The 56805-nt window shown below is 73.9% G+C and carries 52 protein-coding genes (2 of these 52 cut by a window edge); 28 read left to right on the forward strand and 24 right to left on the reverse strand.

The genetic code is table 11. From position 1 onward, the window contains the following. The 10 genes from IEY96_RS23750 to IEY96_RS23795 form a co-directional block, all read left to right on the forward strand. Window positions 1–929, forward strand: partial view of a hypothetical protein gene (locus IEY96_RS23750; RefSeq protein WP_189197014.1) — the 3' portion only. The gene continues 52 nt to the left of window position 1, outside the view; the window shows 929 of its 981 coding nt (coding positions 53–981); the start codon falls outside the window, past its left edge; the stop codon is at window positions 927–929. A 73-nt stretch (window positions 930–1002) separates the two neighbouring features. After that, on the forward strand, window positions 1003–1968 hold the full coding sequence (locus tag IEY96_RS23755; protein WP_189197015.1) for a mechanosensitive ion channel family protein: 966 nt from the start codon (window positions 1003–1005) through the stop codon (window positions 1966–1968). Window positions 1969–2162: 194 nt separating this feature from the next. Further along, the gene (locus IEY96_RS23760; RefSeq protein WP_189197016.1) at window positions 2163–3449 is read left to right on the forward strand and encodes an MFS transporter; all 1287 of its coding nucleotides are present in this window, start codon (window positions 2163–2165) and stop codon (window positions 3447–3449) included. A 99-nt stretch (window positions 3450–3548) separates the two neighbouring features. Beyond that, window positions 3549–5405, forward strand: a complete 1857-nt coding sequence (locus tag IEY96_RS23765) for a transketolase (RefSeq protein WP_189197091.1) — start codon at window positions 3549–3551, stop codon at window positions 5403–5405. Window positions 5406–5540: 135 nt separating this feature from the next. Beyond that, window positions 5541–6071: a YlcI/YnfO family protein gene (locus IEY96_RS23770; RefSeq protein WP_189197017.1), complete on the forward strand. Its 531-nt coding sequence runs from the start codon at window positions 5541–5543 to the stop codon at window positions 6069–6071. Between the two features lie 75 nt (window positions 6072–6146). After that, window positions 6147–6992 carry a DUF4097 family beta strand repeat-containing protein gene (locus tag IEY96_RS23775; protein WP_189197018.1) on the forward strand — a complete coding sequence of 282 codons (846 nt, stop codon included), beginning with the start codon at window positions 6147–6149 and terminating at the stop codon, window positions 6990–6992. A 28-nt stretch (window positions 6993–7020) separates the two neighbouring features. Next, entirely contained in the window at window positions 7021–7980 is a 960-nt protein-coding gene (locus tag IEY96_RS23780) for an ATP-binding cassette domain-containing protein (RefSeq protein WP_189197019.1), read from the forward strand. Next, window positions 7977–8810: an ABC transporter permease gene (locus IEY96_RS23785; protein WP_189197020.1), complete on the forward strand. Its 834-nt coding sequence runs from the start codon at window positions 7977–7979 to the stop codon at window positions 8808–8810. Before IEY96_RS23780 ends, IEY96_RS23785 begins: the two co-directional genes overlap by 4 nt. A gap of 110 nt (window positions 8811–8920) precedes the next feature. Next, window positions 8921–9310 carry a DUF2267 domain-containing protein gene (locus IEY96_RS23790; RefSeq protein WP_189197021.1) on the forward strand — a complete coding sequence of 130 codons (390 nt, stop codon included), beginning with the start codon at window positions 8921–8923 and terminating at the stop codon, window positions 9308–9310. A 76-nt stretch (window positions 9311–9386) separates the two neighbouring features. Then, window positions 9387–10181, forward strand: a complete 795-nt coding sequence (locus IEY96_RS23795; RefSeq protein ID WP_189197022.1) for a maleylpyruvate isomerase family mycothiol-dependent enzyme — start codon at window positions 9387–9389, stop codon at window positions 10179–10181. A 43-nt stretch (window positions 10182–10224) separates the two neighbouring features. On the opposite strand, the gene IEY96_RS23800 is transcribed toward IEY96_RS23795, so the two are convergent. The 3 genes from IEY96_RS23800 to IEY96_RS23810 form a co-directional block, all read right to left on the reverse strand. Beyond that, complete coding sequence (locus tag IEY96_RS23800; RefSeq protein WP_189197023.1) at window positions 10225–10614, reverse strand: VOC family protein; 390 nt, start codon at window positions 10612–10614, stop codon at window positions 10225–10227. Next, window positions 10611–11312, reverse strand: coding sequence for a DUF4287 domain-containing protein (locus IEY96_RS23805; RefSeq protein ID WP_229791837.1), 702 nt, complete (start codon window positions 11310–11312; stop codon window positions 10611–10613). Before IEY96_RS23805 ends, IEY96_RS23800 begins: the two co-directional genes overlap by 4 nt. Window positions 11313–11534: 222 nt before the next feature. Then, window positions 11535–12260 (reverse strand): FadR/GntR family transcriptional regulator, encoded by a 726-nt coding sequence (locus IEY96_RS23810; RefSeq protein ID WP_229791838.1) that lies wholly within the window; start codon window positions 12258–12260, stop codon window positions 11535–11537. 173 nt (window positions 12261–12433) lie between these two features. On the opposite strand from IEY96_RS23810, the gene IEY96_RS23815 reads away from it, so the two are divergent. The 8 genes from IEY96_RS23815 to IEY96_RS23850 all read left to right on the forward strand — a co-directional run bounded on the left by IEY96_RS23815 (window position 12434) and on the right by IEY96_RS23850 (window position 20078). Beyond that, window positions 12434–13687, forward strand: coding sequence for an ABC transporter substrate-binding protein (locus tag IEY96_RS23815; protein ID WP_229791839.1), 1254 nt, complete (start codon window positions 12434–12436; stop codon window positions 13685–13687). Between the two features lie 72 nt (window positions 13688–13759). Then, a complete protein-coding gene (locus IEY96_RS23820) occupies window positions 13760–14707 on the forward strand; it encodes a carbohydrate ABC transporter permease (protein ID WP_229791840.1) in 948 nt (315 codons plus the stop codon). Beyond that, window positions 14704–15519 carry a carbohydrate ABC transporter permease gene (locus IEY96_RS23825; RefSeq protein ID WP_107077717.1) on the forward strand — a complete coding sequence of 272 codons (816 nt, stop codon included), beginning with the start codon at window positions 14704–14706 and terminating at the stop codon, window positions 15517–15519. Before IEY96_RS23820 ends, IEY96_RS23825 begins: the two co-directional genes overlap by 4 nt. A gap of 5 nt (window positions 15520–15524) precedes the next feature. Further along, window positions 15525–16673 carry a galactonate dehydratase gene (gene dgoD, locus IEY96_RS23830; protein WP_189197025.1) on the forward strand — a complete coding sequence of 383 codons (1149 nt, stop codon included), beginning with the start codon at window positions 15525–15527 and terminating at the stop codon, window positions 16671–16673. Window positions 16674–16675: 2 nt separating this feature from the next. After that, complete coding sequence (locus IEY96_RS23835; RefSeq protein ID WP_229791841.1) at window positions 16676–17299, forward strand: bifunctional 4-hydroxy-2-oxoglutarate aldolase/2-dehydro-3-deoxy-phosphogluconate aldolase; 624 nt, start codon at window positions 16676–16678, stop codon at window positions 17297–17299. A 37-nt stretch (window positions 17300–17336) separates the two neighbouring features. Then, a complete protein-coding gene (locus IEY96_RS23840) occupies window positions 17337–18290 on the forward strand; it encodes a sugar kinase (protein WP_189197027.1) in 954 nt (317 codons plus the stop codon). 23 nt (window positions 18291–18313) lie between these two features. After that, a complete protein-coding gene (gene manD / locus IEY96_RS23845; protein WP_189197028.1) occupies window positions 18314–19543 on the forward strand; it encodes a D-mannonate dehydratase ManD in 1230 nt (409 codons plus the stop codon). Then, window positions 19533–20078 carry a gluconokinase gene (locus tag IEY96_RS23850; protein ID WP_189197029.1) on the forward strand — a complete coding sequence of 182 codons (546 nt, stop codon included), beginning with the start codon at window positions 19533–19535 and terminating at the stop codon, window positions 20076–20078. The genes manD and IEY96_RS23850 overlap by 11 nt, the downstream gene beginning before the upstream one ends. 43 nt (window positions 20079–20121) lie before the next feature. Here the strand turns inward: IEY96_RS23850 and IEY96_RS23855 are convergent, their stop codons facing one another. Both IEY96_RS23855 and IEY96_RS23860 read right to left on the reverse strand, forming a co-directional pair. Next, complete coding sequence (locus tag IEY96_RS23855; protein WP_189197030.1) at window positions 20122–20541, reverse strand: YchJ family protein; 420 nt, start codon at window positions 20539–20541, stop codon at window positions 20122–20124. A 21-nt stretch (window positions 20542–20562) separates the two neighbouring features. Continuing rightward, a complete protein-coding gene (locus tag IEY96_RS23860; protein ID WP_189197031.1) occupies window positions 20563–21144 on the reverse strand; it encodes a histone in 582 nt (193 codons plus the stop codon). 161 nt (window positions 21145–21305) lie between these two features. On the opposite strand from IEY96_RS23860, the gene IEY96_RS23865 reads away from it, so the two are divergent. Both IEY96_RS23865 and IEY96_RS23870 read left to right on the forward strand, forming a co-directional pair. After that, on the forward strand, window positions 21306–22250 hold the full coding sequence (locus tag IEY96_RS23865) for a hypothetical protein (RefSeq protein ID WP_189197032.1): 945 nt from the start codon (window positions 21306–21308) through the stop codon (window positions 22248–22250). A gap of 109 nt (window positions 22251–22359) precedes the next feature. After that, window positions 22360–22977, forward strand: coding sequence for a mycothiol-dependent nitroreductase Rv2466c family protein (locus tag IEY96_RS23870; RefSeq protein ID WP_189197033.1), 618 nt, complete (start codon window positions 22360–22362; stop codon window positions 22975–22977). Between the two features lie 87 nt (window positions 22978–23064). Here the strand turns inward: IEY96_RS23870 and IEY96_RS23875 are convergent, their stop codons facing one another. Then, on the reverse strand, window positions 23065–24540 hold the full coding sequence (locus IEY96_RS23875) for a PhoX family protein (RefSeq protein WP_189197034.1): 1476 nt from the start codon (window positions 24538–24540) through the stop codon (window positions 23065–23067). 147 nt (window positions 24541–24687) lie between these two features. Further along, a complete protein-coding gene (locus IEY96_RS23880) occupies window positions 24688–25464 on the reverse strand; it encodes an SGNH/GDSL hydrolase family protein (RefSeq protein WP_189197035.1) in 777 nt (258 codons plus the stop codon). 78 nt (window positions 25465–25542) lie between these two features. Between IEY96_RS23880 and IEY96_RS23885 the strand changes: the two genes are divergently transcribed. Beyond that, window positions 25543–26541, forward strand: a complete 999-nt coding sequence (locus tag IEY96_RS23885) for a phosphotransferase family protein (protein ID WP_189197036.1) — start codon at window positions 25543–25545, stop codon at window positions 26539–26541. Between the two features lie 5 nt (window positions 26542–26546). Here the strand turns inward: IEY96_RS23885 and IEY96_RS23890 are convergent, their stop codons facing one another. From IEY96_RS23890 to IEY96_RS23900, 3 genes are all read right to left on the reverse strand, one after another. Then, complete coding sequence (locus IEY96_RS23890; protein WP_189197037.1) at window positions 26547–27659, reverse strand: magnesium and cobalt transport protein CorA; 1113 nt, start codon at window positions 27657–27659, stop codon at window positions 26547–26549. 74 nt (window positions 27660–27733) lie between these two features. Further along, complete coding sequence (locus IEY96_RS23895; RefSeq protein ID WP_189197094.1) at window positions 27734–28384, reverse strand: class F sortase; 651 nt, start codon at window positions 28382–28384, stop codon at window positions 27734–27736. A gap of 85 nt (window positions 28385–28469) precedes the next feature. Continuing rightward, window positions 28470–28958 (reverse strand): hypothetical protein, encoded by a 489-nt coding sequence (locus IEY96_RS23900; RefSeq protein WP_189197038.1) that lies wholly within the window; start codon window positions 28956–28958, stop codon window positions 28470–28472. A 368-nt stretch (window positions 28959–29326) separates the two neighbouring features. Between IEY96_RS23900 and IEY96_RS23905 the strand changes: the two genes are divergently transcribed. Next, window positions 29327–29551: a DUF6767 domain-containing protein gene (locus IEY96_RS23905; RefSeq protein ID WP_189197100.1), complete on the forward strand. Its 225-nt coding sequence runs from the start codon at window positions 29327–29329 to the stop codon at window positions 29549–29551. Here IEY96_RS23905 and IEY96_RS23910 read toward each other — a convergent pair. Beyond that, window positions 29509–30177, reverse strand: coding sequence for a response regulator (locus tag IEY96_RS23910; RefSeq protein ID WP_189197039.1), 669 nt, complete (start codon window positions 30175–30177; stop codon window positions 29509–29511). The genes IEY96_RS23905 and IEY96_RS23910 overlap by 43 nt on opposite strands. Then, entirely contained in the window at window positions 30174–31277 is a 1104-nt protein-coding gene (locus tag IEY96_RS23915) for a sensor histidine kinase (protein WP_189197040.1), read from the reverse strand. Before IEY96_RS23915 ends, IEY96_RS23910 begins: the two co-directional genes overlap by 4 nt. Before the next feature lie 173 nt (window positions 31278–31450). Here IEY96_RS23915 and IEY96_RS23920 point away from each other — a divergent pair, with 173 nt between their 5' ends. Further along, window positions 31451–31882, forward strand: coding sequence for a DUF6069 family protein (locus IEY96_RS23920; protein WP_189197041.1), 432 nt, complete (start codon window positions 31451–31453; stop codon window positions 31880–31882). A gap of 123 nt (window positions 31883–32005) precedes the next feature. Here IEY96_RS23920 and IEY96_RS23925 read toward each other — a convergent pair whose 3' ends face one another. Further along, window positions 32006–32830 carry an ArsR/SmtB family transcription factor gene (locus IEY96_RS23925; RefSeq protein ID WP_189197042.1) on the reverse strand — a complete coding sequence of 275 codons (825 nt, stop codon included), beginning with the start codon at window positions 32828–32830 and terminating at the stop codon, window positions 32006–32008. A gap of 179 nt (window positions 32831–33009) precedes the next feature. Next, entirely contained in the window at window positions 33010–33864 is an 855-nt protein-coding gene (locus tag IEY96_RS23930; protein ID WP_229791842.1) for a helix-turn-helix transcriptional regulator, read from the reverse strand. 127 nt (window positions 33865–33991) lie between these two features. Between IEY96_RS23930 and IEY96_RS23935 the strand changes: the two genes are divergently transcribed. Both IEY96_RS23935 and IEY96_RS23940 read left to right on the forward strand, forming a co-directional pair. After that, window positions 33992–35683 carry an AMP-binding protein gene (locus tag IEY96_RS23935; RefSeq protein ID WP_189197043.1) on the forward strand — a complete coding sequence of 564 codons (1692 nt, stop codon included), beginning with the start codon at window positions 33992–33994 and terminating at the stop codon, window positions 35681–35683. Next, the gene (locus IEY96_RS23940) at window positions 35680–37287 is read left to right on the forward strand and encodes an AMP-binding protein (RefSeq protein ID WP_189197044.1); all 1608 of its coding nucleotides are present in this window, start codon (window positions 35680–35682) and stop codon (window positions 37285–37287) included. The genes IEY96_RS23935 and IEY96_RS23940 overlap by 4 nt, the downstream gene beginning before the upstream one ends. Before the next feature lie 28 nt (window positions 37288–37315). On the opposite strand, the gene IEY96_RS23945 is transcribed toward IEY96_RS23940, so the two are convergent. Further along, complete coding sequence (locus IEY96_RS23945) at window positions 37316–38656, reverse strand: nicotinate phosphoribosyltransferase (RefSeq protein ID WP_189197045.1); 1341 nt, start codon at window positions 38654–38656, stop codon at window positions 37316–37318. A gap of 103 nt (window positions 38657–38759) precedes the next feature. Then, complete coding sequence (locus tag IEY96_RS23950; RefSeq protein WP_189197046.1) at window positions 38760–39281, reverse strand: pyridoxamine 5'-phosphate oxidase family protein; 522 nt, start codon at window positions 39279–39281, stop codon at window positions 38760–38762. A gap of 127 nt (window positions 39282–39408) precedes the next feature. Here IEY96_RS23950 and IEY96_RS23955 point away from each other — a divergent pair, with 127 nt between their 5' ends. Together IEY96_RS23955 and IEY96_RS23960 are read left to right on the forward strand one after the other, a co-directional pair. Next, window positions 39409–40359, forward strand: coding sequence for a hypothetical protein (locus tag IEY96_RS23955; protein WP_189197047.1), 951 nt, complete (start codon window positions 39409–39411; stop codon window positions 40357–40359). 62 nt (window positions 40360–40421) lie between these two features. Continuing rightward, window positions 40422–41687 carry an MFS transporter gene (locus tag IEY96_RS23960; RefSeq protein ID WP_229791843.1) on the forward strand — a complete coding sequence of 422 codons (1266 nt, stop codon included), beginning with the start codon at window positions 40422–40424 and terminating at the stop codon, window positions 41685–41687. 13 nt (window positions 41688–41700) lie between these two features. Here IEY96_RS23960 and IEY96_RS23965 read toward each other — a convergent pair whose 3' ends face one another. After that, a complete protein-coding gene (locus IEY96_RS23965; protein ID WP_189197048.1) occupies window positions 41701–42768 on the reverse strand; it encodes a Gfo/Idh/MocA family protein in 1068 nt (355 codons plus the stop codon). 91 nt (window positions 42769–42859) lie between these two features. Between IEY96_RS23965 and IEY96_RS23970 the strand changes: the two genes are divergently transcribed. Continuing rightward, complete coding sequence (locus IEY96_RS23970) at window positions 42860–44119, forward strand: lycopene cyclase family protein (RefSeq protein WP_189197097.1); 1260 nt, start codon at window positions 42860–42862, stop codon at window positions 44117–44119. A gap of 334 nt (window positions 44120–44453) precedes the next feature. Here the strand turns inward: IEY96_RS23970 and IEY96_RS23975 are convergent, their stop codons facing one another. From IEY96_RS23975 to IEY96_RS24005, 7 genes are all read right to left on the reverse strand, one after another. After that, window positions 44454–45566, reverse strand: a complete 1113-nt coding sequence (locus tag IEY96_RS23975) for a serine hydrolase domain-containing protein (protein ID WP_189197049.1) — start codon at window positions 45564–45566, stop codon at window positions 44454–44456. Window positions 45567–45703: 137 nt separating this feature from the next. Further along, entirely contained in the window at window positions 45704–48544 is a 2841-nt protein-coding gene (locus IEY96_RS23980) for a CBM96 family carbohydrate-binding protein (RefSeq protein ID WP_189197050.1), read from the reverse strand. Between the two features lie 13 nt (window positions 48545–48557). After that, window positions 48558–50093: a CBM96 family carbohydrate-binding protein gene (locus tag IEY96_RS23985; RefSeq protein ID WP_189197051.1), complete on the reverse strand. Its 1536-nt coding sequence runs from the start codon at window positions 50091–50093 to the stop codon at window positions 48558–48560. Between the two features lie 85 nt (window positions 50094–50178). After that, window positions 50179–52449: a glycoside hydrolase family 71/99 protein gene (locus IEY96_RS23990; RefSeq protein ID WP_189197052.1), complete on the reverse strand. Its 2271-nt coding sequence runs from the start codon at window positions 52447–52449 to the stop codon at window positions 50179–50181. After that, complete coding sequence (locus tag IEY96_RS23995; protein ID WP_189197053.1) at window positions 52446–53819, reverse strand: alkaline phosphatase family protein; 1374 nt, start codon at window positions 53817–53819, stop codon at window positions 52446–52448. Before IEY96_RS23995 ends, IEY96_RS23990 begins: the two co-directional genes overlap by 4 nt. Further along, window positions 53816–55465 carry a glycosyltransferase family 39 protein gene (locus tag IEY96_RS24000; RefSeq protein ID WP_229791849.1) on the reverse strand — a complete coding sequence of 550 codons (1650 nt, stop codon included), beginning with the start codon at window positions 55463–55465 and terminating at the stop codon, window positions 53816–53818. The genes IEY96_RS23995 and IEY96_RS24000 overlap by 4 nt, the downstream gene beginning before the upstream one ends. Window positions 55466–55467: 2 nt before the next feature. Next, a protein-coding gene (locus IEY96_RS24005) for a glycosyltransferase (protein ID WP_189197055.1) crosses the window boundary here: on the reverse strand, window positions 55468–56805 show its 3' portion. It continues 1173 nt past the right edge of the window; 1338 of the gene's 2511 nt are visible here — the last part of the coding sequence; its start codon lies off the right edge, out of view; it ends in the stop codon at window positions 55468–55470.

Raw genomic sequence — 56805 nt, forward strand, 5'->3', positions numbered from 1 at the left:
CCGACCCCGGCGCGACCGTCGACCTGGGTCGCGCCGGCGACCCGGCGCACCACACCGACGCCACCGTCCACCTCGGCCCGCCGGCGCCGCCCGCCCCGCCCCCGAGCCCGGACGCGACCGTGCACTTCGGCGCGACCTCCCCGGCGGCCGGGTGGCCCGGCGACGACCGGACGGCGCACCTCGGCGCGTCCGAGCCGACCGCGCGCTTCGGCGGCCCGACCGGGGGTGTGCCCGGCGCCGCCGAGCCGACCGTGCACTTCCGCGCGACGCCGGAACCGACCGCCCGGTTCGACGTACCGACCGTCGGCGCTCCGCGCGCCGCCGAGCCCACCGAGTACCGCAGCGCGCCGGCCGGGCCGACCGCCGGGGCGTACCGGCAGGCGACGGCGGACGCGCGGGCGGTGAGCGGCGGCACGGCGCCCGCGCCCGGCGGGGAACTGCGCTTCGGGCCCGGCGTGCCGGCCACCCCGCCGCCCGCCCCGGCCTGGCCGGCGGCGCCCTCGGCGCGGCGGCCCCGCCCGGTCTGGCGCCGCGTCGTCTCGGTGCTGTCCACCCTGCTCACCGCGGCGCTGCTGGTGGTGGTCGGGCTCTACCTCTGGCAGCGGTTGCGCCCGCTGGAGGTCGAGGGGGTCACCGTGGCGGTGCCCCGGCCCCCCGGCGTGGCCTGCGACGTCACCGTGGATGTGGTGGCCACGGTGCGCACCAACGGGCGCGGCGGGGTGATCCGCTACCAGTGGTTCCGCTCGGACGCGCCGCCGGGCAGCCTGCTCACCGAGCGGGTCGGCCGCGGCCAGCGGACCGTCACCCTCACCCTCAAGTGGACGTTCAGCGGGGTCGGCGCGACCAACGGGACCGCCACCGTCAACGTCATCGAGCCGTCGCCGGTGCAGGCCGGCACGCAGGTCCGCTACCGCTGCCCCGGGGGCTGACCGCGTTTCCCGGACGGCTGGTCAGGGTAGCTCCAGGTGAACGACCCCTGACCATGTGCGTGGAGGCCCTTCGATGAGAGACAACTTCGGGGACGCGGTGGGTGACGCGTTCCGTTCGGTGATGCTGTTCCTGCCCAAGGCGGTCGCCTTCGTCGCCATCCTGATCGTGGGCTGGCTGGTGGCCAAGGCCGTGCTGAAGATCGTGGACAAGGTCCTGGAGCGGGTCCACTTCGACCGGGCCGTCGAGCGCGGCGGCATCAAGACCGCGCTGGCCCGCTCGAAGTACGACGCCAGCGACATCGTCGCCAAGCTGGCCTACTACGCGGTGCTGCTGGTGACCCTCCAGCTCGCCTTCGGCATCTGGGGCCCGAACCCGATCTCGGACCTGATCGCCGGTGTCATCGCCTGGCTGCCCCGGGCGTTCGTGGCCATCGTCATCGTGGTGGTGGCCGCGGCCATCGCCCGGGCGGTGAAGGACATCATCTCCAGCGCTCTCGGCGGCCTGTCCTACGGCCGGGTGCTGGCCAACATCGCCTCGGTGTTCATCCTGGGCCTGGGCGTCATCGCCGCGCTCAACCAGATCGGCGTCGCCACCACGGTGACCACCCCGGTGCTGATCGCCGTGCTCGCCACCGTCGGCGGCATCCTCGTCGTCGGCGTCGGCGGCGGTCTGGTCCGCCCCATGCAGAGCCGCTGGGAGAACTGGCTGGCCCGCGCCGAGGAGGAGTCGCGGACCATCGCCACCCACGCCCGGGCGTACCAGGCCGGGCGGCGGGACGTCGAGGCGCGGTTCGCCGAGCCGACCAGCCCGTACGCCGAGGCCGAGCTGACCCGGCCGGTGGCCGGCGAGACCGAGGCCGACCGGACCCTGCCGGTCGCCCCGTACGGCGCGGCGGAGCCGACCCAGCCGGTGCCGGCGTACGGCGACCCGGACCGCACCCAGCCGACCACGCCGCGGCAGCCCACGGCCGAGCAGTCCGCGGACAGCGAGGCCACCATGGTCATCCCGCAGGCGGACGTCGACCGGTCCCGCCGCTGACCGAACGCCTACCGGCCGGGGTGGGGCCCTACGGGTCCCACCCCGGCCGTCTGTTCGGGGCGGCGTGGGTGCCGGCTGTCCGGTTACCATCGCCGCATGCACTGGCGACATTGATGCCCTGCTGAGGGTCGAGCCCGCGGGCCACCGCGGACACCGCACGTCCGGTGTCCGTCACGTCCCCGTGGGAAGGCCCCATGCTCATCGTCTCCGCGCGCGTGCCCGCCGAGCGCCGGCTCGCCGCCACCCTCTACGCCTACGCGTTCCTCACCGACCTGGTCCTGCTCTATCCGGTCTACGCGCTGCTCTTCGCCGACACCGGGCTGTCGGTCGGGCAGATCTCCTCGCTCTTCGTGCTCTGGTCGGCCGCCGGCATCCTGCTGGAGGTGCCCTCCGGCGCCTGGGCCGACGCGGTCTCCCGGCGGCTGCTGCTCTGCCTCGCCCCGCTGCTCGCCGCCGCCGGCTTCGCGCTCTGGGTACTCGTCCCGTCCTACCCGGCGTTCGCCGTCGGCTTCCTGCTCTGGGGTGCGGGCGGCGCGCTGCGCTCCGGCGCCCTGGAGGCGCTGGTCTGGACCGAACTCGACCGGCTCGGCGCCGCCGGCCGGTACGCCCGGCTGGCCGGCCGGGCGAAGACCGCCGAGTCGCTCGGGGTGGTCGCCGCCATGGGGCTGGCCGCCCCGGTCCTGGCTCTCGGCGGCTATCCGGCGGTCGGCGCGGCGAGCGTGGCGGCGTGCCTGGCCGCCGCGGCGGTCGCCACCCGGTTCCCCGAGCACCGCGCGGCAAAGCCGGCGGGCCACGACCGGACCGGCGCGGCCCAGCCCGACGCGGCGGGCGAGGGCCAGCCCGATCCGGCCGAGCCGGGCTGGTGGAAGAGCCTGCGCGGCGGGCTGGCCGAGGCCCGCGCCGACCGGTCGGTGCGGGCGGCCGTGCTGCTGGTGCCGGCGGTCGCCGCCGTGTGGGGCGGCCTCGACGAGTACACGCCGCTGCTGGCCCGGGACACCGGGGTTCCGGCGGCCGGCGTGCCGTTGCTGCTCCTGCTGGTCTGGGCCGGCACGACGGTGGGCGGCCTGCTGGCCCCGGCGGGGGAGCGGCTGACCGACCGTGGCTTCGCCGCCCTGCTGGCCGGCGCGGCGCTGGCCCTCGCCGCGGGGGCCCTGCTCCGCCACCCGGCCGGGTTCGTCCTGGTCGGCGTCGCGTTCGCGGCGTTCCAACTCGCCACCGTGCTGGCCGACGTGCGGCTCCAGGCCCGGATCAGCGGGCCGGACCGGGCGACCGTCACCTCGGCGGCGGGGATGGCCACCGACCTGACCATCGTCGCGGTCTACGCGGGATACGGCGTCGTGGCGGGCGCGGCCGGCAACGCGGTCGCCTTCGCGGTGGCGGTGCTGCCGTACCTGCTGCTGGCGGGCCGGCTGGCCATCGGTCGACCCGCCAGCCCGGGTCTGCCGAATAGGTCGTTGCCCGACAATACGGGGCTTTCCTGACTACGGTATGGGCGGAAGCGACCGGCGCCGGTCGTCCCCGGGGTGGGCCCGGGGCGGCCGGCGGTGGGCTGGTCGGGACGGAGGCGACGCGGCGTGACGATGGAAGCAGAGCGCACCCTGCGCGAGGAGGAACTGACCGGGCTGGCGGAACTGGCCGCCCAGCTCCGGGTCGACTCGATCCGGTGCAGCACCCGGGCCGGCTCCGGCCACCCGACGTCGAGCCTGTCCGCCGCCGACCTGCTCGCGGTGCTGGTCTCCCGCCACCTGCGCTACGACTGGTCGTACCCGGGCAACCGCGCCAACGACCACCTGATCTTCTCCAAGGGGCACGCCTCGCCGCTGCTGTACGCGGTCTTCCGCGCGACCGGCGCGATCAGCGAGCAGGAGCTGCTGGAGACCTACCGCCAGTCGAACTCCCGCCTCCAGGGCCACCCCACCCCCGTGCTGCCCTGGGTCGACACCGCCACCGGCTCGCTCGGCCAGGGGCTGCCGGTCGGCGTCGGCATCGCCCTGGCCGGGCGGTACCTGGACAAGCTGCCGTACCACGTCTGGGTGCTCTGCGGCGACAGCGAGACGGCCGAGGGCTCCATCTGGGAGGCGCTCGACAAGGCCGGCCACTACGGGCTGCGGAACCTCACCGCGATCGTGGACGTGAACCGGTTCGGCCAGCGGGGACCGACCGAGCTGGAGTGGGACCTGGACACCTACCGCCGGCGGGTCGAGGCGTTCGGCTGCCACCCGCTCGTCGTCGACGGCCACGACCTGGCCGCCATCGACGAGGTGCTCGGGCGGGCCCGGCAGGCGACCGGCCCGACGGTGGTGCTCGCCCGGACGGTCAAGGGCAAGGGCGTGCCGGAGATCGAGAACCGGCCGGACTGGCACGGCAAGGCGCTCGAACCGGACCAGGCCGAGCGGGCCGTCCAGGCCCTCGGCGGCGTGCGGCAGATCCGGGTCGCCGGCCCGCGGCCCGCCGCCGCGCCGCCGGCCCCCGCCCCCGCGGCCGGGAAGCCCCTGGAGCTGCCCCGGTACGAGAAGGGGACGAAGGTCGCCACCCGCAACGCGTACGGGGACGCGCTGCGCGCGCTGGGCGCCCGGCCGGACGTCGTGGCCCTCGACGGCGAGGTCAGCGACTCCACCCGGGCCGACAAGTTCGGCGAGGCGTACCCGGACCGGTTCTTCGAGATGTTCATCGCCGAGCAGCAACTGGTCGCCGCCGCGGTGGGGCTGCGCGTGCGCGGCTACCGGCCCTTCGCGGCCACCTTCGCCGCGTTCCTCTCCCGCGCCTACGACTTCATCCGGATGGCCGGCATCTCCCGGGCCGACATCGCCCTCGCCGGGTCCCACGCGGGCGTGGAGATCGGCCCGGACGGCCCCTCCCAGATGGGGCTGGAGGATCTCGCCGCCCTGCGCGCCGTGCACGGGTCGACCGTGCTCTACCCGAGCGACGCCGTGTCCTGCGCGGCCCTGGTCGCCGCCATGGTCGACCGCGAGGGCGTCAGCTACCTGCGCACCACCCGCGGCAAGTACCCGGTCCTGTACGACAACGGGGAGGACTTCCCGATCGGCGGCAGCAAGGTGGTCCGCGACGGGAGCGACGTCGCGCTCATCGGCGCCGGGGTGACCGTGCACAACTGCCTCGCGGCCGCCGACGAGCTGGCCCGCGAGGGGATCGACGCGCGGGTCGTCGACCTCTACTCGGTCAAGCCGGTCGACCGGCAGCGGCTGCTCGACGCCGTACGGGACACCGGCGGCCGGTTGGTGGTGGTCGAGGACCACTACCCGCAGGGCGGGCTGGGCTCCGCCGTGCTGGAGTCGCTGGCCGACCTGGCCGAGCCGGTGCGGGTGAGCCACCTGGCGGTACGCGGGCTGCCCGGCTCCGGCACCCCGGCGCAGCAGATGGACCGGGCGGGCATCGGCGCCCACGCGATCGTCAGCGCGGCGCGCGCCATCGCCTGACGACCGCCCGACCTGGCCCGGAACCCGCCGCTGACCTGCGCTCTTGAGCCGGACGGCACCAGATGACGCCAGGATGGCACCTTTCTGAGCCAACTAGGCTTGCCTGTGGTGCCATACGTGTGCCACGATGGCACCATGGACCTGACGTCGTATGTGAGCAACCTCGGACGCGAGTTCGCCACGCTTGCCGAAGCCGGCGGTGAGGAGTCGCGTGCCCTGGTCGAGCGCCTGACCGGGTCGCTCGAGTCGGCGATCCGGATGACACTGCTGGACGCGCTCTCGGCCGCCGCCGACGAGATCACCCGGGACCTGGCCCCGGGCTCGGTGGAGCTGCGCCTGCGCGGACGCGAGCCGAACTTCGTCGTGACCGTGCCACCCGCCGAGCCGTCCGGCCGCACCGCCGAGGACAGCACGGCGACGGCCGGCGCGCCGGACAGCGATCTGCTGATCGCCGAGGAGGGCCCCTCCGCCCGGATCAACGTACGCCTGCCCGAGCAGCTCAAGGCCGCGGTCGAGGAGGCCGCGGCCCGGGAGGGGCGCTCGGTCAACGCCTGGCTGGTCCGGGCGGCCGCCGCCGGCCTGCAGCGCTCGGACCGCGACCAGCGTCCCGAGCGACCCGGCAGCGCGAAACGCACCCCGCAGAGCTTCACCGGCTGGGTCCGGTAGCCGCGCCGCACCACTTTCCCCACCCGTCCCCCGACCTGCGGGGACGGCCCACCTACCCCTGACGCGAGGACAACCATGCCCCGTTTCGAAACGCTCGAACCGATTTCCGTCACGCTCGAACTCGGCGTCGGCAACGTGCGGATCGCCGCCAGCGACCGGACCGACACCGTCGTCGAGGTCCGCCCGAGCGACGAAGCCGACGAGTCCGACGTGAAGGCCGCCCAGCAGGTCCGGGTCGACTTCAGCAACGGCACGCTGCGGGTCACCGGCCCGAAGATCCGTGCCTTCGACTTCTCCCGCAAGACCCGTTCGGTCGACGTGTCGATCGAACTGCCCACCGGCTCCCACCTGTCCGCCGAGATGCAGCTGGGCGACTACCGCTGCGCCGGCCGGCTCGGGCAGTGCCGGCTCAAGACCTCCGCCGGGAACATCGGGCTCGAACGAACCGGCCCCCTGCGCCTGGACACCTCGGCCGGTCACATCACCGCCGGCGACGTCGCCGGCAACGCCGAGATCTCCACCGGCTCCGGCAAGGTCCAGATCGGCGAGGTCGACGGCACCGCGGTGATCAAGAACTCCAACGGGGACACCACGATCGACGCGGTCACCGGCGACGTGCGGGTCCGCGCCGCCAACGGTGGCATCCACATCGAACACGCCGGCGCCGGCGTCGACGCGAAGACCTCCAACGGCAGCATCCGCCTCGGCGAGGTGAGCCGCGGCTCGGTCGTCCTCGCTACCGCCATGGGCGACCTGGACATCGGCATCGCCGAGGGCGCCGCCGCCTGGCTCGAGGTCAACACCGGATTCGGCAAGGTACGCAACCTGCTGGACAACACCACCCGGCCCGACGACGTCGCGCGAACCGTCGAGATCCGCGGCGGCACCTCCTTCGGCGACATCACCATCCACCGCTCCTGACCCGCTCTCGGCCCCGGAAGAAGGCAACATGACCAGCACGCAGTCCCGGCCGGCGATCGCCGCGACCGGGCTACGGAAATCGTTCGGCGACCATGTGGTGCTCGACGGTCTCGACCTGAACGTGGCACGGGGAACGGTCTTCTCGCTGCTGGGCGCCAACGGCGCCGGGAAGACCACCACCGTCAAGATCCTCTCCACCCTGCTCGGTGCCGACGCCGGTGACGCCCAGGTCGCCGGGCACGATGTCGCCCGCGAACCGGACGCGGTGCGCGCCGCGATCGGTGTCACCGGTCAGTTCTCCGCCGTGGACAAGCTGCTCACCGGCGAGGAGAACCTGCGGCTGATGGCGGATCTGCACCACCTGGCCCGGGGCGAGGGCCGGCGCCGCGCCGCCCGGCTGCTCGAACAGTTCGACCTGACCGAGGCGGCCAGGAAGCCGGCATCGACCTATTCCGGCGGCATGCTGCGGCGGCTCGACCTCGCGATGACCCTGGTCGGCAGTCCGCAAGTGATCTTCCTCGACGAGCCGACCACCGGGCTCGACCCGCGCAGCCGCCGGGCCATGTGGCAGATCGTCCGGGACCTGGTGGCCGGCGGCGTCACCATCTTCCTGACCACGCAGTACCTGGACGAGGCCGACGAGCTGGCGGACCGGATCGCGGTCCTCGACCGCGGCCGGGTGGTCGCCGAGGGCACCGCGGAGGAGCTGAAGCGCCGCATCCCCGGCGGACACGTCCGCCTGCGGTTCGCCGACCCGCAGTGTCTCGACGCGGCCGTGGCCGTGCTGGACGAATCCTCGCGCGACAACGACGCCCTCGCCCTGCGGGTGCCCAGCGACGGCAGCCTGCGCTCGCTGAAGACCCTGATCGGCCGGCTCGACGACCGGGCCATCGAGGTCGAGGAACTGTCTGTGCGCACCCCCGATCTCGACGACGTCTTCCTCGCCCTCACCGGCAACCCCACCCGAGAGAAGGTGACCACCCGATGAGCGCCCCCGCCCTCACCGGCCCGGCTCCGGCAAGCCTCCGTTTCCATCCGCTGCGCGACTCGGCGACGATGCTGCGCCGCAACCTCAAGCGGATGCTGCGGTATCCGTCCATGACCGTGATGCTCGTCGGGATGCCCGTCGTCTTCCTGCTGCTCTTCGTCTACGTGCTGGGCGGCACGCTCGGTGCCGGGCTCGACGGGACGGCGGACATCGGCGCGGCCGCCGGGCGCGCCGCGTACGCCAACTACGTGGCGCCCGCGATCATCCTCATGACCGTGGCGGCCACGGTCCAGGGGACCGCGATCTCGATCGCCATGGACATGACCGAGGGCATCATCACCCGGTTCCGGACCATGCACATCGCCCGCGTCTCGGTGCTGACCGGACACGTCCTGGGCAGCGTGATCCAGGCGGTGTTCAGCCTGGTGGTCGTGATCGGCGTGGCACTGCTGGTCGGCTTCCGGCCCACCGCCGGGCCGGCCGCGTGGCTGGCCACGGCCGGTTTCCTGGTGGCGGTGACCTTCGCGCTCGTCTGGTTGTCCGTCGCGCTCGGCCAGGTGAGCAGGAGCGTCGAGACCGCGAGCAACCTGCCCATGCCCCTCGTCCTGCTGCCCTTCCTCGGCAGCGGATTCGTCCCCACCGACTCCATGCCCGCCGGCCTGCGCTGGTTCGCCGAGTACCAGCCGTTCACGCCGATCATCGAGACCCTGCGCGGCCTGCTGATGGACGAGCCGATCGGCAACAACGCGTGGATCGCGCTCGCGTGGTGCGCCGTCATCGCGCTGGTCGGGTACCTCTGGTCGAAGCGCCTGTTCAACCGCGAGTCCTGACCCTGCCGCGGCACGAGACGGCCGGCGCCCCCGGACGGGTGGGGGAGCCGGCCGTTTGTGGGCGTCGCCGGCGGGTAGCCACGCGGTCTCCGGGACGGAAGGACCGAGCGATGGCGGAGTTGGAGTTCGTGGCGAAGGTGGCCGCACGGGCGGGCGTACCGGCGGAGGCGGCGCGATCCCTGACCGAGGCCACCCTGCGCACCCTCGCCGAGCGGATCAGCGGCGGCGAGGCGGCGGACCTGGCCGACCACGTGGCGCACGAGCTGCGCCCGCTGCTGGCCCGGGCCCGCCCGGAGGAGCCGGAGGCGTTCGGGTACGACGAGTTCCTGCGCCGGGTGGCCGACCGTGCCGGCACGGCGCCGGACGTCGCCGAGCGGGGCGCGCGGGCCGTGCTGCAGACGCTGCACCGGGTGGTCGGGCACGCCGAGTTCGAGCAGGCCCTGGCGGAGTTGCCGCGCGAGATCGGGGCGCTGGCCCAGCCGGTGCCCCGCACGCCCTGACCCGGCCGGCGCCGGGGTGGGACGAAACGCCCGGTGGGTCCCGCCGGGGCGGCCGGACGGCCGCTAGGTTGGGGTGATGGCCGCGCTGAGCTTCGACCGCCATCGTGCCGAGATCGTCGCCCAGAGCGATCTGCTCCGCACCCATCTCGACGGCGCCGACCTGACCACGCCCGTCGCCTCCTGCCCCGGGTGGAACGTCGGCCAGCTGGCCCGGCACCTCGGCGGCGGCCAGCACGTAGCGGCCGAGGTGGTCCGCACCCGGGCCGACCGGCCGCCGTCGGACACCCACTTCCGCGACCTGTCCCCGTACGCCCGTGAGGAGCCGGGGGTGGTCGGCCCCTGGCTGGTGGAGAGCGCCGCCGCGCTGGCCGATGCGCTCGGCGAGGCCGGCCCCGACGTGGCGACCTGGACGCCGCTGTCGGTGCCGGCCGCCGGGGTGTTCTGGGCGCGCCGGTTCGCCCACGAGACGCTGCTGCACCGGGCCGACGCCGCCCTCGCCCTGGGCGTGGACTTCGCCGTCGACCCGGCGGTGGCGGTCGACGCGCTGGACGAGTGGATGGAGCTGGGCTCCCTGCCGCAGATGCTGGACTTCTATCCGCACCGGCGCGACCTGCTCGGCCCCGACCGCACCCTGCACCTCCACGCCACCGACGTGCCGGCCGAGCTGGGCGCGGAGTGGCTCGTGGACCTCACCGGGGACACCCTGGCCTGGCGGCGGGCGCACGAGAGAGCGGCCGTGGCGGTCCGCGGCCCGGTGACCGAACTGCTGCTCATGGTCTACCGGCGGCGCCCGGTCGACACCGCCGTGGTCGAGGTCTTCGGCGAGGCGGCGCTGCTCGACCGCTGGCTGGCGGCGGTCGCGTTCGGTTGACGGTGGGGCCGGCGGCCGGGTGGCCGCCGGCCCCACCACCGGCTCAGCCGGGCAGGTGCAGGAACGACCACTGGTGGCCGTCGAGGTCCCGGAACCCGCGCATGTACAGGTAACCGAGGTCCTGACCGGGGCCGAGCGAGGTGCCACCCGCGAGGACCGCCACGTCGACGAGCGCGTCCACCCGCTCCCGCCGATCGACGGCGAGGCCGACGATCACCTCCCGGCTGATGGCGGTGTCGCACACCCCGGCGCCGGCGAACGCGGCGAAGGCCGCCGGGGTGTGCAGGATCAGGTGGGTGGTCTCGCCCAGGGTGAGTTGGGCGCTGTCCCCGTCGGGTTGCCGGGGCCGGGCCGTGAAGCCGAGAGCGGTGAAGAACTCGACCGCCCGGTCGAGATCGGCCGCCGGCAGGTTGACGAACGTCGCGGCGCTCATCGGGTCACCTCCCCCTGCTCCAGCAGCTGCTTCAGGGCGGCGAGGCGGTCCCGCCAGTACGCCTTGAGCCGGTCGGCCTCCGCGGCGTCGGCGAGCTTCTCGTGCTGTACGGCCACCCGGGCCTTCGTCTCGTTGACCGGGGTGAAGCCGACGGCGATCCGGCTCGGCCCGCCGGCCCAGTCGGCGCGGAAGCTCCTCGGTGCGGTGGCCGTACGGACCGAGACGGCCACGTCGGGCAGCCAGCGCCGGCGTACCGCCTCGTCGGCGAACGCCGCGAACAGCACCGCCACCGGCACCGCCACCGTGCGGCTGCCGGTGGCCTCGAAGCCGCTACCGCGCCGTTGGCCGGGGGCGCGCAGGCCGCGCGCCTGCTCGTACCCGACGGTGATGGTCTGCGCCCACCAGCCCGGCACCTCGTGCGCCGTGACCAGCCAGCGCGCCATCTCGGCGTGGGTCCGGTCGACCGCGCCCCAGGCGTCGAGCCGGGCGAACCACTCGTCCCAGTCGTGGCCGGTGCGCTCGCGCAGCAACGCGGCGGAGACCCGGTCCATCTGCGTCCGGGCGGGGGAGGGGGGCTCCGCGGCCGCGACGGCGGCTGCGGACCCGGCCAGCAGTTGCCTGCGGGCGGTCGTGTAGCTCTCGCCGGTCCGGGCCATCCGGGTGCGCACCCGGAACTTGAACGACCTGTGACTCGTCATCACATGCTCCCTGTCGACGGCGCGGTCGCAGGGACTCACGCTCCCGTCGACCCCGCCGAGGGCATGTGGCGTGTCGGTGGGCCTGTCGGCACCGCGTCCCGAGAGCTCGGGGCCCCCTTTGCCTCCGCGGGACCGGTGGCGTGAGCACCGGGATGGAGGTGAGGCGCAGGACTGCGCCGCGCCCAGTCTACGCCCCGATCCGTCCCCGGTGGGGAGGCCGGCTCAGCCGGTCGTCTGCTCCCACATCGACTTCATCTCGTCGAACGCCTGCTCCATGATCTGCACCATGGCGCGGCGGGCCGCTTCGCCGTCGCGGCGCTGGATCGCCGAGGCCACGTCGGCGTGCGACTGCAACGCCTGCTGGTCGGGGTGGTGCGGCATGAGGTGGTAGTGGTGCCGGCCGGTGAGCACCTCGGCGACCAGTTCCCGGAGCTTGCCGAACATCTCGTTGCCGGAGGCGGCCAGGACCCGCCGGTGGAACTCGATGTCCAGTCGGAGGAACCGCTCCTCGTCCCCGGCCTGCCCGGCGGCCCACATCTTCGCCGCGACCCCGACGAGGTCGCTGGCGTCGTCGGGGGAGATCCGTCCGGCGGCCAGCCAGGCGGCGTGCGGCTCGACCGCGGTCCGCAGCTCGGTGATCGAGCGCAGCTGCGCCATCCGGCCGGCGGAGGCGAGCCGCCAGCGGATCACCTGCGGATCGAAGACGTTCCACGCCTCGGCGGGTCGGATCAGGACGCCGACCCGGCGGCGCGTCTCGATCAGGCCCATCGACGCGAGCACCCGGAGGACCTCGCGGATCACCGACCGGGAGACGGCGTGCCGGTCGACCAGCTCGTCGATGTTGAGCACGGAGCCGGCGGCCAGTTCGCCGCCACAGACGGCCGTGCCGAGTTCGTCGAGTACGCGGGCGTGCAGCCCGGTCTCGCCCCCGGAGGAGGAGTGATCCACGGGTCGGAGCATATCAGTTGGGGATCACCCCTTGAATAAGTCAGCTTTTTCGGCCTAGCATCCCGTCGTTAAGCGGACGTTACAGCGTTGTGGCGCTCTTCCCCCGGGGCGGCGACCACGAGAAAAGGAGAGATGACGTGCGACGTCGATCGATATTCGGTACGTCTCTGGCCGTGGTCGCAGCCATGGGCCTGGCCGCCTGCGGCGGCGGTGGCGACGACAGCGGCGCGTCCAAGACGGTTCGCGTGACCCTGGCGAACCACGTCTGGACCGAGAACATCAAGGCGGCCCTGCCCGAGTTCGAGAAGCAGACCGGGCTCAAGGTCGAGATCACCCAGCTCGGCGAGGACCAGCTCTCCGACCAGTACAACGTCAAGCTCAACGCCGGCTCGTCCGACCTGGACGTGATGATGTACCGCCCCCTCCAGGAGGGGAAGCTCTTCGCCAAGAACAAGTACCTGGCCAACCTCTCCGACCAGGTCAAGTCCAGCAAGGACTGGGACTACTCCGACTTCCAGTCCGGCCCGGTCGAGGCCACCACCTACGAGGGCAAGCCGGTGGGCGTCCCGATCATCACCGAGCAGGAGGTCCTGTACTACCGCAAGGACCTGCTGGCCAAGGCCGGACTGAGTGCCGCGCCGAAGACCCTCGACGAGCTCAAGGCCGCCGCCGCGAAGATCAAGGCCAGCGTCCCGGGCACCGCGGGCTTCGTCGCGCGGACCGGCAAGTCGCCGGCGGTCACCCAGTTCTCCAGCTTCCTGTACAGCTTCGGCGGTGACTTCGTCGACGGCAGCGGCAAGGCGACCGTCAACAGCGACGCCGCCAAGCAGGCGTACGCCTTCTACGGCGGGCTGATCAAGGACTCCGGCCCGGCCAACGTCAGCACCGACATGAGCTGGCCCGAGGCGATGGCCATCTTCACCCAGGGCAAGGCCGCCTTCTACACCGAGGCCAACTCGCTCTACAAGAACGCCACCGACCCGGCCAAGTCCAAGGTGTCCGACACCGTCGGCTTCGCGCCGTTCCCGGCCGGCCCGGCCGGCTCCAAGCCGTACAACATCCCGTCGTGGGCGCTGGGCATCAACGACGCCTCGAAGAACAAGAGCAACGCCTGGAAGTTCGTCGAGTGGGCCACCGGCAAGCAGCAGACCCTCGCTCAGCAGAAGGCCGGCGTGCCGAGCGCGCGTACCTCGGTCTGGGCCAACCCGGAGGGCACCGCGAGCTACCCGAAGGACCTGGTCGAGGCCATCACCGCGAGCACCAAGGACGGCGTCGCCCATGACCGGCCCGTGGTGGTGAAGGTCGGCCAGGCCCGCGAGCTCGTCGGCCAGCCGATCGTCGACGCGATCACCGGCAAGGACCCGGCGGCCGCGGCCGACACCGCCAACGAGGCCTTCCAGAAGTTCCTGGACGACGAGGCCAAGTAGCACGCGCGCGGGTGGTGGGGCTCCGCCCCGCCACCCGCGTACCCCTGTCGGTCCGCCCACCCCGGAGATCTCATGGCAACCGTCACCACCCCCCGCCGCGCCCCCGGCGGCGCCGGCGTCATGCCCGACACGCCCGGCTGGGCGCGCTGGGCCAACGACCACCGCAAGTGGCTCTTCGCCGCGCCCGCGATGGCCTTCGTCGCCGCGTTGATCGTGATCCCGCTGGGCTGGACCGCCTGGCTCAGCCTCACCGACGCCGAGGGGTCCGTCCGCGCCGAGAGCGAGTTCGTGGGCTTCCAGAACTACCTCGACGTGCTGTCGGACACCGACCGGTTCTGGCCGGCGGTCGGCCGCACCGCCGGCTTCACCCTCGTGGCGCTGCTGTTCGAGGTGGTCCTCGGCATGGCCATCGCGCTGCTGCTGTGGCGGCCGTTCAAGGGCCAGAAGTGGGTGCGCGTCGCCATCCTCATGCCGCTGGTCGCCACCCCGGTCGCGGTCGGCATGATGTGGCGGCTCATCTTCGACCCGAACATCGGCCTGGCCAACCAGGTGCTCGGCTGGGTCGGCATCGGCCCGCAGCCCTGGCTCGCCGGGCAGCACTCCGCCCTGCCCACCACGATCTTCATCGACGTGTGGCAGTGGACCCCCATGGTGGTGCTGATCCTGCTCGCCGGGCTCAGCTCGCTGTCCGAGGAACCCCAGGAGGCGGCGCGGATCGACGGCGCCAGCACCTGGCAGCGGTTCCGGCACGTCACCCTGCCGCTGCTGATGCCCACGGTGATCGTCGCGATCCTGCTGCGCGGCATCGACGCGCTGAAGACCTTCGACATCCTCTACGCCACCAAGGGCCGCGGCGGCGGCTCCTTCCACGAGGTGGAGACCCTCAACGTGTACGCCTACGGGCTGAGCTTCGACTACAACGAGTACGGCGTCTCGTCCACCGTCCTCATCCTCTTCTTCCTGATCATCATCGGGTCGATGTGGGCCCTGACCGCCCGGCGCAAGGAGGCCAAGCGATGAAGGCCAGTCCCGCGTACCGGGTGTTCCGGGTGGTGGCGCTCGTCGTCGTGGTGCTGTCGCTGGTCACGCCGCTGCTGTGGATGATCGCCGCGTCGTTCAAGACCAACGTCGACATCTACGACACCGGCAAGGCGCTGGTCTTCTCACCCACCCTGGACAACTACGCGACCGTGCTCAAGCAGTCGCACTACGTCCAGTTCATCGGCAACAGCCTGTGGGTGGCGTTCGCCGCCACCGTGCTGTCGCTGCTGCTCGGCGTGCCGGCCGCGTACTCGATGAGCCGGTTCAACATGAAGAAGTCGGCCCTCGTGGTGCTGATGGCCCGGGTCATCCCCGGCGTCTCGCTGCTGGTTCCCTGGTACTACGTCTTCTCGAACCTGCAGCTGGTCGGCGGCTTCACCGTGCTGATCCTCAGCCACATGTTCGTCTCGCTGCCGCTGATCGTCTACATCATGATGGGCTTCTTCGACGGCCTGCCCGAGGAGCTGGAGGAGGCGGCGCTGGTCGACGGGCTCACCCACATCGGCGCGTTCCGCCGGATCACCCTGCCGCTGTCCGTGCCGGGCATCGCCACCGCCGGCATCCTGTCCTTCATCTTCTCCTGGAACAACTTCATGTTCGCCCTGGTCCTGTCCGGGGCGGACACCAAGACCCTGCCCGTGGCGATCTTCGACTTCGTCGGCTACGCCAGCATCGACTGGGGCGGCCTCATGGCCGCGGCCACCGTGGTCACCCTGCCGATCATGGTGATCGCCCTGTTCGTGCAGAAGTACGTGGTCTCCGGCCTGACCGCCGGCGCGACGAAGGGCTGAGCACCGTGACCACCATCGCGCGCATCGAGACCTTCCTGGTCGCCCCCCGCTGGCTCTTCGTCCGCGTGGAGACCGAATCCGGGATCGTCGGCTGGGGCGAGGCCACCTGCGAGGGTCGGTCCGAGACCGTCCGCGCCGCCGTCGACCAGCTCGCCGAGCTGCTGATCGGACGGGACGCGCTGCGCATCGAGGACCACTGGCAGGTCATGACCAAGGGGTCGTTCTACCGGGGCGGCCCGATCCTGGCCAGCGCCGTGGCCGGCCTCGACCAGGCGCTCTGGGACATCGCCGGCAAGCACTGGGGCGCGCCCGTGCACCAGCTGCTCGGCGGCCCGGTCCGGGACCGGATCCGGGTGTACGGCTGGGTCGGCGGCGACGAGCCCGGCGAGGTACGCGACCAGATCAGCGCCGCGGTCGAGTCCGGCCTCACCGCGGTCAAGATGAACGCCTCCGGCCGGATGAGCGCGGTGGCCTCGGTCGCCGAACTCGACGGGGTGGTCCAGCGGGTGGCCGCCGCCCGCGAGGTGCTCGGTGACCACCGGGACGTCGCGGTCGACTTCCACGGCCGGTTCAGCCTGGCCAGCGCCCGCCGGGTCGCCCCGCTGCTCGAGCCCTACCGGCCGTTCTTCCTGGAGGAGCCGGTGGTGCCCGAGAACTCGCACCTGATCGGCGAGTTCGTCCGCTCCACCACCACGCCGGTGTCCACGGGGGAGCGGCTCTACAGCCGGCAGGAGTTCCTGCCCGTCCTCCAGGCCGGCATCGCGGTGGCCCAGCCGGACCTCTCGCACGCCGGCGGCATCACCGAGGTCCGCAAGATCGCCGCGCTGGCCGAGGTGTACGACGTCCAGCTCGCCCCGCACTGCCCGCTCGGCCCGATCGCCCTCGCGGCCTGCCTCCAGGTCGGCTTCGCCACGCCGAACTACCTGATCCAGGAGCAGAGCATCGGCATCCACTACAACCTCGGCGCCGAGGTGCTCGACTACTGCCTCGACAAGACGCCACTGACCTTCGTGGACGGGTACGTCGAACGGCTCACGGCGCCCGGCCTGGGTATCGAGATCGACGAGGCGGCGGTGCGCGCCGCCGACAAGCGCGGCCACGCCTGGCGCAGCCCCATGTGGCGGCACCGGGACGGCTCCTACGCGGAATGGTGATCATGACCCTCGACCTCACCGCCGAACTCGCCGCCACCCGCCTGCTGGCGGTCATCCGCGGCACCGACCCGGCCGCCGCCATCGCCACCGGCACCGCCCTGCTCGCCGAGGGTGTCCGCGTGGTCGAGGTGGCCCTGACGACGCCCGGCGCGCTGGACGCCATCGCCGCGATCCGGGCCGCCGCCCCGCCCGGCTCCCTGGTCGGCGCGGGCACCGTGCTCACCCCGGCCGCCGTCGCCGACGTGGCCGCGGCCGGCGCGCAGTTCGTCGTCACCCCGGCCGTCGTCGACTCGATCGGCGAGGCGGTCCGCCGCGGGCTGCCGGTGGCCGCCGGCGCGCTGACCCCGACCGAGGCGTACGCGGCGGTCCGGGCGGGAGCCGCCGCCGTGAAGCTCTTCCCGGCCTCGCTGGGCGGCCCCGCGTACCTGAAGGCGCTGCGCGACCCCTTCCCGGCCATCCCGTTCGTCGCGGTCGGCGGGGTGGGGCTTGCCGAGCTGCCCGGCTATCTCGCCGCCGGGGCCATCGCCGTCGGCGTCGGCGGTCCGCTGGTCGGCGACGCCGCCTCCGGCGGCGACCTCGACGCCCTCCGCGAGCGGGCCCGCGCCTACCTGGCCGCCGTCGCATGACCGCCGCCGACCTCGACACCCACCCCGGGACCGTCGCATGAGCGGACTCGACCTGCTCACCCTCGGCGAGGCGCTGGTCTCGCTGCGCTCGACCGGGCCGCTCGCGGTCGGTGGCGCGCTCACCCCGCACCTGGCCGGGGCGGAGGCCAACGTGGCGATCGGGCTGGCCCGGCTCGGCCACCGGGCGGCGTTCGCCGGCCGGGTCAGCGACGACGAGCTGGGCACCTTCCTGTTGCGCCAGCTCCGCGCCGAGGGCGTCGACGTGACGCACGTGGTCCGCGACCCCGACCGCCCGGTCGGGCTCATGTTCCTGGAGCGGCGCACCGCCGACCTGACCCGGGTGCTCTACCAGCGGGCCGGCTCGGCCGGGTCGGCGCTCGGCATCGATGACCTGCGGCCTGCCCTGGCGGCCGGCGCCCGGGTGCTGCACCTGACCGGGATCACCCCGGCGCTCTCCGACCGCGCCCGGGAGGCCACCGCGTGGGCCGCCGAGACGGCCGCCCGGGCCGGGACGCTGGTCTGCCTCGACGTCAACCACCGGGCGAAGCTGTGGTCGCGGGACGCCGCGCGGGCCGTGCTCACCCCGCTCGCCGGGCACGCCTCGGTCGTGGTCGCCTCGGCCGACGAGCTGGACCTGGTCGGCGCCCCCGGCGCGGACGAGGAGACGCTGGCGGCCGGGCTGCTGGCCCGGGGCGTGTCGACCGTGCTCGTGAAGCTCGGCGGCGACGGCGCCCGGGCGTACACCCGGGACGGCCGCCGGGACGCGGCGGCGCTGCCCGTGACGGCGGTCGACACCGTCGGCGCGGGGGACGCCTTCACGGCCGGCTACCTCTCCGGCCACCTGGACGGGCTCGACCTGGCCGGGCGGCTGCGCCGCGCGGTCACCCTCGGCGCCTTCGCCGTCGCCGGACACGGCGACTGGGAGACCCTGCCGCGCCGGGACGAGCTGTCCCTCCTGGACTCCCGGCAACCCGGCGACACCCTTCGCTGACCCACCCCGAGAAAGGCATCCGCGTGAAGATCGTCGCAGCGGACGTGATCGTCTCCAGCCCCGACCGCAACTTCGTCACCGTCAAGATCACCACCGACGAGGGTCTCACCGGGCTGGGCGACGGCACCCTCAACGGCCGGGAGCTGGCCGTCGCGTCCTACCTGGCCGACCACGTCGTCCCCCTGCTGATCGGGCGGGACCCGCACCGCATCGAGGACACCTGGCAGTTCCTGTACCGGTCGGCCTACTGGCGGCGCGGGCCGGTCACCATGGCCGCCATCGCCGCCGTCGACGTGGCGCTCTGGGACATCAAGGCCAAGGCCGCCGGGATGCCGCTCTACCAGCTCCTCGGCGGCGCGTCCCGGACCGGGATCATGGCGTACGGGCACGCCTCCGGCCGGGACCTGCCCGAGCTGTTCGACTCGATCCGCGCGCACCTGGAGCTGGGCTACCGGTCCATCCGGGTGCAGACCGCGGTACCCGGCATCAACGCCGTGTACGGCGTCGCCGCCCAGCCCAGCATCGACGGCAAGCGGTACGACTACGAGCCCGCCCAGCGCATCCCGCTGCCCGCCGAGGAGGACTGGGACACCCGCGCCTACCTGCGCCACCTGCCCGGCGTGTTCGAGGCGGTCCGCAACGAGTTCGGCCCCGAGCTGCCGCTGCTGCACGACGGCCACCACCGGATGACCCCCATCCAGGCCGCGAAGCTCGGCAAGGCGCTCGAACCGTACGACCTGTTCTGGCTGGAGGACTGCACGCCGGCGGAGAACCAGGAGGCGCTGCGGCTGGTCCGCCAGCACACCACCACCCCGCTGGCCATCGGCGAGGTCTTCAACACCGTGTGGGACTACCAGACGCTGATCCGGGAACAGCTGATCGACTACGTCCGGTCCGCCGTCACCCACACCGGAGGCATCACCGCGATGCGCAAGCTGCTCGACTACGCGGCCCAGTACCAGATCAAGTCCGGCATCCACGGCCCCACCGACATCTCGCCGGTCGGCATGGCCGCCGCACTCCACCTGGACCTGGCCATCCACAACTTCGGCATCCAGGAGTACATGCAGCACGGCCCGCTCACCAACGAGGTGTTCCGGCAGTCGTTCACCTTCGCCGACGGCTACCTGCACCCGGGCGAGCAGCCCGGCCTCGGCGTCGAGCTCGACGAGGAGGCGGCCGCCCGGTTCCCGTACCAGCCGGCGTACCTGCCGTTCAACCGGCTCAAGGACGGCACCGTCCATGACTGGTGAGCGGCCGCCCACCCGGCACGTCGTGGTGATGGGCGTGTCCGGCGCGGGCAAGACGACCGTGGCCCGGGGGATCAGCGAGCTGACCGGCCTGCGGTTCGCCGAGGCCGACGAGTTCCACTCGGCCGCCAACGTGGCCCGGATGCGCGCCGGCGTGCCGCTCGACGACGCGGACCGCTGGCCCTGGCTGCGCGCCCTGGCCGGCTGGATGGCGGACCGGCACGCCGAGGGGGTGTCCACCGTGCTGACCTGCTCGGCGCTCAAACGCGCGTACCGGGACGTGCTGCGGCAGGGGCCGGCGGACGTGGAGTTCCTGCACCTGGACGGTGCCTCCGCGCTGATCCGGGACCGGTTGGACCGGCGGGTCGGCCACTACATGCCGGCCAGCCTGTTCGACTCGCAGCGGGCCATCCTGGAGCACCTGGGGCCGGACGAGTCCGGCGTGGTGCTGGAGGTGGCGGCGCCGCCGGACGAGCTGGTCCGGGCGGCGGTACGCCGGCTCGGCCTGCCGGTGCGCGCCGCGGTCGCCGGCCCCTGACGGGCGTCGCCGGCTCGTGCGCGGGTCGCCCGCGAGCCGGCGGTCAGTCGGGTAGCGCGTCCAGGTAGACCCAGCGGCCGTCCTCCCGGACGAACCGGCTGTGCTCGGCCACCGTGCCGGGCCGGCCGGCCTCCCGGTAGTGCGCCCGGAACCGGACCGTGCCCTCGGTGTCGAACAGGCCGCCCCGGTCGGTGTCGAGCACCTCCAGCCGGGTCCACCGGGTGCCCGGGTCCAGCGCCAGCCGGGGCGGCCGGGTGGTGGAGTGCCAGGTGCGCAGCAGGTGCGCGGCGTCGCCCACCGCGAAGGCGCTGTAGCGGGAGCGCATCAGCGCCTCGGCGGTGGCCGCCGCCGATTCGCCCCGGTGGATCGGCCCGCAGCAGTCCGCGTACGGCAGGCCGGAGCCGCAGGGACAGGGCCCGCCGGTCGGGTCGGCCGCGCTCCGGCGGGCATCGCGTTTCGCCACGGGGTCATTCTCGCCGACGGCTCACCGGGCGCTCGTCCGGGCCGTCCGCCGCGTGCCGAACGACTCCATGGTGGTCGCCTTCTTCGCCGGCGTACGCGTCGCGGCGACCCGCTGGGCCTTGGCGCCGGCGGCGGCCTTCTTGGCGGTGGCCGCGCGGGCCGTGCCCTTGGCGGCCGGGGCCTTCTTCGCCGTGGTCCGCGTGGTCGGGGCCTTCTTCACCGTCCTCCTGGTACCGGGCGCCTTCTTGGCCACGGCCTTCTTGGCGGGCGCCTTCTTCGCCACGGCCTTCTTGGCAGGCGCCTTCTTTGCCGCGGCCTTGGTGGCGGGGGCCTTCTTCGCCGCCGTGGTGGCCTTCTTCGCGGCGACCGCCTTGGCGGTGGGCCTGCGGGTGGGCGTGGCGGTGGTGGCCGAGGTGGCCTTCTTCCGCGCCGCGCGCGCGGTGGTCGGGGTCGGCTTCCCGCCGGGGGTCTTGGCGGCGGTCGCCCCGGTCGCCCGCTTGGTGGCGGTCGCGACCTTCTTCGCCGCGGCCTTGTTCGGCATCGGCGCCTTGCGGGCCCCGGTGGCTTTCCTGGCGCTGCTCGGTCTGGTGGCCGCCTGGGCCATCGTTCCTCCTCGCGGTCCGCCGCGGCCCGGACGGGTGCGTCCGGCGGTCGGGCCGGCCGGCCCGCGCGGCGCGCGTGTCTTCCCACCGCGTCGGTGGTCAAACCCGGCGCGGGCAACGCCACCGGCCGCCGGCGTTTGCGGGCCGGTAGTGCAATGACGGCATGGACGACGACATCGACCGGCGTCTCGCGGCAGCCGCGGCGGCGATCCGGGAACACGACCTGGCCGGGCAGCGGCTGCGGGAGCTGTCCGTGCGGATCGGCGCGGCGCGCGCCGCCGTCTCCGCCCTGCGCGAGCGGCTCGACGCCGAGCAGGCCGACGTCGAGCGCCTGGAGGGGCTCACCCTGAGCCGGGTGCTGGCCGCGGTTCGCGGCGATCGCGACGACGCGCTGGCGTGGGAACGCGCCGAGGCGGATGCTGCCCGGCTGCGGCTCGCCGAGGCCGAGCGGCTGCTCGCGGCCCTGCGGGACGAGTCGGCGCGGACCCAGGGCCGCCGGCGTCGGATCGCCACGGCGCCGGGGGAGTACGCGGCGCTGCTCGACGAGCGGGAGCGCCTGCTCACGGCCTCCGACGATCCGCGCCGGCCGCGGCTGCTGGAGCTGGCCGAACAGCGCGGCCGGCTGACGGCGGAGCACCGGGAGCTGACCGAGGCCGTGGGGGCGGCCCGGAACGCGGAGTCGGCCCTGCACCACCTGCGGAAGCTGTTGAGCCGCGCGGCGGACTGGTCGACGTACGACGCGATGGGCGGTGGCCTGGTCACCAGCATGGTCAAGCACGACATCCTCGACGAGGCGGCCGACGCTTCCGCGCGGGTGGACCGGGCGCTCGCGGCGCTCCGGACCGAGCTGGCCGACCTGCCCGGGCCGGCCCTCGACCCGACCACCCGGGGGTTGGACCAGCTGACCCGGTTCACCGACATCTGGATGGACAACCTGCTCACCGACTTCGTCGTGCTGCGCCGCGTGGAGCGGTCCCTGGACGAGACCGGCCGGTCGCAGGGCGAGGTGGCCGCCCTGCGCCGCGCGCTCGAGCTGGGCGCCGCCGAGCTGGGCGCCCGGCTCGCCGCCGTGGAGGCGGAACGCGGGGAGCTGCTCAAGCGCGCCTGAGGGCCTGGATCGGCCCAATGATCCGCGCTCGGATTGGCTCTGCTGATGGGCCACTTTCCGGCCTACCGTCGACTCGGCAACCGACACCCGCGAAGGGACCGAGACGACGATGCCCACCGCCGACATGTGGTTCGACCCGCGCTGCCCCTGGGCCTGGAACGCCTCCCGCTGGCTGCTGGAGGTGGAGCGGGTGCGCGACGTGCCGATCCGCTTCCACGTGATGAGCCTGTCCCTGCTCAACGAGGGGCGCGAGGGGCTGGAGGAGTGGTACCGGGAATGGCTGAAGCCGGGCCTGGGACCGGTGCGGGTCTGCGTGGCCGCCGAGCAGAAGTACGGCCCGGAGGTGCTGCGCGACCTCTACACCGCGCTCGGCGAGCGGATCCACCACGAACGCGCCCCGATCGGCCGCGAGCTGTACGTCGCGGCGCTGACCGAGGTCGGCCTGCCGGTCGAACTGGCCGACGCCGCCGACACCACCGATCACGACGAGGCGCTGCTGGCCAGCCACCAGGCCGGGCTGGCGCCGGTCGGCGAGGACCTCGGCACGCCGACCATCCACGTCACCGGCGCCGACGGGGGGATGCACGCGTTCTTCGGGCCGGTGCTGGCCCCGATCCCGCGCGGTGAGGACGCCGGCCGGCTCTGGGACGGGGTGCTGCTGGTCTCCGGCACCGACGGGTTCTTCGAGCTGAAGCGGGCGCGTACCCGCCGGCCGATCGAGCGCTGAGCCGTGCCCGGCCGCCTGCCGCCCGCGCCCGGTTCCGCCTGACACCGGCCGCGGCGGGTGGGCCACCCACCCGCCGCGGCCGCTGCCTCAGACCCCGATCCGGGACCAGTCACCCCAGATCGCGAACGTCATACCCCGGCTCGCCTGGATGTTGACGAACAGGGTGTGCCCGTCCGGGCTGAAGGTGGAGCCGGCGAACTCGTCGTTGGACCGGTCCGCTCCGGTGCTGCTGACCAACCGGTTCAACGCGATGTCGAACAACTCGCCGCGCGGGGTGAGCCCCCGCACGTAGTTGTCGTTCACGTTGTCCTCGCAGACCACCAGCGTGCCGCGCGGGCTGGTGGTCACGTTGTCCGGGAAGTCCAGCACGTCGGGCCCGGGCGACTCGTACACCAACCGCAGCACCTGCGCCCGGCAGTCGTACGCCCACACCTGGCCGTGCCCGTTGCCGTATCCGTCGGCGACCGGGCCGGTCGCCGTCTCGGCGGGGCCACCGCCCTGGGTGGCGGTGAAGTAGACGACGCCGTCGTCGTACGCCGACCCCTCCAGCCGGGAGAAGTAGGCGGCGCCCCGGTCCCAGCCCTGCCGCGAGACGTACGTCAGCGCCTGGTCGTTCGTCGTCGGCGCGACCTGACCGGGGGTGTACGGGAACCGCGGTGCCGGGTCGTCGATGTCCACCCACTGCACCGGGTACGTCGCGTGCGGCCGCTGCGCGGCGGCCAGGTTCAGATTGCGGCGGCCGCGCACCGCGAGCATCTGCAGCCGGCCCCCGTCGGTCAGCCGGCCGCACCTCATCGGGTCCGCCGGGGGCGTGTACCGGTAGAAGCCGGACGGGTAGCCGAAGTTGTCCTCGGTCAGGTACAGGTGCCCGCCGCGCGGGTCGTAGGCCACCGACTCGTGCGCGAACCGGCCGGCGGCGGTGATCGGCGTCCGGTCCGACTGCCCGTCCGCGGGTACCTCGTAGACGAAGCCGTGCGGCTGGGTGAGCGGCACGTTGGAGGTGCCGGTGAAGTCCGGGCCGACGTCCGGCCCGTTGACCGTCTCCTCGCAGGTGATCCAGCTGCCCCAGGGCATCCGACCGCCGGAGCAGTTCATCATGGTGCCGTTCAGGCTGGTCCACGAGCGCCGGACCTCGCCGTGGCGGGTCACCTCGACCGTGGTGGTGCCGCCCTGCGCCATCGGGTCGTACGCCGCGGCGGCGTCGCCGAAGGCGGGGCCGGGGTTGTTCACCTCGTGGTTCCGGACCAGCCGGACGGTGCCGTCCGGCCCGCGGAAGGCGCCCATGCCGTCGTGCCGGCCGGGCAGCCGCGTGCCGTCGTCCAGCGTCACGGGGAACTCGGTGTCGTGGAACGAGCGGTACTGGAAGCCGGCGGGCAGGTGCAGGCGGACCTTGCCGTCGCGCAGGTCCGGCACCGGCCCCAGGGTCGGGTCGGGTGCCGGAGGCCGGCCGGCCGCGCTGGCCTCGCCACGCGCCACGAACCCGATGAACGGGCCGCCGAGGGCGGCGCCGCCGGCCGCCGCGGCGGCGCCGCGCAGCAGGGTGCGCCGGTTGAGATCAGGCATCGGGGGACTCCTCTGTCGCCAGGTCTCCGTCCATCGAGGCCGGGGACCGATCCTCCGAGTGATCCTCGTCACCCGTTCCCCGCAGGGCAACCTTTCGGCACGGTCGCCGGCCCGGTTCGGTACGTCAGGTCTGCGTGGTCGGACTGTTCAGGCCGCCGGCAACTCCACCGGCAGCGGCACCGGCCGCTTCGCCACCCGGTCGTCGCCGGAGGAGCGCCCGCGGAGGTGCCGCCCCAGCCAGGGCAGCAGGTGCCGCCGGGCCCAGGCCAGCTCGGCGCGGACCGCCTCGTGCCGGGCGCGGCGGGCGGCCGGCGGCAGCGGGCGCGACCACGAGTCGTCGTACCCGGGCAGGCCGGCGGTGTGCGCGAGCGCCGCGGCGATCCGCTCGTGGCCGGCCGAGTTGGCGTGCAGCCGGTCGTCGCTCCACAGTCGCGGATCGGAGGCCACCGGGTGCGCGCCCAGGTCGAGCAGGGTGGCGCCGGTCTCGGCGGTGGCCGCGCGGACCGCCTCGTTCAGCGCCAGCACCCGGCCCCGCAACGGGCGGGCCAGCGGCATGACCGGCGCCGGGTCGGGCAGGGTGAAGGTGAGCACGGTGGCGCCCTGGCCGACCAGCGCCCGCTGCATGGCGCGCACGTCCTCGACCACCCGGTCGGCGTCGAACGACGGCCGCAGCACGTCGTTCATGCCGGCCACCACGGTCGCCAGGTCGGGGGCCAGCTCCAGCGCCACCGGCAGCTGCTCGGCCCGGATCCGCGCGGTGGTGCGGCCACGGATGGCGAGGTTCGCGTACTCCAGGCCGCCCTGCGCGCGGGCCACCGCGAGGGCGAACCGGTCGGCCCAGCCCCGGTAGCCGCCCGCCTCGTCCGGGTCGTCCAGCCCCTCCGTGGTGCTGTCGCCGATCGCCACGTACCGCCGCCACATCATGCGGGCCAGCCTACGGAACCCCGCCCGGCCGTTCCGGGACAGCGCCCGCACGGCTCGGCCGCTAGCGTGGTGCGGGACATGAGCCCGACCCAACGCCGCCTCGACCCCGACCAGGTCCGGCGCTACCTGGCCGCGTCCCTCGGCCCCACGCCCGGGGTGAACGGCTGCGGGCCGCTGACCGGCGGCGGGTTCGCCGCCGTCTGGTGGGTCACCCTCGACGACGGGCGGGCCGTGGTGCTCAAGGTGGGGCCGCCGCCGCAGGTGCCGCTGCTGCGCTACGAGCGCGACATGATCGGGGCGGAGGCCCGCTACCTGCGGCTGGTCGCCGAACGCGCGCCCGCCGTGCCGGTGCCGCCGCTGCTGCACCACGGCCGCGACCCGGTGCTCGGCGACTGGCTGCTCACCGGCCTGCTGCCCGGCCGCAGCCTGTGGGACCTGACCCGGGCCGGCGTCGAGGTGGGCCCGGTCCGCGCCGAGTTCGGCCGCGCGCTCGCCACGCTGCACGCCGTCACCGGCGACCGCTACGGCTACGACGGTGGCCGCAGCGGCGCGCCCACATGGCGCGGCGCGTACACGGCCCTGCTGGACGACCTGCTCACCGACGCGGCGGACTGGGCGGTGCCGCTGCCCGTGCCGGCGGCCCGGATCCGCGAGCTGGTCGACCGGCACGCCCACGTCCTCGACGCGGTACGCCGCCCGGCGCTGCTGCACTTCGACGGCTGGGCCGGCAACGTCCTGGCGGTCGACGGCCCCGGCGGCACGCCCCGGCTCAGCGGGCTGGTCGACGGCGAGCGCCACCTCTGGGGCGACCCGCTGCTGGACCTGGTGTCGCCGCTGCTGTTCCGGCGCGCCGAGGACGAGCCGGACGACCCCCTCGTGCGGGCCTACCGGGCGGTCGCGCCGTTCCCGCTGGACGCCGGGGCGCGCCGCCGGCTCGGGCTCTACCGGCTGCACCTCTACCTGCTGATGACGGTGGAGATGCCCAGCCGGGGCATGACGGCCGAGTCCGACCCGTGGCGGGCGGACCGCCTCGCCGAGCTGCTCGACGCCGAACTGTCCGACCTGGGCGGTCCCTGACCTCCTCAGAGCCAGCCGGAGCGCCGGAACAGCCGGTGCAGGGTGACCGCGGCGGTCGCCATGAGCAGCAGCGCGCCCGCGTAGCCGTACCGCCAGCCCAGCTCGGGCATGTGCGCGAAGTTCATCCCGTAGACCCCGGCCACCGCGGTCTGCGTGGCGGCGATGGCCGCCCAGGCCGCGATCTTGCGCATGTCGTTGTTCTGCTCCACGGCGAGCTGCGCCAGCCGGGACTGGAGGATCGAGTTGAGCAGCTCGTCGTACGAGGCGATGCGGTCCACCGCCCGGGTGAGCCGGCTCTCCACGTCGACGAACCAGCGGTGCAGCGCCGGCGGCGGGCCCTCGCCCCGCTGCTCCAGCAGCGCGTGCAGCGGCGACTGCAACGGCAGCACCGCCCGCTTGAACTCCACCACCTCCCGCTTGAGCTGGTAAATGTGCTGGATGTCGGCGTCCCGGTCGCGCGCGAAGACGCTCTCCTCGACCCGTTCGAGGTCCCGTTCCAGGTGCCCGGCGACCTCCAGGTAGAGGTCGACCATCCGGGCGCAGACCGCGTACGCCACCGCCCACGGCCCCTCGGCCAGCACGCCCGGCCGGCGCTGCACGTCCTCCCGCACCGGGGTCAGCGCGCCCGTCGCGCCGTGCCGCACGGTGAGCGCGAACCGGTCGCCGAGGAACACCATCACGTCCCCGGTGTCGATCACCTCGGAGGTGGCGGTCAGCTCGGTGTGCTCCACGTAGCCCGCCGTGCGCAGCACCAGCAGCGTCACGTCGCCGTGCCGCTGCACGGTGGGGCGGTGCCCGTCGGCGAGGGCCTGCGCCACGACCAGCTCGTCCAGCCCGAAGGTCCGCCCGACCGCGGCCATCACGGCGGGGCCCGGCTCGTGCAGACCGAGCCAGACGAAGGCCCGCCGGGTGCGGCGGGCCCGGTCGTACGCGTCGGCGTAGTGCGGCCGGCCCGGCTCCCGGCGGCCGGCCACGTAGACCGCGCAGTCCACCACGGCGTCCGGGTTGGCCCGGCGCGGCGTGGGCCCGGCCGCCTCGTCGGTGCGCCCGAGCAGGCGGGCGACGAGACCGGGCAGCAACCGCCCGCGCCGCCGGGTCCGTACCGCCGACCGGTCCACCGCGCACCTCCACCGCCGAGGATCTGACGGCCCACCGTACGGCCTGCCGGCGCTCGGGTGGTGTCCGGCCCGCGTCAGCGGGCGGCGGTGGCGAAGACCACGATGTTGTCCGGGTAGCTGCCGGTGCGTGGGTCGAACCGGCCGCCGCAGGTGATCAGCCGGAGCCGGGCCTCGGCGCCGCCGCCGTACACCCGCTCGGTGGGGAAGTGCTCCTTCGGGTACGCCCCGACACCGTCCACGGTGAACACCGCGACCCGGCCGTCGGCCCGGGTGACCTCGACGGCGTCCCCGGGACGCAGCCGGCCGAGGTCGAAGAAGACCGCCGGGCCGCGCAGCGAGTCGACGTGTCCCACCAGCACGGCGTTGCCGGCCTCGCCCGGGGTGGGGCCGCGGCGGTACCAGCCGGCGATCTCCGGGTGGTCCAGCGGCGGCACCTCCAGGGCGCCGCTGGTGTCGGTGGCGACCGGAACGATGTCGGCGTCGACGCCGATGCGGGGGATGGTGACGCGGACCGGCTCGGAGCGGGGGAGCACGGGGCCGGGCGAGCCGGACCGTTCGGCGGTCGGCGCGGCCGAGGCGCCCGGCTGGGGCGGTGGGTGGGCGGTGGTGCCGAGGCCGGCGGCGAGCAGCCCGGCGCCGGTGGCGCCGGCCAGGGTGACCGCGGCGACGATGGCGGCCGTGCGGGCTCGCGACGGCCAGCCCGCGGGGTGGCGCTGCGACGACAGGGTTCCACCTCCGTCCGTCGTGGACGCGGTGCCCGCGCCGGTCGGACCGGCGCGGGCACCCGCTCAGGGATGGTGTGGCGGGCCGTCAGGCGACGGCTGTCGCGCGCCGGCGGCGGCGCACCATCACGTACGTCCCGCCGGCGACCGCCGCGGCGGCCAGCGCGCCGCCCGCGACCAGCACGCCGGTGTCGCCGTCCCGGCCGCCGGCGCCGGCCTGCGCGCCGCCGATCGGGGTGACCGTGAAGCTGGCCGTGCCGCCGTTGCTGCCGTCGCCGCAGGTGGTGGTGACCGTGTACGTGCCGAGGGTGAACCCGGCGGTGAAGAGTTCGGCGCTGAGCCCGCCGCCCGCCGCGGCGGTGGTGGACCTGACGTTCTGGTCCCGGTTGGGACCGGTGACGCGGAAGAGCGCGTCACCCGCCTTCGGGTTGCACGACGTCGTGGTGAGCACGACGGTCCCGCCGACCGGGGTGGTGGCCGGTGAGACGGTGGTGTCCGCGAGGGCGGCGGCCGGGAGCAGGAGTGTGCCGAGGCCCACGCCGACCGCCGCCGATCCGAGAACTGTCTTTGCCTTCATCCGCGTCTTCCCTCACTTTTCGTCCGCTGTCTGCGTGGGACGCCGTTCGGGTGGCCAACTCCGTGACTAGCACCGGTGTGGCCAACACTAGGAGGGTTGCGGCGGTCACTAGGCGTAATTGAGAAATCTTCGTTGCCGTCACGTGTTCCCGGTCGGTCCCGGGTGCGGCGGACATGCCCGTCCAGCACGGACGGCGGGGCCGGAGGGCTCGTCCCGCCCCGCGTGCGCCGTCCCGTCCGGACGGTGCTCGGCACGTGTGTCCGGTTCGGCCCGGCAGCGGCCGTCCCGTCCGGGTCGGCTTCCCGGATGGTTCCCGGTGAGGACCAACGGCCCTGACGGGGCCCCGGGCGGCGCGGCACCCTGGAGGCGTGAGCATCGCGACGCGGGCGCCCCGGCCGACGGCGAGCTGCCCGATCCGCCCCGGCGAACCGTGCACCCTCTGCCAGGTCGACGTCACCGGCCCGCAGGACTGCGGCCTGGTCTGGCTGGTGATGGGGGACGACGAGCTGCGCGAGGGCGTGCACCGCACCCGGCTCGACCGGAAGGCCGGTCAGCGGGGCGGCGGTTCGGGGCGGACCAGCCCCACGTCGTAGGCGAAGACCACCGCCTGGATCCGGTCACGCAGGCCGAGTTTGGTGAGCACGGCGGAGACGTGCGTCTTCACGGTGGCGGTGCTCAGGAACAGCCGCTCGGCGATCTCCGCATTGGACAGTGCCCGGGCCGCGAGCGTCAGCACCTCCACCTCGCGGGCGGTGAGCGCGGCGAGTCGCCCCCGGTCGGCGGCCGCACCGGGCAGCCGGTCGGCGAACCGGTCGAGCAGTCGGCGGGTCACCGTCGGCGCGAGCAGCGCCTCGCCGCGGGCCACCACCCGCACCGCCTCGGCCAGGTCGGCCGGGCGGGTGTCCTTGAGCAGGAAGGCGCTGGCCCCGGCGCGCAGCGCCGCGTACACGTGCTCGTCGAGGTCGAAGGTGGTGAGCATGACAACCCGGGCCGGGTTGCCGCCGGACACCAGCTCCCGGGTGGCGGCGATGCCGTCCTGCCGGGGCATCCGCACGTCCATGAGCACCACGTCCGGACGGGTCCGGTTAGCCACCGCCACGGCCTCGATCCCGTCGGCGGCCTCGCCGACCACGGTCAGGTCCGGCCGGGCGTCGATGATCATGGCGAGGCCGGCGCGGATCAGGTCCTGGTCGTCGGCGATCACCACACGGACGCTCATTGCGCCACCGCCACCGGTAGCCGGGCCTCGACGCGGAACCCGCCGGCCGGCAGCGGACCGGCCTCCAGCGTGCCGCCCAGCAGCCGGGCGCGCTCACGCATCCCGACGATGCCCCGGCCGGCGCCCGCGCCCGGCCGGCGCGGCGCCGCCGTGCCGTCGTCGACCACCGCGAGGCGCAGCACCCCGTCGTCGTAGCGGACGCTGACCTCGGCGCGGGTGGCGTGGCTGTGCCGCAACGCGTTGGTCAGCGACTCCTGCACGATCCGGTACGCCGACAGCTGCACCCCGCCGGGAAGGTCCTCGGCGCCGGCGTCCCGGTCCATGGTCACCTCGATGCCGACCGCCCGCACGGCGTCGGCGAGGGCGTCGAGCTGCGCCAGCCCGGGCTGCGGCCCGTCCGGGTCCGTGCCGTCGTCGGTGGCCAGCGCGTGCAGCATCGCCCGCAGTTCGGTGAGGGCCGACCGGGCCGCCACGTTGATCGCGCCGAGCGCGGCTCTGGCCCGCTCCGGGTGCGCGTCGAACACGTCCTCGGCGGCGGCGGCCTGAACGGCGATGACCGCCACGTGGTGGGCCACCACGTCGTGCAGCTCGCGGGAGATCCGCTCCCGCTCCCGGGCGAGCACCTGCCGCTGCCGGTCGCCGCGGCGCTGGGCCTGCCCGCGTTGCAACTCGCCGAGGGCCCAGCCGAGACCCAGCGCGGTCACCGCGAAGAGCAGGTCCCGCCAGCCCCCCGTGACCAGTTCCCAGGGTGTGGGGAGGAGCAGCAGCCCCAACGCGACCAGCGAGACCCGGGGCGGGCGGAGCCGGGCCACGTACGCCAGCGGGACGGTGACCAGGCCGAGCCAGCCGAGCGGGGGACAGAGCGCCTCCAGCCCGACGCCGGCGAGCGCGGCCACCGCCAACGCGTACCCCGGTCGGCGCCGGATCCACAGCAGACAGCTGGCCTGCGCGGCGGCGAGCCCGACCGCGGCGGCGGTCCCGCCGGACGACGTCGGCGGGGTGCCCGGGGCGAGCAGGACGGTCAGGGCGACGGCGAGCATCACGGTGGCGATGCCGCCGTCGAGCAGCAGCAGGATTCGGGAGCGGGGCCGGCAGTTCACGCCCCGGATGCTAGGCCGCCGACCCACCCCGACTCATCGGTCGCCAGACGGAGATCCGGGCCCACCTGGTCCCCGGGACGGAGCGGCGAACCGGTCCGCGGCGGGATCCCCGGACCTCCGGCGTGGGCCTAGTGTCCCCGGTGACCGATCTCGCTCGATGGAGGTATGCACCGATGGACACCACGACCACGCCCACTGTCTCCGCCGGCACCGTCACCCGTCCGGCGCGCCGCCGCGACCGCGCCCTGGCGGTACTCGCCGCCACCGCCGCCACCCTGGCAGTGTGGGTCGCCGCCGTCCCCGTTGCCGGGATGGACCTGGTCGCCCGCAACGGCGGGACCGAGCAGTCCGTGACCGCGGTCGCGGTCGCGGTCAGCACCCTGCTCGCCGGCCTGGCGGGGTGGGCGTTGCTGGCCCTGCTGGAGCGGTTCACCGCCCGGGCGCGGGCCGTCTGGACCGGCGTGGCCGGGGTAGCGCTGCTGCTGTCGTTGCTCGGCCCGGTCAGCCAGGGAGCGGGCACGGTGGCGATCCTGACGCTCGTCGCCCTGCACCTGGTGGCGGCCGCCGTGCTCGTCCCGCTGCTGCGGCGCACCGCCCGCCGTTGAGGTGCCGGGTCGGGGCTGTCGCCACGGGGTGGGCAGCGCCGACCCGACCTCCGCGCGCCAGCGCGGGCGGCTCAGCGGGCCCGGCGGTTGCGTGGGCCGGCTGGTTGAGCGGGCCGGGCGGGCTCACCCGGCCCGCACCGGCTCCGGCAGCGGCTGGCCGGTCTCCAGCAGGCTCTTGAGGCTGGCCAGCAGCTCCGGCCAGCCGCCGCTGCCGTCGAGCTGGCCGCTGATCGCCCGGTGCATCTCGCTGTCCGGGGAGAAGTCGTCGTGGGTCACCGTCAGCCGCACCGTCTCGCCGTGCGGGGTGAGGTCGAAGGTGACCTTCGAGCGGCGCTCGCCGAGCCGGGCGGCCAACTCCTCGTCGGACCAGCCGAAGTGCGCGGCGTGCTCGGGCTGGAAGCCGTGCCAGGTGTACGCGAGCCGCCGGTAGGGCTCGGCCTCCAGCACCCGCTGCCCGAGGTCCTTCGGCTCGGCGTCCGGGGAGTCCTGCCAGAGCAGGGGCGAGCCGGGCCGCCAGTCGGAGACCAGGGTGACGCCGCCCCAGTAGCGGCGGGTGAACTCGGGCGCGGTGAGCGCGCTCCAGAGCCGCTCCGGGGTGGTGCGGATGTAGGTGGTGTAGACGAACGTCGGGCCCTCCATGGGCTGCCCCTCCAATGCTGCCTGCAGGTCGGCGAGGGCCTGCGCCCTGGCCCGGTCGTACCGGCCGATCCACCGGTCGGCCACGGCGTTGATCGGGGCGGCGTTGAGGTGGTGCAGTTTCTCCCGCCCGCGCCGCGTGGTGGTCACCAGCCCGGCCGCCTCCAGCAGCGCGAGGTGCTTGCTCACCGACTGTCGGGTCATGTCGAGCCCGGCGCACAGCTCGCGCAGGCTCTGTCCGTTGCGGACGTTCAGACGGTCGAGGAGCCGGCGGCGGCTGGCGTCGGCCAACGCCCGGAACACCTCGTCCACTCGTCCTCCCTCCGGACAGGCAACCCCATGGCTGCCTGTACCGAGGATAAGCAGCCGCGCGGTTGCCTGTCCAGCCGAAGCCGATGACCTCGAAGCTAGCCTCCTAGGATGCTCTAGGCGGTGTGCGGGCCGGCACGACGGCGAAGCGCCGACTCCCGCGAGGTGGAACCGGGGAAGCGCTAGGGAAGGAGGCCGGCGCGGCGGGCGGCCACCACGACCTCGAGCCGGGTGTGTGCGCCGAGCTTGCGCATGGCCGAGCGCAGGTAACTCTTCACCGTCTCGGGGCGCAGCCCGAGCTGCCCGGCCACGTCCGCGTTCGTGCAGCCCAGGGCGACGCAGGCCAGCACGTCGGTCTCCCGGGGCGTCAGGGCCACGGCGGCCGGCGGCCCGGGCCGGCGTGCCGCGCCGGCGAGCCGGTCGGCGACGGCGTCGAGGCGGTCGCGCAGCTCGGGGTCGGCGATCCGGTTCAGCAGGCCGCGCAGCTCGGCGTGCGCCTGGCGGACCTGCTCCCACTCCGGCCCGGTCGGGTCCGGGTGGGCCGGCACGGTCGGCAGCGCGGCCAGCGCCGTCCGGGCGGCGTCCCGGTCCGCGAGGCGGCGTTCCAGGTCCCGCCCGGCGTCGGCGGCGGCGGCGACCAGCCGGTCGCACAGGGGCAGGCGCTGGCGTACCGCGCCGTAGAGGACCGCGCGGACCTCGCGGCGCACCACCACCGGCACGGCGAGCACCGAGCGCAGTCCCTCGGCGGAGACCGGGGCGTCGTACTCGTGGCTGATCGAGCGGGCCACCGGGTAGTCGTCGACCCGCAGCGGCAGCCCGAGGGCGAGCGCCTTGCCGCCGAGCCCGGCGCCCGCGTGGATGGCGAGGCCGCGCAGCGCGGTCGTGCTGGTGCCGGCCAGCTCGGTGATGGTCATCCGGGGCGGGCCGCCCGGCGCGACGAGCCCGCCGAAGGCGACCGGCAGGCCGGTGCCCCGGCGCAGGGTCAGCAGGCCGCGCCGGACCTCGTCGGCGTCGTCGCGCGGGTAGAGCGTCACCACCTGGCCACCTCCCCGCCGGCACCCCCGTCCGGGGGTGGTGAGACCTGCGTCACCCGATCGAGGATCAGGGTACTGCGCGCGGCGCCGTCCCCTCCGGCCGCGCGCCCGGGACAGGAAGGACACCCCCATGGCCACCGCCGGCACCGAAGCCTTCCGCGAGGCGCGCGACTTCCTGCTCGCGCACCGGACGGACCACGAGACCGCGTACGAGAAGTTCCGCTGGCCCCGGCTGGACGAGTTCAACTGGGCGCTGGACTGGTTCGACGTGCTCGCCGAGGGCAACGACGACACCGCGCTGCGGATCGTCGAGGCGGACGGGGGTGAGGGGAGCTGGTCGTACGCCGAGCTGTCCCGCCGCTCGAACCGGGTGGCGAACTGGCTGCGCGCCCGCGGCGTCCGGGCCGGGGACCGGCTCATCCTCATGCTCGGCAACCAGCTCGAACTCTGGGAGACCATCCTCGCCGCGATCAAGCTGCGCGCGGTGATCATCCCGGCCACGCCGCTGCTCGGCCCGGCCGATCTGGCCGACCGCCTGGCGCGCGGCGCGGCCCGGCACGTGGTGGTCGGTGCGGAGCACGCCGGCAAGTTCGCCGAGGTGGCCGGCGACTACACCCGGATCGCGGTCGGCGCCCCGGTCGACGGCTGGCACGACTACGCCGAGGCGTACGGCGCGGACGAGGTGTTCACCCCGGACGGGCCGACCCGGGCCGGCGACCCGCTGCTGCTCTACTTCACCTCCGGCACCACGGCCCGGCCGAAGCTGGTCGAGCACACCCACGCCTCCTACCCCGTGGGACACCTGTCCACCATGTACTGGATCGGGCTGCGCCCCGGCGACGTGCACCTGAACATCTCCTCACCCGGCTGGGCGAAGCACGCCTGGAGCAACGTGTTCGCGCCGTGGAACGCCGGAGCCACGGTGTTCGTCTACAACTACTCGCGCTTCGATCCGGCCGGGCTGATGGCCGCCATGGACCGGTGCGGGGTGACCAGCTTCTGCGCGCCGCCGACGGTGTGGCGGATGCTGATCCAGGCCGACCTGACCCAGCTCGCCCGCCCGCCGCGCAGCGTGGTCGGCGCGGGGGAGCCGCTGAACCCCGAGGTGATCGAGCAGGTCGAGGCGGCCTGGGGGGTCACCGTCCGGGACGGGTACGGGCAGACCGAGACCACCGCGCAGATCGGCAACCCGCCCGGCGCGCCGGTGAAGCCGGGCTCGATGGGGCGTCCGCTGCCCGGCTACGTGGTGCGCCTGGTCGACCCGGTCACCGGGGAGGTGGGCGACGACGGTGAGGTCTGCCTGGACCTGGCGCACCGGCCGACCGCGCTCATGGTCGGCTACCACGGCGACGAGGAGTTGACCGCCACGGCGATGCGCGACGGCTGGTACCACACCGGCGACATCGCCTCCCGGGACGCCGACGGCTACCTCACCTACGTGGGGCGCACCGACGACGTGTTCAAGGCGTCGGACTACCGGGTGTCGCCTTTCGAACTGGAGAGCGTGCTGCTGGAGCACGAGGCGGTGGCCGAGGCGGCCGTGGTGCCGTCACCGGACCCGGTGCGGCTGGCCGTGCCGAAGGCGTACGTGGTGCTCGCGCCCGGCTGGGCGCCGGGGCCGGAGGCCGCGGCGGCGCTGTTCGCGCACTCGAGGGACCGGCTGGCCCCGTACCTGCGGGTGCGGCGGTTGGAGTTCGCCGACCTGCCGAAGACCATCTCCGGCAAGATCCGCCGGACCGAGTTGCGCGCCGCCGAGCGCGACAAGCACGGTGACGCACAGGCGCGGCCGGCCGGCGAGTACCGCGAGGAGGACTTCCGATGAGCCTGCCCTCCTACGCCAGCGGGATCTCCGACGCGCCGCTGCTCGGCGACACCATCGGCGCGAACCTGGCCCGCGCCGTGGCGGCGTACCCGGACCGGGAGGCCCTGGTCGACTGCCCGAGCGGCCGGCGCTGGACGTACGCCGAACTCGGCCGCGCGGTGGATGAGCTGGCCCGCGGCCTGCTGGCGGCCGGGGTGGCGAAGGGTGACCGGGTCGGCATCTGGGCGCCGAACTGCGCGGAGTGGGTCCTCGTGCAGTACGCCACCGCCACGATCGGCGCGATCATGGTGAACATCAACCCGGCCTACCGGCGGCACGAGCTGGAGTACGTGCTGAACCAGTCGGGGGTGAGCCTGCTGGTCTCCTCGCCCGGCTACCGGAGCAGCGACTACCGGGGCATGGTCGCCGAGGTCCGCGGCGCCTGCCCGGCGCTGGGCACGGTGGTCTGGCTCGGCGAGTCGAGCTGGGACGACCTGGTGGCCGGCGGGGCGGCGGTGCCGGTCGAGCGGCTGGCCGCGCGGGCGGCGGAGCTGAGCTGCGACGACCCGATCAACATCCAGTACACGTCGGGGACCACGGGGTTCCCGAAGGGCGCGACGCTGTCGCACCACAACATCCTCAACAACGGCTACTTCGTGGGGGAGCTGGTCCGCTACACCGAGCGGGACCGGATCTGCCTGCCGGTGCCGTTCTACCACTGCTTCGGCATGGTGATGGGCAACCTGGCGGCCACCAGCCACGGCGCCTGCGTGATCATCCCGGCGCCGACCTTCGACCCGGCCGCGACGCTGCGGGCGGTCGCCGCCGAGCGGGCCACCTCGCTGTACGGGGTGCCGACCATGTTCATCGCCGAGCTGGCCCTGCCGGACTTCGCCGACTACGACCTGTCCAGCCTGCGTACCGGCATCATGGCCGGCTCGCCGTGCCCGGTGGAGGTGATGAAGCGGGTCATCGACGGGATGCACATGGCCGAGGTGGCGATCTGCTACGGCATGACGGAGACCTCGCCGGTGTCCACGCAGACCCGGCCCGACGACGACCTGGACCGACGGACCGCCACGGTGGGGCGGGTGCTGCCGCACGTCGAGGTGAAGGTGGTCGACCCGGCGACCGGGGTGACGGTGCCGCGGGGCGAGCCGGGGGAGCTGTGCACCCGGGGCTACTCGGTGATGCTCGGCTACTGGGACGAGCCGGAGCGGACCGCCGAGGCGATCGACCCGGCGCGCTGGATGCACACCGGCGACCTGGCGGTGATGCGGGAGGACGGCTACCTGACCATCGTCGGCCGGATCAAGGACATGATCATCCGGGGTGGGGAGAACGTCTACCCGCGCGAGATCGAGGAGTTCCTCTACCGGCACCCGAAGATCTCCGACGTGCAGGTGGTCGGCGTCCCCGACGAGCGCTATGGCGAGGAGATCCTGGCCTGCGTGATCCTGCGCGACGGGCACGACACGCTCACCGTCGAGGAGGTCGCCGAGTTCTGCCGGGACCGGCTGGCGCACTTCAAGATCCCGCGGCACGTACGGGTGATGGACGCCTTCCCCATGACGGTCAGCGGCAAGGTGCGCAAGGTCGAGCTGCGCCAGGCGGGCCCCGCCTGACCGTCACTCCCCGGACCGTCACTGATGGTCATTCCGCCTGGCCGCGCCCGAGCCGCGCGGCCACCCGCTCGTGCAGCGCCGCCAGCGCCGGGCTGACCGTCGCGGTCGGCGGCGTCGGATCGGCCAGCCGGCGGGCCGGCTCCGGTAGCCAGGCGAGATCGGCGTCGAAGCGGCCACGGGCGGCGCGAACCGCTTCCGCGGGGTCGGCGGGGTCGAGCCGGCGGCCACCGCGCATGACCGGCACCAGCAGCGGCTCCCGGCCAGCCGGTGGTGGCTCGTCGCGCAACCCCACCACGTCCCCCGCCGCGCCGGTCGGATCACGGAAGACCTGCTTGGCGGCGGGCAGCGTGGCCTTGCCGGGGGACAGCTTCAGCACCGGCCGGTCGCCGTAGGCCACGAGCTTGTAGGCGCTGTCCAGCGACGGCGCGTCGTACGAGACGCCCATCTTGGTGCCCACGCCGTACCCGTCGATCGGTGCGCCCTGTGCCACGAGCCCCGCGATGACGTTCTCGTCGAGGCTGCCGCTGGCGATGATCCGGGCCTGCCGCAGCCCGGCGTCGTCGAGGATCGCCCGGGCCTGCCGGGCCAGCGCCCCGAGGTCGCCGGAGTCGAGCCGTACGCCGACCGGGCCGGTCAGGCCCAGTTCGGTGACGACATCGACGGCGGCCCGGACTCCCGCCGGCGTGTCGTAGGTGTCGACCAGGAAGATCGGGTTCGTGGGAAAGTCGGCGGCGAACGCGCGGAACGCCGCCCGCTCGTCGGGGAACGCCTCCACGTACGAGTGGGCCATCGTCCCGGACGGGGAGATCCCGTACCGCATGGCGGCCTCGACGTCGCTGGTCGCGGCGAAGCCGGCGATGGCCGACGCCCGCGCCACCCCTGCGCCGGCCTCGATGCCGTGGGTGCGGCGGAACGCGAAGTCGATCAGCTGCGCGCCGCCGGCGGCGAGCCGGCAGCGGGCCGCCTTGGTGGCCACCGTGGTGTGGAAGGTGATCAGATTCAGCACGCCCGTCTCCACCAGCTGCGCCTCCGCGATCGGCGCGGTGACCTCCAGCAGCGGCTCGTCGGCGAAGACCACGCGACCCTCCGGCACGGCCCACACGTCCCCGGTGAACCGCAGCCCGGCCAGCGCCGCCAGGGCCGGCTCGTCGAACCCGACGACGTCCCGCAGGTAGCCCAGCTCGGCGTCGTCGAAGGCGAAGCCCTCCAGGAACGCCAGCGCCTCGGCCAGCCCGGCGGCGACCAGGAAGCCGCGCCGGTGCGGCAGCCGGCGGACGAAGAGGCTGAACGTGGCGTGCTCCGTCATGTCCCGGCGCAGGTAGCTGGCCGCCATCCGCAGCTCGTACAGGTCGGTACGCAGTCCCGTCATGCCACCTCCTCCACCACGTCACCCACTGTGATCCGTCCGGGTGCGAGGCGTACGGGAAATGGGAGATCCGCCCTGGGCGGCGCCCGCCCGGCGTCCCAGCGGCTCAGCGGGGGCCGGCGGCCCGCCAGAACTGGCGCGGCGCGTAGCCCTCGCGGCGCAGCCAGTGTTCGGTGTAGACGATCCGCTCGGCCGGCACCACCACGAGCGGCCCGGTCGGCGGCTCGTCCAGCGACCGGGAGCGCTCCACGTGGTCGGACTGCCACCGGTACGCGGGCCAGTGGTGGTCGAAGTCCGGGTCGCCGGGGTGCAGCACCCGCGCCCGGCCGAAGACCTGCGCGCCCCGGCTGCTGGCCTGGCCGACCAGCGGCGCGAAGATCCCGACCGAGACGCGGGGGTCGGCGGCGAGGTTGCGCATCTTCGGTGAGTCGGCCACCGCGGTGAACATCAGGGTGAAGTCCAGGTGGAAGTAGCGCACCGGGGTGGCCAGCGGGCCACCCGGGCCGGTGGTGGCCAGCACGCACATGTTCTGCGTGGAGAACAGGTTGAGGATGCGCTCCTGCAGGCGGTCGCGGTCGAGGCGGGCGGTGGGGGAGGGGCCGGCGAGCCAGGGGTTCGTGAGGGGCATGCGAGATGATCCCATCCGGCCGTCCGATAAGGGGTCGCGGGTCTGGCCGCCGAGCGGCCATCCTGACCCCATGTCCCCCCACCGCACCGGAACCCGAACGGCCCGCCGCGCTCCAGGCGGTAGCCGGATGACCTGCCGGTTGGCCCGGTCGCCGCTGCCGACCGCGCCAGGAGGCGGTTGGGACGGACTGGCCCTGGAGGTGGAGACGCCGGTGCGTCCCGGTCTGCGCGTGGAAGTGGCGGGCGCCCGGCGGTTCCTGATCCGCCAGACCGACCGGGTCGTCCTGCTGGCGCGACAACATCCCTGGCATCACGGCGTCCACTACGTCCGGGCCGGGGGCTACCGCTCGCCGGTCCCACCGATCAGCGCCGCCCAAGCCCGCCGGGTCGGGGACACCGGAGGCGGCGGGGACCGAGCAGCCCGCTGGGCCCACCGGTTCGTCAGCTGGCTCGCCGAGGCCGAGGACGGGCCGTTGCACCGGGGGCCGTGGACGCTCACCCCCGGCATGCCGCACTGGGCGGTCCCGGGCCACTGGCCGCGGCTGCCGGTGGTCGATCCGGACCGCGGCCACATCACCTGGTTCGGCTACGGCCACCCCGTCGAGGACCAGCGGGACATCCTCCCGCTACGGCGCCTCGCCCCGCCGGACAGTGCCCGGGTGCGGGCGTGGCGCCGGCAGGTCCGCGAGGGGACCCTGCCGCCCGTGCTGCTCTGGTGGGTCAGCGGCCTCCAGACGCTGCTGGTCCTCGACGGCCACGACCGGATCGTCGCCGCGCTGGCCGAGGGGACCCGACCGCCGGTGCTGGTTCTGGCACCTCCTGTCGACCCCGCGCTGGTCGCCGCCGGGGAACGACGGGAGCTGCGCGCGTACTCCGAGCGGATGGCCGCCCTCGCGGGCCGCAACGATGTCGCGCCCGCTCGCCTGGCCGCCACCTCGCAGCAGTTCGCCGCCGCACTGCGAGACGCGGCACGCGAGCTGGGCCGTAACCGTGCCTGGCCGCTGCCCGGCGGTGGGGGAGCATGGGAGCGGCTCGCGGCGGACCTCGCCCCCGGCTGGCCCCCCACCGAAGACCAGTGAGCTGGTCCGACCGGCGGTAACCCGGTCGGCACGGCGTCCGATCCCTGGTAGGTTGCCTCGCCGTGACGGGGACGACGGGGGATCGGCTCGACGGGCGGTTCGCCCGGCTCTGGACCGCGAGCACCATGTCGGCGCTGGGCAGCGGCATGGCCACGGTGGCCGCCCCGCTCTACGTCGCCTCGCGTACCGACGACCCGCTGACCGTCTCGGCCGGCGCCGCGGTGGCCTGGCTGCCCTGGCTGCTGTTCGCGCTGCCCGGCGGGGTGCTGGTGGACCGCGTCGACCGGCGCCGGCTGATGGTGGTCATCGACTGGCTGCGGGTGGCCGTGCTGGCCGTGCTGGCCGCCGCGATGGTCACCGACCGGGCCGGGGTGCCGCTGCTCTATGCGGTGCTGTTCGTGGTCAACACCGGCGAGGTGGTGTTCCGCACCGCCGCCCAGGCGGTCGTGCCCGCCGTGGTGCCCCGGTCCCGCCTGGAACGGGCCAACGGGTGGCTCGGCGGCGGCACCCAGATCATGCAGAACATGGTCGCCGGCCCGCTCGGCGGCTTCCTCTTCGTGGTGGCCGCCGCCATCCCGTTCACCGTCAACGCCGGCACGTACGCGCTCAGCGCCGTCCTCGTCGGCCTGCTCGCCGGGTCGTACCGGGGCTCGCCCGGGGCGGGCGGGCGCCGCTCGGTGCGCGCGGAGGTCGCCGAGGGGTTCCGCTGGCTGCTGTCCCAGCGGCTGCTGCGCACCATGACCCTGCTCATCGGGCTGCTCAACGTCACCCTGACCGCCGCGCTCGCCGTGCTGGTGCTGCTCGCCACCGACCGGCTCGGCCTCGGCTCGGTCGGCTACGGCGCGCTGTTCACCTGCATGGCCGTGGGCGGGCTGCTCGGCTCGGCGGTCGGCGACCGGCTGGTCGCCACCATCACCGCGACGTGGACCGTCCGGGTGGGTCTGCTCATCGAGGCCGGCCTGCACCTGGCCCTGGCCGCCTCGCGCAGCGCCGTGGTGGTCGGGCTGGCGCTGTTCGCCTTCGGGGTGCACGGCGCGCTGTGGAACATGGTCGCCAACTCGCTGCGCCAGCGGCTCACCCCGCCCGCGCTGATGGGCCGGGTGGGCAGCACCACCCTGTTCATCGCGGCGGGCGGCAACTGCGTGGGCGCGCTGCTCGGCGGCCTGGTCGCCGACCGGTACGGGATCACCGCGCCCTACTGGGTGGGGTTCGTGGTGGCGGTCGCGGTGATCGCCGCGACGTGGCGGGTGTTCGACCGGGCCACCGTGGCGGCCGCGTACGCCGATCCGGCCCCGGACGGCCGGGAGACCCCGGCGACCGTCGCCTGAGCGGGGCCCGGGCTCAGCGCAGCGGCGGCACCGGAAGGGTGACGCCCTGCACCGCCGCCTGGTGCGCCAGCTCGATCAGCTCGACCACGCCGACCGAGTCCGCCGGGTCCACCGGCAGTGGCGCGCCGTCCCGCAGCGCGGCCGCCAGCTGCGCGTAGAAGTCCTGGTAGCGGCCCGCCTCGGTGGGCACCGGCCGCAGCTCGCCGTCGGCGCCGAGCCGGCCGTACTCGTCGGGGTCGACCTCGCCCCAGCCCGGGGTGCCCGGCCGGCCGCCGTCGCGCAGCGCCGCCTCCTGCGGGTCCAGCCCGTACGTCGTGTAGGCGGCCCGGTCGCCGAGCACCCGGAATCGCGGGCCGAGCTGCGCGGTCACCGCGCTCATCCACAGGTGGGAGCGGACCCCGCCGGTGTGGGTGAGCGCCACGAACGCGTCGTCGTCGACCTCGGCGCCGGGCCGCCGCCGGTCCACCTCGGCGTAGACCCGCTGGACCGGGCCGAACAGCTGCACCGCCTGGTCGACCAGGTGGGCGCCGAGGTCGAACAGGGCGCCGCCGGCCTCGCCGGGCGCGGCGCTCTCCCGCCAGCCCGGCTTGATGGCCGGCCGCCACCGCTCGAACCGGGACTCGAAGCGGGTCACCCGGCCCAGCTCGCCGGCCTCGACCAGCCGGCGCACGGTCAGGAAGTCACCGTCCCAGCGGCGGTTCTGGAACGCCGTGAGCGGCACCCCGGCGGCGGCCGCCTCGGCGACCAGCGCCCGGCCCTCCGCGGCGGTCGGCGCGAGGGGCTTGTCCACCACCACGGGCAGTCCGGCCGCCACCGCGGCCCGGGCCATGGGCACGTGCTGCCGGTTCGGCGTGGCCACCACGACGAGGTCGAGGGTGTCGGCGGCCTGCCAGAGCTGGTCGGCGTCGTCGAGAATCCGGGCCTCCGGGTGCTCGGTGCGGACCTGCGCGCGGCGCTCCGGGTCGCGGGTGACCACCGCGTCCAGCCGGAGGCCGGGTGTGGCGGCGACCAGCGGGGCGTGGAACACCCGCCCGGCGATCCCGTACCCCAGCAGCCCCACCCGCAGCGGCGCCCGCCCCATGTCCGTCCCCCCGTCGTCGGTGATCCACCTGCGAATCTACGCGGCGCGGCCGGCGCGGCACGGCGGGTCCCGGACGGCGGCGGTTTCCGGGGTGTGGCAGCGTGGGCGGGTGCACGCAACCCCGGTCGAGGTCGACCTCGCGCTGGTGGGCGGCGGCGGGGCCGCCTCCCTGGTCCTGGCCGCCCTGGACCGGCACGACCTGACCGGCCTGCGGGTCGCCGTGGTCGATCCGGTGCACAAGCGTGGCCAGGACCGGACCTGGGCGTTCTGGGGCGCCCCGGGCGGCGACCTCGACCCGCTGCTGAGCGCGAGCTGGTCGGAGGTCGAGGTGGTCACGCCCGCCGGCCGCCGCGCTCTGCCGCTCACCCCGCTGCGGTACGCCATGCTCCGCTCCGGCCCGGTCTACGACCGGGCTGCCGCGGCCGAACGGCGGCTGGGCGCGGTGCGCGTCGGCGCGCCGGCCGGCGCGCTGGCCGACGACGGCGACCGGGTGACCGTGCACGACCCCGAGGGGCAGCCGCTGGTCCGGGCCGGCTGGGTGCTCGACTCCCGGCCCCGCCCGCCGGCCCGGCCGGGGCGGACCAGCTGGTTGCAGCACTTCCGCGGCTGGTGGCTGGCGGCCGACCGGCCCACGTTCGACCAGGGTCGGGCCGTGCTCATGGACTTCCGCACCCCACAGCCCGCCCGGGGCGTCTCCTTCGGCTACGTGCTGCCGGTCGACGACCGGTACGCCCTGGTCGAGTACACCGAGTTCGGTCCCGCCGTGCTCACCGACGCGGGGTACGACGCGGCGCTGCGCGGGTACGCCGGCCTGCTGGGCCTGGACCTGGGCGGGCTGCGGGTGCGCGAGGTGGAGAACGGGGTGATCCCGATGACCGACGGCCCGTTCGTGACCCGCCCCTCGCCGCGGGTGGTCCGGCTCGGCACGGCCGGCGGCGCCACCCGCCCGTCCACCGGGTTCACCTTCTCCGCGATGCTCCGCCAGGCCGAGCAGGTGGCCGGGGCCCTCGCGGCGGGCCGGCCGCCGGTGCCGGCGCCCGCGTACCCGGCGCGTCACCGGTGGATGGACGCGGTGGCGCTGCGCGCCCTGGACCGTGGGCACGTCGACGGGGTGGCGTTCTTCGAGCGGCTGTTCGACCGCAACCCGCCGGAGCGGGTGCTGCGCTTCCTCGACGGCGCCACCTCACCGGCCGAGGACCTGGCCGTGATGCGGTCCAGCCCGCTGCTGCCGATGACCGGCGCGGTGCTCGGCGACGCCGTCGACCGGCTGCGCGCCCGGGTGCGCCGCGGCCCGGCCCCCGCCCCCGTGCCGGAGGCCGGGCCGCCGGCCGCCGGTCAGGCCGGCTCGTAGCGGGCGATCACCACGCCGGTGGTCGTGGTGACGCTGTCGGTCAGCCGCAGCTCGCCCGGCTGGTCTGCGGCGGCCGAGCAGCAGCGCCCCGGTCGAGGCCATGCCCTCGCCCATCTTCCGCCCCATGACGGGGTCGTTGTAGGGCACCGCCCAGCCGCCCTGGGTGAAGCCGTCCCGGGGGTCCTCGTCGGGACGTCCGGGGGCCTGCATCACGCCGTCCAGGCTGACGTTCTCGGTGACGATGATCTTCCGCATGCCGCTCCCTCGGGGCGGGCCGGCCCGCTGCCGGCCCTCCACCCCTCACACGAGCGGCGACCGCCGTTCTCGACAGCGGTCAGCGGCCGAGTTCCGCGGCCACCCGGTCGCGGACCAGCACCCGCAGCCGCTCCATCGGGTCGCCGTCGCCGGCGCCGAGCCGGTTGCGGACCGCCGCCACGGTCAACCCCAGTCCCGGGTACGCGAACGCCAGGCTGCCGCCGCTGCCGGCGGTGCCGAACGAACCGTCCACGTCGACCGCGTAGCCGAGGCCGAAGGTCGTCTCCTGCCCGAACACCCACTCCTCGGCGTGGACCGCCGCCGCGGAGACCTCGCGGAGCCGTTCCGGTGAGATCAACCGCACCCCGTCGACGGGGCCGAGCAGCGCCGCGTACATCCGGGCGACCGCGCGGGCCGACATCGTGCCGACCGCCGGCACGTCGGCGCGCAGCACCTCGGGGCGGCTGCCGGTCGTGGCGTCCGGGCGGACGTGCGGCGGGGCCACCGCGTCGAAGTTCGGCAGGTTCGCGCTCGCGTACGTCAGGAGGGCGGACAGGCCGGCGTCCTCCAGCCGGGCAAGCCGGGGCAGGTCGGCCTCCGGCACGCCGAGGAACAGCTCGCCGGCCACCCCGAGCGGCCCGGCCACCTCCTCGGCCAGCACCTGCGACACCGGCTTGCCGGTGACCCGCCGCACCACCTCGCCGACCAGCCAGCCCCACGTCCAGGCGTGGTACGCCAGCCGCTCGCCGGGCGCCCAGAGCGGCTCGGCGTCGGCGAGCAGCCCGCACATCCGGTCCCAGTCGGCGAAGTCCGCCGGGGTGACGTCGGCGGGCAGGGTGGGCAGCCCGGCCGTGTGGGTGAGGGCGTGCCGCAGTGTGATGCCGTCCTTGCCGTGCCGGGCGAACTCCGGCCACACGTCGGCGATGCGCAGGTCGTAGTCGAGCCGCCCCCGCTCGGTCAGCGTGTGCACCACGGTGGCGGTGAGCCCCTTGCCGGTGGAGACGGCGTGCACCGGGGTGTCGGCGGTCAGCGGCCGGCCGGTGGTGGTGTCGGCCAGGCCGGCCTGCTCCTCGACGATCGGCGCCCCGTCCAGGTACGCGGCCACCTGCACGCCGGCCTCCCGGCCGGAGGTGACGAGGTCGTCGATCGCCGCGCGTACGTCGGCCCGTAGGCCGTCCCACCGTCCGTCCATGATCGGTGACCCTGCCAGACCGCCTCGCGGGTGTCGTGCGGTTTTCGGTCGCCGGTCGGCAGAGGGTGGCCGCGCCCGGAGCCCGCCCGGCGGGTTCGGCGACCGCCGGGGCGGGTTCATCCGGGTGGGCGCCCACCTCATGACGTCACGTCCAACAGCAGGAGCGGTGGAGTGTCGGACTCCCTGCTGCCGTAGCTGCTCGACGAGGCGCCGCTCGAGGTCAGGCCGACGGTGAACGTGCCGTTGCCGCTCACCACCGGGGTGATGTCGAGGGTGACCCAGGAGCCGCTGGTCGTCCGGCCGCTGGCCGCGACCGCGGTGCTGCCGATCGGGGGTGCGTTGTTCCAGGTGGTCTGGGTCTCCGACCAGGTGGAGTCGGCGACCGGTCGGACCACGAAGCCGCTGGACGAGCCGGCCGCGATCCAGATCTTCAGCCGTGCGCGGCGCACCACCCCGGTCTGCCCGGACACCGCGAACTTCAGGTAGGCGTTGGTGACCGGGTCGCCGTCGACCCGCAGAAGCGTGGCGGTCCCGTATTTGCTGGTGGGACTGGACGCCTTGACGTAGGTGTCCGCCACCGCCGTGATCGGGGTGACCGCCGGCGTGGTGACCGCGGCCGGCGCGCCCGGGCCTGACGAGTTCCCGGCGCCGTCGAAGGCGGAGACCGTGTACGAGTAGGACGTCTCCGACAGGGCGGTGGTGTCGGTGAAGGTCTGGCCCGTCGTGGTCGCGATGGCCGTGCCGTCGCGATAGACCCGGTACCCGGCCACGCCGGAGTCGTCGGTGGCGGCCCCCCACGACAGCTCGACCCGGTTCGGGCCGGCGGCCGCGGCCTGCAGGTCGGTGGGGAGCGTGGGTGGGTCGGCGTCCGGGGTGGTGACCGACACCGGCTCGCTCGGCCCGGACACGTTCCCCGCGCCGTCGACCGCCGCGACCAGGTACGTGTACGAGGTGCGGGCGGTGCCTACCGTCTCGTCGACGAACGTCTCGCCGGACGAGGTCTCCGCCAGCAGGCTGCCGTCGCGGAAGACCCGGTACCGTGCGGCGCCGACGTTGTCGGTGGCCGCGTCCCAGGCGAGGCCGACCGCGCCGGGCGCCACGCCGGTCACCCGCAGGTTCGTCGGGGCCGACGGCGCCAGCGTGTCGCGTACGGCGGTCACCGGGTTCGACTCGGCGCTGGTGTTCCCGGCGGCGTCCAGGGCGCGGACGCTCCAGGTGTGCGGTTCGTTCGCCGGCACGTCGCTGTCGGCGTACGTGGTGGCCGGCACGGTAGCCACCGGCGCGCCGTCCCGGAGCACCTCGTATCCGCTGACGCCGACGTTGTCGGCCGCCGCCGACCAGGTGAGGCTCACCCTTTCCGGCGACGTCACGGCGGCGAGCCCGGCCGGAGCGGTGGGCGGCGTGGTGTCCGGGCCGGGGACCGTCACGGCCACCGGTGCGCCGCGGTCGGACCGGTTCCCGGCCGCGTCGACCGCGTCGACGGTGTACTCGTGCCGGGTCGCCCCGGCGACGGCGGTGTCCGTCCAGGTGGTCGCGGTGGCAGGCAGGTCGGCCACGGCGGCGCCGTCGCGGTGGACGCGGTAGCCGGTCACGCCGTAGTTGTCGGTCGCCGCGGTCCAGCTGAGATTCACCGACGGGATCGGGGTCGGGTTCGCGGTCAGGCTGGTGGGTGCGGTCGGGGCGATGCCGTCCGCGCCCTTGCAGGAGACGGTCGACGAGTCGACCAGGGTCGTTCCCCCGGCCCCGGCCGCGTGGTAGCGCAGGTCAGCGCGGTTGCCGAAGAGTTCCATCCGCATCGCGCCGTAGCTCTTGTTCGTCTTGACCACCCGGGCGTCCGAGCTCAGGAAGCCCTGACTCGAGTGGCCGCCGCCGCCCACCACCAGTTCGACGATGCCGTCGGCGGCGGGCACGCCGCCCGCGCCCATCGGCGTCCAGCGCTGGTAGTTGTGATCGTGTGCGCTGAGCAGCAGCGTGACGTGATGCGCCGCCATGAGGTCCCACATGGCCTGCATCCGCGGCGCGGGGTCCTCCGAGCCGATGCTGAACAGCGGGTGGTGCCAGAACACCATCGTGCACGGGCTGCGGTTGGCGGCGAGGTCCGCCGCCAACCACTCGTACTGGGGCGTGCCCGGGGCGACCCGGTTGTAGTTGCTGGTCGAGTCGATGGCGACGAAGTGCCATCCGTTGGCGTCGTAGCTGTAGTAGTGCGGGATGTTGTCCCAGAAGTGGAAGTAGCCGTCCGCCCTGTTGCCGGTGTACTCGTGGTTACCGACGACCGGGGTGGTGACGCCGCGCAGTCGCCCGAAGAAGGCGTCGGCGCCGCCGTACCAGTTCTTGAACTCGGTGAGCGTGCCCTCGTCGTAGACGTCGCCCAGGTACAGGAACAGGTCCGGGTCCCATCCGACGAGCGAGTTGGTGACGTTCACCGCGTTGGTCTCGCCGCCGGCGCCGTCGCCGACAGCGGCCACGACGAAGGGTTCCTGGGGACCGCGCGCGCGAATCGGTGGAACCGACCACTGCCGGGTGTTCTCCGGGGCGGTGGCGTTGCCGTTGGCGAAGGTGACCGTGGTGAGGGTTTCCGGGCCGGCGTATCCGTCGCGCATCTTCGCCGCGACGCCGAGCACGTGTTCGCCGTCGGCGAAGTCGGCCGAGGAGAGGGCGAACTGGTGCGGCGACTGGAAGTCCGTGAGCAGGTACTGCCCGTCCAGGGACCATTCGATCTTCGCGACGCCGGGGCTGGTGCCGGCCGTCACGTTGACGGTCGCCGTGACGACGGCGTCGCCCACGATGGTGCTGCCGTTGGGTGGTTGGGTGACGCAGACCAGCACGGTGTAGGCCCCGCTCGGCGGGCTCGACGTACGGCAGGTGGGGGAGGCGCTCTCGGCGGGGCCGCTGAGGGTCAGGGTCAGCCCGGCGGCGACAAACACGGCGACGACTGTCACGGCGGCCCGGGGCCGGGTCGCTCTGCGAAGATTCATCGAAGTCAGTCCTCTAGGGGTAGACGGTTCCGGTGCCGGCGTCCCGGATCGGGCCGGTGAGATTGCCGGTGAAGACGTTGTCCGGCCCGACCACCGTGGAGTGGCAGAGCGCCGAGGCTATGTTCAGCCCGTACCTCTGTGTCCTGGTCGTCTGGTCGTCGGTGGAGACGTTGCCCCACACCTGGTTGCCGTCGCAGGAGACCGCGTCGGCGGAGGTGATCCGGATGCCGTCGCGCCCGGACACGTCGTCGGAGCTGTCGACGACGGTGTTGCCGCGGACCTCGTTGTCGTCGCCGCCGTTCACGTTGATGCCGTCCTGGCCCGCCTGCGAGATCCGGTTGCCGGTGAGGACGTTGCGGGTCGGCTTCTTGTTCGGCTGGTCGGCGGTGGGCGAGGACTTGTTCAGCTGGATACCGTGCCCGCCGACGTCGCTGATGAGGCAGCCGGTGACCGTGTCCCCGCTGGACGCGAGCAGTTCGATCCCGTCGCCGGGGACGCCGACGATCACGCAGTCCCGGATGATGTTGCCCACGGACGACCAGCCCGCGTTCTTGCCGTCGAACACGATGCCCCGCCCTCGGGCCGCGGTCACCTTCACCCGCTCCACGCGGACGTCGTTGCCCTGGTCGAAGTCGAGCGCGTCGCTGGTCGACCGCGCCGGACCGCCGGCCGAGACGGTCAGGTCCCGCACGGTGACCCGGAAGGCGCCGGTGAAATTGAACGGCTCGGTGTCGGCGTCCGTGCTGTTGTAGTTGCGGATGACCGTCTGGTCGACGCCCGCGCCGGCGAACGTGACGGCGGTGATCTGGACGAGCTTGAAGTACTCGGCGCCGAGATCGAACACACCGGCGGCGAACTGGACGGTCCCGCCGCCGGTCTCGTTGAGGTCATGGACCGCGCCCTCGACCACGAACTTCAGGCTCCCGGTGTACGTCTGTCCGGTGGTCTGCGAGACCGCCCGGTAGCCGCCCGCGCCAGCGCTGACGACGAAGGGTGAGGGGGACGAGGGTGGCGGCACGAACAGCCGGGGCGGGCGGGTGCCCTCGCGGCTGGTGATCCGGAGGGCGGTGTCGTCGGTGGTGGTGAGCGCGATGGTGACCGGTCCGTCGCCGGTCACCAGCGACGACACGTCCAACGAGACCCACGTCCCGGCGGTGATCGGACCGCTGGCGTCCACCGTGGCGCCTACGCCCGGCGCGTTCGCCCAGGTGATCGCGGCCTCGTGCCACCCGTTGTCGGTGACCTGGCGCGCCGCCACTCCGGCACGCTGGCTCGATTCCGCGTAGAACCGCAGCACCGCCGGCGTGCCCGGCACGACGCCGGCGAGGTCGAACCGCAGGTAGGCCACCTGCCCGGGGGAGCCGTCGACCTTGAGGTAGCTCTTCGAGCCGAAGTTGGCGCCGGGGTCGGCGCTGCTGACGAAGCTGTCGGCCGTCGGGGTCCAGGCCGAGGCGGCATGCGCCGGGCCGCCGACGGTGATCGTCGTCGCGACGAGCAGGCCGACCAGGGCCGCGCTGCCCGGTCTGGCCCGGTGGTGTGTTCGTGACAAGGCAATCCCTCCTGGTGAAGACGTTGCGGGTGTGGAACGTGCCGCCCGCGCGACCAGTGCGCGCCTCCCCAGGAGCGAATCGTTGTCACTGCTCGATATCGGCCTCCGTTCCGGAGGGCCGGCCCGGCGGGGACGGTGATGAGCGACGGCGCTGGAAGAGCACCCCGAGCGGTAACAGCACCGCCACCGCCCCGGCGACCAGGAGCGCGGCCCAGGCGCTCAGCCCCCAGTGGTCGCCGTTGCCCGGCTCGCTGCTGTCCGCCGGCACCGCGATGTCGACGCGTACGCCGAGCAGGTCGGCGAGCACGTTGATGTCGGCGGCGCTGAAGCGTTCGCTCGGCTCGATGTGGGTGTTCTCGCTGAACTCGTTCCAGCTGATCACCCCGATCGCGTCCGGGTCGGAGAGGCGTGCCGCGGCGAACGAGGCCCGCAGGGTGTCACCCGCCCGGCGCGGCACCTCCCGCTTGCCGCCGACCAGGCGCGCGTCGAAGCCGGGCGTCACCGGGGCGATCCACAGCCCGCCCCGCTGGTGCACCGCCCGGGACATCGCCGCCAGCTTCTTCCCGCTGGTGCCGGCCGTCGGGTCCACCGAGGACCAGTAGTAGGCCTGGCCGTCCAGCGCGCCCTGACTCGACTCGATGTCCTCGAGGCTCTTCGCGTTCCCGAGGACCAGGAGCTTTCCCCGTACGCCGCCGACCGTGGCCCCGATCTGCGCCGCCGTGAAGCGGTCGCTGCCGGTCCAGACCACCACCGGCCGGCCGAAGATGTCGAAGACCGGGTCGGTGGCGTACCGGGTCGCGAAGTACGTGAGGTCCGTGCGGACGGTGTCGAAGGCCAGCGGGGTACGGGCGAAGTCGAGCCCCTGGTACACGATGCCCAGGCGGAAGTGCTCCTCCCGGGCCACCTCGACCAGCTTGGCCAGCCGCTCGTCGAGCTGCGGGGTGTGCTTCCACGACACCAGGAACCCGTTGATGCCGGCGGACTTGGCCATCCGCACGTGCCGCCGCATGATCTCGACGTCATCGCTGGAGTAGCGACCGAGCAGCGGGTAGTCGATCTTCGCGCGGTTCCAGGACGTCGGGTTGAACCAGATGTAGTAGTAGGCGAGGACCGGGACGGGAACCGCCGCCGGCCGCGGGGTGGCGTCCCCTCGATGGCCGACGGCGGCCCGGGCGGGCCCGGGTGGCAGCAGCGGGACGGCCAGCGCGGCAAGCAGCAGCACCAGGGTGACCCCGGCCCGCAGTGGCGCGGCCCGGTCATCCTCGGCCGGGAACCGCGGGGGTGCGCCCGCCCGTGGCCTCCGCCACCGCCGGCGGTGCCTCGACGGCGGGCGTCGTGCCCCGTCGCCGGCGGTCACGGCGCGGCCGGCCCGGCGCAGCCGGCCGAGCAGGTGCGGCCGTCCGAGCAGCACCAGGCCCACCGCGACGACCAGGATCGCGAGGGTCACCAGGGTCATGTCGGTCACGCTGATCACGGTGAGGGTCACCTCCTGGTCCTTGCTGATGCTGACCGGACGCCCGAACGACACGCCGCCGCCGAACACGGTGATCGTGTACGTGCCGCGCGGCAGGTCCGGCACCACCGCCGTGCCGTCCCGGCCGAACGGCAGCCGCTCGACGCCGCCGTCGGCGCGCGTGAGTTCGATGCCGTCGCCGACCTGCCGGGTGAAGAACATGTCGGTCGCCGTGAACGCGACGCGGAAGAAGAGCAGCTGCACCACCCACGCCTGCTGCTCCCACGGCACGAACTTCTGTCCCGCCCGGTTGACCACCGAGGTGCCGTCGACCATCGCGCTGTCGACCACGTAGTAGAGCTGCTTCGACACCAGCCCCTGCGGGCCCTGCTGGGTCCGGCTCTCGGAGACCCAGCGTGGCTGGGCCACCTCGGCGCCGGCGAGATCGTGGATCTCACCGGTGTTGCTGCGCAGCCGCATGGCGGAGACCCGGTCCGCGGGCACGGCGTCGCCGAACCGGTCGAGGAAGCTCCATGACACCAGACGCGCCGTGCGCAGACCGAGCTCCACGGCCTTGCCGTGCGCCCCGGCGTCGGGGTTTCCCCGGAACCGGTCGAAGATGACCTTGCGATCGGGGCTGATCCGGGTCTCCGGAACGACGAGGCGTTTCTCGAGGCCGACGAAGTCGCGGACGCGGATCGCGAGCCGGCCCCTGGTGTCGGACCTGGCCACCTGACCGTCCACCTTGACCACCACGCCGGGCAGCGGGGGCACCGTCTGCAGGTGCAGCGTTCCCGGCCCCGCCGACGAGGGCCGGGCGCTCGCGGCGGCCGGCAGCACGACCACCGTCAACGCGGCCGCGACCAGCGACAGCAGGGCGGCCCGCACGATGCGCCGGGTCACGACCATCGCCGCCGCCGAAGCGCCGCGACGCCGACCAGCGTCGCCACCAGGCTGCCCGTGACGGCGTACGAGGCGAAGACCGGAACCGGGTCCGGTCTGGTCACGACGGGGGGCGTGCGTTCGGTGCCGAGGAGGACGGCCGGCCGTGGTGGTCGGTCGAAGTCGAAGGCGTCGAGGAAGGTCTTCGCCTTGCGGTCGCGTTCGGCCAACGGCTTCAGCCGCCAGTTGACCTCGATGAACTTCAGCACCGAGGTGAAGTCGAGGGTGGTGGAGTCCACGTGCCCGCGTCTGGCGTACGGACTGACCAGCAGGGCGGGCACCCGGAAGCCGTATCCGTAGGCGTCGACCTGCGGCGGCGGCACGTGGTCGTACCAGCCGCCCCAGTCGTCGTACGACCACAGGAAGGCCGACGAGTCCCAGTCCGGCGAGCGCATCAGCTGGGTCACCAGCGTCCGGACGAGGTTCTGGCCGGCCCGGATGCTGCCGGGCGGGTGTTCGCTGTCCCCGGCCGGAGCGATGAAGGAGACGGCGGGCAACTGACCCTTGGCGGCGTCGTCGTAGTACTGGTCCAGGTCGACGATCTTGCTGAACAGCCGGGGATCGTCGACGTAGCGCGCGTATCCGAGCAGCGGCACCCAGATGACCTGCGCGCCCCGGTCGACGTCCTCCGCGCTGGTGCGCGAGCGGAAGGTGATCGTCGGGTCGTAGTTCTCCACGTAGAACTTCCAGCTGATTCCCGCCGCTTCCAGCCGGTCGAAGATGGTCGGGATGTCGCCCCAGCCGGCCGCCGGGATCGACTCCGACGGCCCGGCGGCACCCGGGCCACCGGTCACCCGGAACATGTGGTTGCGGATGCTGCCCGAATTGGACGAGCTGAAGAAGCGGTCGAAGAGCACGTACTCGTCGGCGATGTTCCAGTAGTACGGCAGGTCCCGGTCGTCGTAGTAGGCCATCGCGAGCTTGCCGTCCTTGCCCTGCGTGCTGACCCCCTCGACGAAGCCGTCCATGCGGCCGTTGTTGTACTGCACCCGGAAGGCCTCGGCCGTGTGGTCGAGGTCGAGGCTGCCCAGCTCGCCCAGGTGGAAGGGCTTGACGCAGGGCTCGGCCCGGCCCCGGCTGACCGGCATGCAGGTGCCCGGGGGGATCCCGTCGACGCCGGGCCTCGTGCCGAAGTAGTTGTCGAAGGTGTGGTTCTCCTGCATCAGGAAGACGAAGTGGTCGATCGGTGTGGTGGGGCTCGGTGCGGCCCCCGCCCCGGCGGCGTGCGCGGTCGCGGGCGGGTTCGCGAGCACCAGCAGGCCGGCGATCAGCAGCGCGCGGCCGAGCAGGCGACCGACGTGCCTGCGACGCGCGGAGTGAAGATCGGTCATGGACGCACCTCGTAGATGATGATCACGGGAACCGGGACGCGAGCCCCCGTGGAGTCGGTCCCGTTGACGAACTCGGTGTGCACGACGCGGCCGTGGTAACGGCGGATCAGGACCATCAACCGCTCCGAGAAGAACGCCGAGCGTCCGGCGGAGAACGAGTCCCAGACGACGTAGTGCAGGTCGTTGTGGCGCAGCCACCAGTCGGGGTTGGGCAGCGGCTCGTACGACGGGTTGCGCCGCAGCGGGTTCGGGCTCACCGAGAGGCCGTAGCTGCGACGGTGGCCGTAGTACTGGATGATGTTGGCCATCGACGGGCCCAGGGTGAGCACCACGGACCCCTGCGGCGTGTTCCTGGCCAACCATCGCCCGGCCTCCCGACCGCCGGGCACCCCACCGGACCCGGCGAGGAAGGTGGCGTTGTCCGCCCGGTTGACCGCGTGCCAGCTGGGCACGAGCAGGCTCAGGGCGACCACCACGAGCACCGCGGTGCGCACGGTCCGGACCGCGCGGGACGGCCCGACGCCCACCCGGTCGACCCGGCGGAGCAGGCGGCGGAGCCGTTCGGGCACCGGCATCCCGGTCAACGCCCGCGCCGCGAGTACCGCGACGGGTGCCACGGCGGGCAGCAGGTACTGGAAACCCTTGACCGGCCACAGTTGGAAGAACAGCACCGGCGCGGCGATCCACGACAGCAGCAGTGTCTCCCGCCAGGACCGGTGCCGGCGCAGCCACCACAGGCCACCGGCGGCCGCGGCCACCACGAGCAGCCCCATCGCCGGCGGCACCGTCTCCAGGTAGAACCCCATGGAGTGGTTGGGCCGCCGGAACAGCTGCCACACCAGATAGCTCTTGCCGGTCTGGGTGCGCCCGGCCATCGCCTGCGAGACCGGATGGGTCGCGAAGACCGCCGCCATCGCGGCGACCGCCAGCAGCGACAGTCGCACCGGACGACGCACCGTCGGGGTCAGCGCAAGGAACGCGTAGACCCCACCGGCCAGGACGATGCTCGTCTCCTTCGTCAGCATCGTCAGTCCGAGCATGCCGCCGGCCGCGACGTACCAGAGCACCTGCTGGCCCTGCACGAAGCGCACCAGGCAGTACAGCGTGAGCGTCGCGAACAGCACCATCGGACCGTCGAGGAGGACCTGGCGGGTGACGATCACGTGGTACGGCATGACGGCCACGAGCAGTGCCGCGACCAGCCCGACCCGCCGGCCGTAGAGCCGGGCGCCGAGCAGGTGGACGGCGAGTACCGTCGCCACGCCCAGCACCGCCACGACCACCCGCCCGGCCACGTCCACCTCGCCGGTGCGGAAGAACGGCGACAGGAGGGTCTGGAAGAGCATCGGGTGGGCGCGGAACACCGGGAAGAACGGCGTGTAGTTCGGATTGCCGGCGAGCGAGGCGGCCTGCCCGGCGTAGACCGCCTCGTCGCTGTTGAAGCCGAGGGCGTCCAGCTGCCACACCCGCAGGTACAGCGCCAGGGCCGCGATGGCGACGAGGGCGGACGGCGTGGCCCAGCGGCGCCGCCCGTGGCCCTGGCCGGTGTCCCCGGGGCGCGACACCGACGAAGGCGCGACGGGAGGGAGCACGACCGTTGCGGCGCAACGGTCGTGCTCCATCTCCTCGACGGAGGATCGGGTCATGCTCACGCACGAGCTCCGCTCGGGGCCAGCGCCCCAGGCCAACTCGGCCAGGTCGGCAGGAGCACCTGCTGCTCGGCCGGCGGGTCGCGACGTTCCGTCCGCAGCAGGGCCGGGATCTCGTCGGCCCAGCCGAACCGGTCCGAGGCCAGTACCCGGCTCCGCACGTGGGACAGGAACGCGGCGAGGATCTCCCGCTCCCGCTCGCGCAACTGCGCGTATCCCTGCCCGTCGATGGTGATTGCCGGCGCCAGGTAGCGGAACGGCGGGAAGCCGTACGCGTCGTCGGTGTTCTGGATCATCCGCTCCAACGTCTCGTCGGCGCCGAGCTCACTGATCCGCGGCGTGCCGCGTTCGATGATGAACAGCTCCTCCACCCGGGTGCTGGTGCCGATGCGGCAGGGCACCAGCCGGTCGACGCTGTACTTCGGCGGCGGGATGAGCCGTTGGGTGATGGCGTTGATGCCCATGATCGGCACGTTGAACCGGCTCAGGGTCAGCGCCAGCGACCGGCCGCCCTTCGAGTGCAGCCGGCTCTGGAACTGCAGTCGGCGCCACTCGGCGGGCGTCAGGTCCTGGGCCTGCACGGCCCGCAGGGTGTGCGCGCTGATGGTCAACGGCTTGGGGAAGCACGTCGCGACGCCGTCCGGACCGATCAGGGTCATGTCGTCGGAGAGGAAGTGCCCGCCGTGGTCGCGCAGCAGGCGCAGCACGGTGGCGGTCTTGCCCGTGTCGGTGAGGGCGGAGAGCATCACCCCGACGCCGTTGAGGTTGACGCACGCGGAGTGCAGGAGCATGTGCCCCCGGGAGACCAGCACGAACCGCAGCAGCGCCTCGATGATGTTGGTGTAGACCACGTGCGGCGACCGGGCGAGCAGCGGTCCGACCTGGATGTCGATCGGCGAACCGAGCTGGATCCGGAAGTTCGCGCCCAACCGGCCCAGATGCTCTTCGTACCGCAGGACCGACTCGTTCGCGTACTCGGTCATGGCGGCCCGGCGCTGCGGCCCCCGGCCGCCCACATCACTGACCCGCACCGCGATGTCGACGTCCGAGTCCGCGACCCACTGGGCGCGGAAGAACTCCAGCTCCGGCAGCATGATCTGGGAGCCGATGGTGACCACTCCGGCCACGTCGTACCGGTACGCCAGGTACTGGTACCGCTTGCGGGAGGGGGTGGCGGCGGCCTCGGGGGCCCTGAGGTTGACCAGCATGCGGACCGGATCGCGCCGGCCGGTGCTGCCCGGGGAGTAGATGACCCGATCGTTGATCAGGAACCGGACGAGGAAGAGGGCGGCCAGCGTGAGCGCGTTCGACGTCAGGATGCCGACGCCGGCCCAGAC

This window comes from Micromonospora fulviviridis (assembly GCF_014648395.1).
Taxonomy (GTDB): Bacteria; Actinomycetota; Actinomycetes; order Mycobacteriales; family Micromonosporaceae; genus Micromonospora; species Micromonospora fulviviridis.

Coding starts and splice junctions, on each gene's coding strand:
- IEY96_RS23755 (WP_189197015.1), top strand. CDS start 1,003: ATGAGAGACAACTTCGGGGACGCGGTGGGTGACGCGTTCCGTTCGGTG.
- IEY96_RS23760 (WP_189197016.1), top strand. CDS start 2,163: ATGCTCATCGTCTCCGCGCGCGTGCCCGCCGAGCGCCGGCTCGCCGCC.
- IEY96_RS23765 (WP_189197091.1), top strand. CDS start 3,549: ATGGAAGCAGAGCGCACCCTGCGCGAGGAGGAACTGACCGGGCTGGCG.
- IEY96_RS23770 (WP_189197017.1), top strand. CDS start 5,541: ATGGACCTGACGTCGTATGTGAGCAACCTCGGACGCGAGTTCGCCACG.
- IEY96_RS23775 (WP_189197018.1), top strand. CDS start 6,147: ATGCCCCGTTTCGAAACGCTCGAACCGATTTCCGTCACGCTCGAACTC.
- IEY96_RS23780 (WP_189197019.1), top strand. CDS start 7,021: ATGACCAGCACGCAGTCCCGGCCGGCGATCGCCGCGACCGGGCTACGG.
- IEY96_RS23785 (WP_189197020.1), top strand. CDS start 7,977: ATGAGCGCCCCCGCCCTCACCGGCCCGGCTCCGGCAAGCCTCCGTTTC.
- IEY96_RS23790 (WP_189197021.1), top strand. CDS start 8,921: ATGGCGGAGTTGGAGTTCGTGGCGAAGGTGGCCGCACGGGCGGGCGTA.
- IEY96_RS23795 (WP_189197022.1), top strand. CDS start 9,387: ATGGCCGCGCTGAGCTTCGACCGCCATCGTGCCGAGATCGTCGCCCAG.
- IEY96_RS23800 (WP_189197023.1), bottom strand. CDS start 10,614: ATGAGCGCCGCGACGTTCGTCAACCTGCCGGCGGCCGATCTCGACCGG.
- IEY96_RS23805 (WP_229791837.1), bottom strand. CDS start 11,312: ATGACGAGTCACAGGTCGTTCAAGTTCCGGGTGCGCACCCGGATGGCC.
- IEY96_RS23820 (WP_229791840.1), top strand. CDS start 13,760: ATGGCAACCGTCACCACCCCCCGCCGCGCCCCCGGCGGCGCCGGCGTC.
- IEY96_RS23825 (WP_107077717.1), top strand. CDS start 14,704: ATGAAGGCCAGTCCCGCGTACCGGGTGTTCCGGGTGGTGGCGCTCGTC.
- IEY96_RS23835 (WP_229791841.1), top strand. CDS start 16,676: ATGACCCTCGACCTCACCGCCGAACTCGCCGCCACCCGCCTGCTGGCG.
- IEY96_RS23840 (WP_189197027.1), top strand. CDS start 17,337: ATGAGCGGACTCGACCTGCTCACCCTCGGCGAGGCGCTGGTCTCGCTG.
- IEY96_RS23850 (WP_189197029.1), top strand. CDS start 19,533: ATGACTGGTGAGCGGCCGCCCACCCGGCACGTCGTGGTGATGGGCGTG.
- IEY96_RS23860 (WP_189197031.1), bottom strand. CDS start 21,144: ATGGCCCAGGCGGCCACCAGACCGAGCAGCGCCAGGAAAGCCACCGGG.
- IEY96_RS23865 (WP_189197032.1), top strand. CDS start 21,306: ATGGACGACGACATCGACCGGCGTCTCGCGGCAGCCGCGGCGGCGATC.
- IEY96_RS23870 (WP_189197033.1), top strand. CDS start 22,360: ATGCCCACCGCCGACATGTGGTTCGACCCGCGCTGCCCCTGGGCCTGG.
- IEY96_RS23875 (WP_189197034.1), bottom strand. CDS start 24,540: ATGCCTGATCTCAACCGGCGCACCCTGCTGCGCGGCGCCGCCGCGGCG.
- IEY96_RS23880 (WP_189197035.1), bottom strand. CDS start 25,464: ATGATGTGGCGGCGGTACGTGGCGATCGGCGACAGCACCACGGAGGGG.
- IEY96_RS23885 (WP_189197036.1), top strand. CDS start 25,543: ATGAGCCCGACCCAACGCCGCCTCGACCCCGACCAGGTCCGGCGCTAC.
- IEY96_RS23900 (WP_189197038.1), bottom strand. CDS start 28,958: ATGAAGGCAAAGACAGTTCTCGGATCGGCGGCGGTCGGCGTGGGCCTC.
- IEY96_RS23910 (WP_189197039.1), bottom strand. CDS start 30,177: ATGAGCGTCCGTGTGGTGATCGCCGACGACCAGGACCTGATCCGCGCC.
- IEY96_RS23920 (WP_189197041.1), top strand. CDS start 31,451: ATGGACACCACGACCACGCCCACTGTCTCCGCCGGCACCGTCACCCGT.
- IEY96_RS23935 (WP_189197043.1), top strand. CDS start 33,992: ATGGCCACCGCCGGCACCGAAGCCTTCCGCGAGGCGCGCGACTTCCTG.
- IEY96_RS23940 (WP_189197044.1), top strand. CDS start 35,680: ATGAGCCTGCCCTCCTACGCCAGCGGGATCTCCGACGCGCCGCTGCTC.
- IEY96_RS23945 (WP_189197045.1), bottom strand. CDS start 38,656: ATGACGGGACTGCGTACCGACCTGTACGAGCTGCGGATGGCGGCCAGC.
- IEY96_RS23950 (WP_189197046.1), bottom strand. CDS start 39,281: ATGCCCCTCACGAACCCCTGGCTCGCCGGCCCCTCCCCCACCGCCCGC.
- IEY96_RS23955 (WP_189197047.1), top strand. CDS start 39,409: ATGACCTGCCGGTTGGCCCGGTCGCCGCTGCCGACCGCGCCAGGAGGC.
- IEY96_RS23965 (WP_189197048.1), bottom strand. CDS start 42,768: ATGGGGCGGGCGCCGCTGCGGGTGGGGCTGCTGGGGTACGGGATCGCC.
- IEY96_RS23975 (WP_189197049.1), bottom strand. CDS start 45,566: ATGGACGGACGGTGGGACGGCCTACGGGCCGACGTACGCGCGGCGATC.
- IEY96_RS23980 (WP_189197050.1), bottom strand. CDS start 48,544: ATGAATCTTCGCAGAGCGACCCGGCCCCGGGCCGCCGTGACAGTCGTC.
- IEY96_RS23995 (WP_189197053.1), bottom strand. CDS start 53,819: ATGACCGATCTTCACTCCGCGCGTCGCAGGCACGTCGGTCGCCTGCTC.
- IEY96_RS24000 (WP_229791849.1), bottom strand. CDS start 55,465: ATGACCCGATCCTCCGTCGAGGAGATGGAGCACGACCGTTGCGCCGCA.